Origin of the sequence: Seinonella peptonophila (assembly GCF_900129355.1) — a bacterium.
GTDB classification, from domain to species: Bacteria; Bacillota; Bacilli; order Thermoactinomycetales; family Thermoactinomycetaceae; genus Seinonella; species Seinonella peptonophila.
This window is the reverse complement of the sequence record NZ_FQVL01000006.1, coordinates 1-57,671: the sequence shown is the minus strand read 5'-3', so window position 1 is coordinate 57,671 and position 57,671 is coordinate 1. Positions and strand designations below refer to the sequence as shown.

Below are 57,671 nucleotides of genomic sequence, written 5' to 3'. Positions count from 1 at the left end.
ATATGCCAGTAGGTACGATGCCACATGATCAGGTGATGACAGCAATCGAGTTATATGGTACAAAAGTAGCTCCTATTGTTCGTAGGGAAATCGCGCAGTGGGAAAAGAATCAAGCGAAATAATGAAATCGACCCTTCCCCAATTGCGAGAGCAGGGGAAGGGTCGATTGTCATGTTAGATATGCATATCATCCAGGGAAAAGATAGTTGTCTATTTGCAAAGACTCCATCGCATCTTTGATGTACGCCTTTAGTGCTTGGTTACAGAGCCACAAGCTGACCGCACTTCCAACAAACAAGCCGAGCGAAATCCCTATCATTCCATAAACTTCACCTCCGCCTAGCATTTTAGTGGTGAAGATCCAGGTGGTAACGACGGCCAAACAGATCATATTGTCAATCAGAGCGTTGATCAACCGTTTCCAAGTCGATTCGAACCCCACGAGCAACTGTGCAAGAGCCGTGGATTGAGAGAGAATGAAGAGATACGGAAGAATGAGTGTGAAGTAGAGAAAGATCAATCGAATGTCTATTTTCCCTTTCCCCTCTATATGTTCAATCGTGGCTAGACTCGCTAGAACAATTGGTAGAAGAGGGGTTAGCCAAGTAAGAATGTCCTTTCGAACTTGTGCCAGAACACGTTTTCTAGTCCCATCAAGATACCACCTTCCTGCTAGCCATGCAACGAAGAAGGTGAACAACGAGGGTGGCAGTGTACGGCGGTGACTGCCATTGATTAGAAGGCCAATGTCTCTCAAACAAGCTAGCGATTCTTGAGCCTCTCTGATCAATCTGGCGTTGACAACCCCACGCGCGATAGCAAGGGGATAAACAGTAAAGTTAATCACTCGGTCGATCAGTAGGTAGGTAGCATAAACATTGGTGCCACACTCGCGACTGATCAGCAGGCCGAGATACAAATTAGTCGCCCGTTCTGCACCAATATAGAAGAGCTGAGTGATAAAATAAGGAAATATTTCCCGTAGATACACCTTCGTTTCTTTTTCGATTGCTGGGATCTGTTTTTGTCTGAAATCCGAACGCCTGTAAGTTCTATAGAGGTAGCCTGCAGCAATCAATCGAGAGCTCAGAGTGATCACAGCGGTGGTAAGGAGATCCCACTGACCATGATTCCATATGAGGGCGATTCCAGTAAATCCCAGGTTGGTTTTCAACAGTAGCTTATTGGCTCTTTCGATCGCCCATGTCTCTCCTGTTGCCGTCAAGATGGCATTGAAATGCCAAAAGAACCAATCGATGGGCATTATTACACCCATCATGAGCTGAAGGAAAAGGACTTCATGAGGTAGGTGTACAGTATTCAATAGTTTCGCGATTTGGGGTGCGAAAATGCAAACGCTCCCACAGATCGTCAAGGACAAAATCAGTTTCATCCATGTGAGTAGATTTACAATACCGCGAGCTTTGGCGATCAGTCCCTTTGTAGCATACCCAGATTGATAGTAGATAGGGACCAACGCTCGTATGGGGTTGCAGAGACCATCATTGATAATGGTAAAGAAAAAGCTTACGGACAGAGTCAGCCCATAAATCATAGCTGAAGTAGAGCCTGCCAACAACGTCAGAAGAGCAATGTCCAGCACCTGAGAAGATCTGCTGATCAGATACCCTCTCCGAAGATGTCTACTCTCTTTGTCAGCTTGATCAAAGCTAGACAACTTCCAGTATGTGTTCAGTTTCAAAAACTGTTCTCGAATCATCTCAACCTCTTATTCGAGTAGCACCAAGTCGATACTTGGTCGTAACTTTGTTACATATCATCAGTATTTATTGACTATTTTAACACATGTGCTAATCAATCTACTTAAATTGTCCAAAAGTATCCCGGCTTCTATAAGTGGTGAGCTGAATCAGACTTGATTCGGTATTATTTTTTTGAATAGTGCCTCACCCAGTGCCATGTAATTTTTTCAAGCATTGTTGTTTGTACTGTATCCATATGGTTGGCGTATTTATAACTGGTATCATAGCCATTTTTGCTACAGTTTGTTGCATCTAGATGTTACTCTTTGGTAAAATCCCTTCAGTTCGTATAATGTGCAGATATTGGGATGAGAAGGGGCAAAAATATGAAACAGAAGCCGCCCGTTAAAGCGGAAGAAGAAATAAAACTTGCCATTACTGGTTTTGGCAATCATGGGACAGGAGTAGGGAAATATAAAGATTTTGCTGTATTCGTTCCGCAAGCTATTCCAGGCGAGCAAGTAAGTGTGAAAATAAATCAGGTAAAGAAAACCTATGCGACTGGGCAACTTATTCAGGTACTCAAGCCAAGTCCGACTCGAGTCAAACCTGCTTGTTCTATTTTTGCTAAGTGTGGTGGCTGCCAGTTACAGCATATCGATTATTCAGCGCAATTAAACTTGAAGAGACAGAGTGTGATCGATGCATTCGAGAGAATTGCCGGTATAAGTGATGTGATCGTTCAACCTGTCAAAGGAATGCAAGAACCTTGGGCTTATCGAAACAAAGTCCAAGTCCCGATTTCTGTCGATCGTGGTAAGCTCATCGCAGGATTTTATGAAGCTGGTTCACATCGGATTGTTCCACTGGAACATTGTTTGATTCAGCCTGAAGAAAGCAATGTCATTTTCCATACCATACAGAAACTTATAAAGGAGGCAAATATTCCTCCATACAATGAACAAAAACATGCTGGGTTGCTACGGCATGTGATGATTCGGCGTGGAACATATAGTGGTGAATGGATGGTTGTCTTTGTCGTCAATGGCAAACATCTACCAAATGAAGACAAATTGATCAGCCATTTGACAAATGATTTACCTCAAGTTACTTCGATTATTTTGAATGAAAATAGAAAAAGAACAAATGTAATTCTAGGTGCAGACAATCGGGTTCTATACGGGGAAGAGACGATTCATGATCAAATTGATGATCTTACCTTTTCCATTTCTCCTCATTCCTTTTTTCAAGTAAATCCAGTGCAGACAGAAATTTTATATAAACAAACAAGAGAATATGCAGGATTAACAGGGAGTGAAGTGGTGATTGATGCATATTGTGGAGCTGGAACGATTTCACTCTATTTAGCCCGTTATGCACGAAAAGTATATGGAGTAGAAATGGTTCCAGCAGCGATTGCAGACGCGAAAAGAAATGCTATGCTCAATCATATTGATCAGGTTGAATTTGTATGTGGAAAAGCAGAAAAGGTGATGGGAAAATGGTTCGATAAAGGTGTAGAGCCGGATATCATCGTTGTAGACCCACCTAGAAAAGGGTGTGACCCGGCACTTCTGCATGCAGCGTCAAAAATGAAACCCAAACGATTTATCTATGTCTCTTGTAATCCTGCTACACTCGCTCGTGATGTTGCTTTATTAACTAAGCTAGGTTTTACATTACAGGAGGTTCAACCGATCGATATGTTTCCGCATACTAGCCATATCGAGACTGTATGTTTGATGTCAAGAACCGAAAATATGAAATAGGATTGAGTGGACAGTTTGAACTACTACCATCTACAGAGGTGGTAGATTCCTGCGAACACCAGACCAACGTCCAGTTATCTTAGCAAGCTCTACCCGCCGTCCCAGCGGTGAAAACAAAGTATGCTCTGCTATGCTCCCTACTTTCGCTTGGTTTTCGCAACTTCGGTAAGCTGGGTGGTTGAAGATTTTACGTTACTGACCCTTTCCAGCAACAACCCCATATCTTCAGTTTTCAAAGAGCTACAACTATTCTAACAAAATAAGTGGTTCTAAGCATCCCCGCAAAAGGGATACCGAACCACGTCCCATTCACCTCACCGCTTGTAGAAGCGGGAGTACTCTTGGACGATTTGGATAGATAAAATTCGTAGAGTTAACATTATTAAAAAAAGAACTTGAACCTCACGTTACGTTATATTATACAATGCGTGCATGGGGGTAATGATTATGAAGACAAATTTAATAAAACTATTAACTAAAGATAAGGGAATTAGGCTTTTTATGGTTGATGTAGCAAATATTCTAGAACACAGCAATTTAAAAAATATGAAAACAGATTTTGCAATGCAGCTTTATACGAACATATTTATCGATTGTTGTCTATTACGTGGCTTTCTAACCGAAGTCGATCAACGCATAAGTGTAAGTGTTCGGTTCAAACCAGCTGAGCATACAGCCCACTGCGATGTAGATGGTAGTGGTAATGTTAATTGTACTTTTTCTCCCCAGCTGACGGCTTTTAATGGTGATTTTACTGATTTAGTCGGAGATGGAGCATCTCTTTCTATTTCAAGAGCTAGTTGGATGGGAGGAATATTTACCGGAATGGTAGAATTAAAGTCTGCTTCTATAGATTCGTGCTTTTCCTATTTTTATGCGAAGAGCGAGCAGACAAAAACTATTTTTCGAACATGGATTGAAAATGGAATTGCAAGAGGTTGTTTGATCCAACCATTGCCTTACTATAATTCTGATCATCTGCAATTTGTAGTGGATAGTATTGACAGTGCGGAGAAATATATAGTCACAGAGCAATGGGTAGAGCTGCCTATTAGGGTTTTCCCATATGCAACGGTAATAGATGAATATAGCGTGCAAAACGAATGTAATTGTTCAAAAGAAATGTTTTTTGGTATCCTCATGTCGGTTGAAACCGATGAACTAAAAAATTCAATTGAAGTTGGGAGAAATGAAGAACTGGAATGTGGTATATGCGGTAAAAAGTATATATTTAGTACAAATGATTTAGAGGCTATTGTTAAAATGAAGGAAAGTGAACAAGGTGGGTAGATTGCTTAAGATTGGCGAATTAGCGAATATGACAGGTATAACTGTCAGAACATTGCATTATTATGATGAAGTCGGCTTATTAAAACCATCTAAGATTACTGAAACAGGGCATAGATTATATGATATGCAAAATATTACAACATTATACCAAATAATGTCTTTGAAAGATATGGGATTTAACCTTGATGAAATAAATGATCTAATTCATGATAGATATATCGATATTCAAAAATTTATTGAAGTTCAAATTTCTAAAGTTCAAGAGGAAATTGTCCAGAAGCAGTTACTTTTTAGTAGACTGCTAAAACTAAAGCAGGAGCTTAAAGGTAATCAAAATATCTCAATAGATGACTTTAAAGCAATCGTTCCATTTATTAATGCCTCAGCAGATAAATATATTACGAAAGAACAGTTAGATAAAATAAAAAATAATTTAGAAGGATATAAAGTAGAATCAGAAGAAGCGACTGAGTGGATAGAATTTATTGCAAAACTTAATTATTGTTACGATAACAAATTGCATAATACAGATTTAATTGCCATTGAATGTATAAATTATTGGAGAAAACTTATGAACAAATCAATAGGTGAAGATGAAAAACTTAAGGATTCTATATTTTCATTTCATGCTTCTTTAGATAATTCTCAGCTTAGATATGGTCTTACTGATGACCTATATAAATATCTAATGGAGTTAATGAAATAAATAAAGGATTAGGTTGATATTTCCCTGATACCAATCGTGCAAAAAATGCTATGGATATGTTTCCGGGAAACAGTCAGTTCGAAAGACATTCGCTTTATCCATCGATACGGTATCTTTATTGACCATCGTTGAGTAGCCCATTCATCCTAGAATGGGCTTTTATGTTTAGAGGTTTCCCCGTCGTTCTTCAAAGCGATGAACCAGCCCGAGAGAAAACGAGCTGTATATTTCATGCTATAATATTGGTATATTTCTTAGCGATGATGGGGGTTTTTAGAAGAAACTGATTCCCTTGCGACCATTGACATATGGAACCTCTAGTGAGGAAAGAAATGAACCATGAAAAAATGGACTGGTTGAGCAAGGAGACTGGAATCGGTCTCTTGCTTGCTGGGACGAATGCACTTATCTTCGGATGGATTGAAACGCCCTTTGGTCACATACTCAAGGAGTTTGGTCTTGGGCGGATGACCGGCTTGCTGATGAGCACGTTCTGGATCGCTGCGATCCTGGTTGGCTTCTCGATCAGCAATCTATTGTTGGAGAGAAGCCTAAAGACCACGTACCTGATCGCGTTTGGACTGACATCTCTTGCGTGTCTGGGTTATAGTCTGTCCCACGATCCTGTTATAATCGCTCTGAGCCGATTCATGCATGGTGCGGCTTACGGGCTTTGCTATCCAGCTTTTTCTGTGATCATACGAAGGAGCGTCCAGCCACTGGAGGCACAAAAACAGCCGATTTCCTGGGAAGGATCGGTTACGGCGATTTCTTTGGGGCTGGGAGGTGTGCTCGCTTCGTTGCTAATCTCGCATCATGGTCATCAGTTCCTTTGGGGAGCTGTGGCGGTAATGATGAGCCTTTGTTGCATCGTGTCTCTGATCTGGTTGCCTAAGTACTCTGTTCGCGTTCATCATGAGAGGAAGGGATGGAGTGGGTGGATACATCAAAACTTCGATCTTCCCTCTCTGAAGCTTACTTTCTGGGGAATGGGTACTTCGCTGAGTAACCGAGTCTATCTAACGTTCCTTCCGCTTGCATTGGGTAACCTTGCTTTGGCCAGCAAGATCTTGCTGATGACCACTGTGATGAATGCATTGATCGGTCCTCCGGTCAGTAAGTTGATGAAATGGCTCGAAGATGAGAAACAGGTGAGTAATGAACTGATAGTGGTTGTCTCACGGTTGTTGATGGTTGGAGGATTGACTATCTTGGCGTTCAGTCAGACGCTGGCCGCTTTGCTGGTGGTGGCTACCCTGATGCCAATCGCGGTGAAGGGGCATAATTTCGGAACCGACCAAGCAGCAAAGAAGATCGGGAAGAAGGTCACGCCTGCTAGCACCGCGTTCAAAAACTCGATGAATGTTGCCTTCTTGCTCGGCACCTTGTACGGCGGCAGCATAGGAGGAGAGTACGGTTTCAAGCATATCTGGCTTGCCACGATTCCTTGGGCCCTCATCTCTACTGTTGCTGCTGTCATCTACTTGCGACGAAGCAACTACTATGTCCCCTAGGGAGAATGCGACTTATTCAAGTGAAATTGAGTAAGTCGCATTCGGTTATAATATTTGAAATATTGGATACATGATTAAAGTGATTTACAGTTAATCCTTGTTCTATTTGAACCCGTTTAGCTGATGAGCCACTCTAAATGATAGTTACGCTCATTCTATTTTATAAATGAATAGAATTTCTTTATAATATACATAGCATTCCTTGACAGGAATATTCCTATTATGGTATATTTAAAACGTAAACGAAATCAGGGGAAAATAGAATGACCACACAAATGTTTGCCAATAATGTTTTTATATCTGTGGGATGATGATGAAGGTTAACAAATATGAAGGAGGCGTAATAAAATGCCAAAAATGGTCGTGAAAGTAGAAGGAAAGTTATTAACTTTAGAAGGGGAGTTTAACGCTCCACGTGAGTTAGTTTTTGAAGCTTTTTCGAAAGCTGAGCATTTAAAGCATTGGTGGGGTCCTCGTGGATGGGAGCTTACAGTCTGTGAGATCGATTTTCGTCCAGGTGGTCAGTGGCATTACTGTATGAAATGTATGGACAAAGATCAAGGTGACTTTTATGGACAAGAGTCATGGGGAAAAAGTTTATATCATGAAATAGAAACATCTGAAAAAATTGTATATACGGATTATTTTTCTGATGCAGAAGGAAATCTTTCTGAAGAATTCCCTGCCTCAAAAAATGTAATGCTCTTTCAGGAGTTAGATGGGAAAACAAAACTAATCAATCGAGCAGAATACCCATCAGCAGAAGATTTACAAAAAGTAGTCGGAATGGGTATGGAACAAGGGATTAAGGAGACTTGGGATCGCCTTGAAGAGCATCTTGTGTCAGTAAAACCAACCTCCTAAGTAGAGTTTTGTTCTGCTTGTAGACAAAGTATAAGTTGTTTTCATTTATGGGAGTCAAGGTTTATACACTCCGTGTTATTGAAAAGATGGATACCTCCAGTCCATGCTGCACAGAAGTATTCAAGGCGCCATGACTGCTCTCTCACGGCGGTATCAACTCGGCTATCGCGTCATAGTGAGACTTGCAGCGTTAGCTGCTTAGCGAAACTTGTGCACGGAGTGTGCAAACAGTACTACCGCCTATTCTGCGCTACACAGTCGTGGCTTGGTAGCGCCTGAAAGTTCGCTACATTGCAAACCATCTCCTCCTTTAAACAAGCTTATTTTCAATTGAATTTAACCAGAATATATATTTTTCTTCAGTCTGAACCAACCTCCTAAGTAGAGGTTGGTTTTTTATGGTATTATTTTGTGCGGGGATCGAGCGAACGTTGTAATGTATGGCTATCGGCTTTTTGATTGACTCGGCTCATATCTAAATACGGAACTGCATATTTCTCTACCCAAGGTGGTGCAGCAGAATGTTGAAAGATGGCTTTTTGCTTTTCCGCAGCCAAGACGAGTTCTAAGTGGTGGCTATTGTTATAAAGAAATAATTCATCAACAAATGGTATACACTTTGATAAACCAACGAATGAATCTCTATAATTTTTACGGATGATATCTTCTGGAACGTTGTGTCCTCCTAATTCCACTCTGGAAGCGACCCGATCTACACACATGGCTTCATCATCTAAGGCAACGAAGCAAAGAATCGTATGAAATTCTTTTGATTTTGCTGTTTTGAAAAAGATGTGGGATGGAGTGGTTGTCTCTTGGGTATAGCTGATACCTTCTTCTAAATAATGATTTATTTTTTGACCAAAATACGTACTTGAAGCTTCAAAACCAATTAATTTCGTTAACATATCGATATCAACCATTTCACCTAATGGTACTTGATTATGAATTAAACCTTCTTTTAGTGTTGTTTTTCCAGAGCCATTTCCGCCGGCTATAGAAATGTAGGTTGGTGAACCCCATGCGTTCATAGGTAAGAAATCTCCGTTTTTTCTCCATTTTGATTTCTTTTCACAATAAATCGTTTTCCTTGTGCATCCTCTCGTATCCAGTCTTTACCTAGTTTGTAATAGATCGAAGCGTTCGCTTCTTTTGCTTCTTTTCGTGCTCGCTTAGTTGCTTCATGGGCGATCTTTGTTAATTTTCCTGATTTGAATAAGTTTATCAGATTCATATCGATCAAATCCTTTCATAGCAAGGTTAAACCAATTGATTACCTTTATGATATTCTATCTAGCGACTCAGATCATTTAATTGAAAAAAATTTTTGACAAGGAATCATTATCTCTCCTATAATAAATAAAGAAGACAATACAAAGTGGTTTGGCTCTTGATCTATATCTAACATAAAGGTTATTTTTTTAGGGTCTAATGACCGTCAGTGCTGACATTACTTATGGATCATTGATTTGAGGAAGAAAAATATGTTGATCGAGCCAAAGCAGCATTTCAAGGAGGAAACCATATGTTGAAGATTGGGATTATTTTAGGGAGTACAAGACCAGGGCGTGTAAGTCCTCAGGTGGGCAATTGGGTAAAGGAAATTGCTGATCAACGGGAAGATACAGTATTTGAAATAGTCGACCTTGCTGAATATAACCTTCCTTTTTTTGGAGATCCAAATGGGGAAGAGCAAGTGAAAGCATGGACTGAAAAATTAAATTCCTTGGATGGGTTTATTTTTATAGTAGCTGAGTATAACCATAGTATTACTGGTGTATTGAAAAATGCTCTTGATTCAGCACGCGACGAATGGAATAATAAAGCGGCTGGAATTGTTAGCTATGGTTCTACTGGGGGAGCTAGAGCGGCTGAACACCTGCGTGGTATTTTAGGAGAACTACATGTTGCTGATGTTCGTACACATCCGACTCTATCACTTTTTACTGACTTTGAAAACTTCAGCCAGTTTAAACCCCAAGATTTGCACCTGAGCAATGTTCAATTAATGCTTGATCAAGTAGTGGTTTGGAGCGGCGCGTTAAAGACATTAAGAAAATAAAGAGGAACTGCGAATAGACTCGGTCAAATGATCGAGTCTTTTTGATTTGTGCGGGATCTTCATAAGATCTACATAACTTGCTGTTACGCTAAAGATAAGTAGAAAAACAGTAAGGAGAGTTGTATATGTTCTCAAAGAGATCTTTCCTATTTACCACATGGGCAATCGGTTTTCTATTGGTTGCCGCTGCCTGTACCAATTCAACTCATGATATGAGTAAAATGGATCACAGTAAGATGAAGATGGGTGACATGAATGAAGAAGCTGCTCAAAATCGAATTACACCTCAAACAAAAAATGTGTCCAGAATCAATACAGATGATCCCGTTGAAATTGCGGTCGAAACATCACAGATGGTTTGGCCAGCCACAAGTACAGAGAACCGACCAGCTACAGTATTGATCGGAATAACTGGAAATGGGAGCGTAAATCTACCTGCTGTAAAATTAATTCATCATCCTAATAACGGTCCATTGTTATATGCGAAAAAAGATCAATTACCAAAGATGACAAAAAGCGAATTGCAACGTTTAAAACCTATCGGAAGTCCAATGAACAATCAAGTTCAAGTCATTTTGCTAGGCAATTTTGACCAAAAGTTGAAGAAAGAAGTAGAATCAATGGGTTATAAAGTAGATTTGATTGCTGGAAATGAACCGATGGAAATGGCTAAGAATGTTGATGCTTATTATGCAAAAGCAAGTGGGGGAAAACTGCCCGCTGGGGTCATTATCGGTTCGCTTGAAGCTAACGATTATACGGTTCCTGCGGCGAATTGGATTGCACATATGCCGGAAGCATTACTATATGTGAAGAAAAATGAAATTCCGCAAGCAACAATTGAAGCGTTAAAAGGAAGAAATGGAAAAGCAAATATTTATCTATTAGGGCCTGAGGCTGTGATTTCAAAGGATGTAGAAGCAAAATTACAGCAATATGGAAAGGTAGTTCGAATTGAAGGGAATACTCCTGAAGAAAATGCGATTGCCTTTGCTAAATATAAGGATGCAGCTACAGGTTTTGGCTGGGGTGTAACTGAGCCTGGGCATGGCTTCGTAATTAATCGACTCACGAATCTATCAGCTATATTACCAACGACTGCTTTTGCACATCTTGGGAAACATGCTCCCATGTTGGTCATGAAAGGTTCCGAAATGACGCCTGCGTTGCATGAATATTTAATGAACCTACAACCCAAATTCAAAGATGACCCGACAATTGGACCATATAATCATGCATATATGATTGGTACTGAAAAGAGCTTTCCTTTTGCTACACAAGGAATGATTGACCAAATGTTGGAGATCACTTCGGAAAATGGGGAAGGACATGCCGGTCACTAAGAATGACAGATTCGAACATATTGAAAGCACGGAGTGTACGAACGCAAATGTTGGATTCATTTTTGAGCGTTTATGATATAGGAGTTTTAAAGTAGGTGAGCTGATGAGAAGAGTTTTAATCGTAGATGATGAAAAAAAGATTCGAGAAGTAATCGCTTCATATCTGCAAAAAGAAGGATATGATGTATTAGAGGCACAAAACGGTACAGATGCTCTGAACATAGCTCAAAATGAAACGATTGACCTGATTATATTAGACTTGATGTTACCAGATGTTTCAGGTGAAGCGATCTGTCAAACCATCCGTCAGCAGTCAGCAGTGCCAATCCTTATGTTAACAGCTAAAGTGGCAGAAAAAGATCGAATAAAAGGCCTTTCTATTGGCGCCGATGATTATGTCATCAAGCCATTTAGCCCCCGAGAAGTGGTTGCACGAGTAAAAGCGATTCTTCGACGATCTAATCATGATCTACTTTCATCACGTACCTCCTATCACAATGGAAAATTGACAATCGACATGGATCAACAGTTGGTTTATAAAGATGGGAAGCAAGTTCACCTCACTCCTGCTGAATTTAGATTGTTGGTTGTCTTAGCAAGACATCCAGGTCGCACATATACAAGAGAAGAACTGATCGAAAAAGTGTATAGCTTCAATTATGTTGGTGATGATCGAATTATTGACCAACATATTAAAAATTTACGGCAAAAAATAGAGCTGAATCCAAAAGAGCCTATTTTTCTAACTACTATTTTTGGGCATGGATACTCTTTTCTGGGAAGGCAGGATCGGAAATGAGGGCGCGAATCGCTTGGAGTTTTGTTGGTGTTGCCTCCGCGATGATTATTTTGGCAACCCTTACATTGATGAAAGAAATGCATCACCATATCACCATGTTTTTAGAAGATTCACCTGGGCTTGATATTGAAGTGGTGAAGCTTCTTTCTCATATCGAACAAGCGATTCTCTCCTCCTCGATCTGGACGGCATTAGGAACGATTGTTGTTGCTATATTTATTAGCTTTTTTCTTGCCAATCGTATTTCATCGCCGTTGATTCATATGCGACTTGTCGCTGAGAAGATGGCGAATGGGGATTGGACATCAAGGATGCAGGTAAAGGGGAAAGATGAATTGGCTCATTTGGCTGATTCACTGAACCATTTAACACAGCAATTGGAGCGACAGGAGAGGTTGCGGGAAAATTTAACTTCAGACATCGCCCATGAATTGCGAACACCTTTGGCAACTTTAAAAAGTCATCTGGAGGCTTTTCGGGATGGAATATGGGAGCCTACACCAGACAGGATTGAATCTTGTTATGAGGAGATAGAACGGCTGATTGATCTTGTGGGCGATCTTGAACAACTTACTTCTGTAGAAGCTCCTGATTTTCAGTTGCTACGAAAAAATGAGGATTTGACAGAGATTATAAACCAATGTGCAAATGCAATGCGTACAGCTTTTCAAGAAAAAAAGATTGATCTTACTCAGTCCTTAGCCCCCCTTCCGCTTATTAGCATCGATAAAAATCGTGTCATTCAGATTATCATGAACCTACTTTCCAATGCATTCAAGTATACAGAAGTCGGGGGAAGGGTATCAATTCAAACAAAAGATGAGCCAAATTCTGTTCAAATCATCATCGAAGATACAGGAATCGGGATTCCGAAAGAGGAAGTAAAAAAAGTTTTCGAACGATTTTACCGCGTTGATCAATCTAGGAGTCGAGAATCAGGAGGAAACGGGATTGGATTAACGATTGTAAAAAAACTAGTTGAGGCACACCAGGCTTTCATAACCATTGATAGTGAAGTCGGTGAAGGAACTAAAGTATCTCTTACTTTTCCTAAAACACCGAAAGACTAAAACCTAACCGTGATAACTGATGTTATGGATAGATGAATGGATATCCATTTCATGGTTCCAAAAACTCACATTACGATGATGGTTCTCAACTCTCTGAGTGAGAAACGAGTATGGTGTTATCTGGGTTTATTTGCATATCATGAATAAATTTTACTATTTAATGTAAAAATGTTATGATGAATAAATAACTGAAATGGGAGGAGCCTGTCATCATAGGATTTTTATACCTTTTCCTAGGTATAAAGATTCTTTGATGACAGGTTTTTTTTGTTTAAAAGGAGGAATCATTCATGAGCGGAACATATTTAGCAACGGGCGTTTTCTTATTTGTCTATGCATTTATCATTACTGAGAAATTAAATCGTGCTGTCATAGCCATATTAGGTGCAATGATCATGGTTTTGCTTGGTATATTAAATGTAGAGAAAGTCTTTACACACTATATAGAGTGGAATACATTGGCGCTACTTATTGGAATGATGATTTTAGTTACCATTACTCAATCGACAGGTTTATTTCAATGGATTGCCATCAAAGCTGCAAAAGCAGTTAATGGAAATCCGGTTCAACTTTTGATCATGCTCTCTTTATTAACTGCGATTGGTTCCGCATTACTAGATAATGTGACGACCATTTTGCTTATGGCTCCCATTACGTTTTCCATCACACGAATTCTACAAGTGAATCCGGTTCCATATTTGATCGCAGAAATCATTGCATCGAATATTGGTGGAACCGCGACTTTAATTGGTGATCCCCCTAACATCATGATTGGTTCTTCGAATCCACATCTCACCTTTAATGCATTTTTATATCATTTAGGACCTGTCGCCCTGATCACCTTATTGATTGCTCTAGCTATGCTTTATTTTATCTATCGAAAGCAGTTGAATGTGTCAGTGGAAAATCAGCAAAAGTTGGCTCAGATCAATGAAGAAAAAGTTTTGAAAAATCATCCACTCATAAAAAAATCGCTCTTTATTCTTTGCTTAACCATATTGGGCTTTCTTACTCATTCTTGGTTGAGTATAGAACCCTCAGTGATCGCAATTACTGGGGCAGCTATACTCATGTTGATCGGATTGACAGAGAGACAGATTGAGACTGCATTTGCTTCAGTTGAATGGGGGACAATCTTCTTTTTTGCTGGTTTATTTGCACTTGTTGGAGGATTACAGGAAGTAGGGTTGATCAAATATATTGCTCACCAAATTCTAGCGTATACAGCAGGTGATTTGTCATTAGCTGCTATTTGGATTCTTTGGATTTCAGGGATTGCCTCGGCAACCATTGACAATATACCTTTTGTTGCAACTATGATTCCCTTGATCAAAGAAATGGGAAGCAGTTTGGGACTGGTAGCTCATGCCCCAGAGTTACAAACAATGTGGTGGTCATTAGCACTGGGAGCTTGCTTAGGAGGAAATGGCACGATCTTAGGTGCTTCTGCCAATGTGATCATGGTCGGCTTAGCAGCGAAGGAAGGGAAGAAAATTCACTATCTGGAATTCTTGAAAGTAGGGGTGCCTATTACACTGATGTCGCTTCTGATTGCCCACCTCTATATAGTACTTCGATATCTGTAATGATAGGACTCTTGTCAAAACCTGAATCGGCTAGAGAAATCAAGATTTGTATGTTTGAAAATGAAGCCACAATTCACTGTTAAATGTGAGTTGTGGCTTATTACTATCGCCCCAGGAAAGTATATATTCTTTCGTTTTTAGCAAGCCATGATTTGGTTCAAATTGGTTTAAGATAGATTCTGATCTTGCTTCGTTTTTGAATGAATATAATGCTCAATGCCATCTAGTATCCTAGCAAGGGCAAAATTAAATTCGAATCCATAATCATCTTTAAAATCATCCTGAGGTGCATAAGCGCCAGCAAGTATGACAGGTCGCAAGTAAGGAAAGCGCTCTGAGGTAACAAGTTGTTCTAAAGCAGCGTTGTAGTCCACTCCGGGCACAGGTCCTGTGTTATGACCTGTTTGAACAGCATGTTCCATATTCTGTTGAAAAGCGCTATATATACGTGCATGGCTTGTTAACATGACCATGATCGAGATTTTTTCATTGCTATCTAATGGCAGGTTTGCCATAATTCGCATGGCCCAATCTACAATACGCAAGTTATTTGGAGTGATCGGGATTCCAGAAGTGCTAACATCACACAACCAAGGGTGATCTTGATAACACTGCATAATAGAGAAGACAAATTCTCGTATATTTTTACGCCAATCAACAAGAATTTCTTCAGGGATTGGGATATCAAATACGGCATCCTGCATAAGCAGAATGAGATCTTCTTTGCTTGGAATGTATCGATAGAGTGCCATTGTGGTAAAACCCAAGGATTTCGCTACTTTATTCATAGAAACAGCAAAAAGCCCTTCTTGATCAGCAATCGTTATGGCAGCATCTAAAATTTGTTTCAAGCTCATTTCACGTTTCGGACCTCGTTGAGTGGACTTGACTAATCCCCAGCTAAGCGCCACGCCCCGTGGCAAAGTCTCTTCAAGTTTTTTATCCATTGACCGTTCCTTCCTCCTGTCAGAAAATCATGATTTATCTCATTCATTTTCTTCCTAAAATAACTGAACAAATTTGTTGCTTCTTTATTGTATATGTTATATACTGTTTATACAATATACTGTTTACATCGCATACTGTTTTGATAACGATCTAAATTTCAATATACAGAGGAGCGAATGATCGATGATAAAAATAAAACGAATCCTTATTTCTGGAGCAAGTATTGCTGGCCCCGCACTTGCCTATTGGCTTCAAAACTACGGCTTTGATGTAACAATCGTGGAGAAAGCAGCATCATTACGACGGGGTGGCTTTGGCGTTGATGTTCGCGGAGCAGCAATTTCGGTACTTGATCAGATGGGTATTCTTGATCAAGTACGAGCAGCTGATACACAAATGAAGGGTGTTTATTTTGTGAATGGTAAGGGCGAAATAAAAGGACAAATTAGTGAAGCAAGCATGGGGAACCAGCAAGGTCTTGATATTGAGATTATGCGTGATGATCTAACGACTATTTTGCACGATCTTACAAAAGAGAAAGTTCATTACATCTGGAATGATTCAATCGTTGCAATGACGGAAATAGAGGAGAGTCTTGAGGTTCGATTTGCTTCTGGTAAGTTAGAAACATTTGATTTGGTTTTGGGAGCAGATGGGCTTCATTCAAATGTTCGGAAGTTAATATTTGGTGATGAAGCACAGTTTAAACGTTCACTTGGCTGCTATCTTTCAATATTTACAACTCATAATGAACTTGATATAAGCCATAGTCAATTGCTTTACCCACTTCCAGGAAAAACTGTTGGGATGTATAGTGGGCGTGATCGTACAGAAGCAAAGGGAATGTTTATCTTTCAATCAGACCCTTTACAATATGATCGAAACAATAAAAAGCTACAGAAGCAACTTGTACACGAGGTTTTCGGTAATGAGAGGGGTTGGGAAACCCAGCGGTTATTACGTGCAATGAATGAAGCTGAGGACTTTTATTTTGATGAGATCTGTCAAATGCATATGTCAACATGGTCAAAAGGTCGTGTGGCATTAGTGGGAGATGCGGCATATGGTCCGTCACCACTATCTGGTCAAGGCACGAGTCTTGCTCTGATCGGAGCCTATGTACTAGCTGGGGAACTAAAGCGCGCCCAAGGAGATTACACGAAAGCTTTTGTTGCATATGAACAAGAGATGAGACCGTTTGTGGAAAAGAATCAAAAAATCGGTCTTACTGCCGCAGGAGGAATGGTTGCCAACTCAAGCTTTATCATTAAACTGCAAAATGTAATGCTTCGTGTTCCACTTCTTATGAAAGTATTCCATCATATGATCACAAAAATGGTTGTAAAAGCTGCTAATGGGTTGGAGTTAAAGAGTTATTGACAGAACCCTACCTTTGTCTACAAGCTAAAAACCTCTATATAAGGAGGTTTTTAGCGTTCTGCGTTTGGGCATGAATGATACGAATTGATTATGTATATAAATTAGTTAAAATAGAATAAAAAGTAAAAGGATGAACAAGATGCAACTTGCTCAATATATAGATCAAATCAAGCTGGGACACCATTTATCGAAGGAAGAAGTGAAACAGTCGCTTGCTCATATATTAGAACATAACGCTACTGATAGAGAGATTGCAGCTTTTCTAGATGCATTATCCATTAAGGGAGAGACCGTGGAAGAGTTGCTTGCATTTGTAGATGAATTGAAAACCCGAGCACTCCCTTTTCCAGCAAAGGGAGTCGTTGACCTATGTGGTACAGGTGGAGGATCATTTGAACGGTTTAACGTTTCCACTACAGCAGCATTTCTCTTAGCAGCAGGAGGGGTTCCGGTCGCTAAGCATGGAAATAAAGGATCAAGAAGGGCAAATGGAAGCTTTGATATGCTAGAAGCGCTTGGAATACCGCTTGACTTGGAACCAAATTTATCAATGGAGTTATTAGAAGAGTTTCAATTATGTTTTTTATATGCTAGAAAATATCATCCGACTGTTGCAACTGTAACAACAGCAAGAAAGAGAGTAGCTCGAAGAACAATCTTTAACTTGATCGGACCGTTATGTAATCCAGCATGCATCAGTTATCAATTACTTGGAACGCCAGATCGTCTAGTTGCGTTCAAAATGGCAAATATTCTTCGGAAATTGGGTCGAAAACGCGCTCTTATTGTAACAGGAGAATCAGGCATTGATGAAATAACGATTAGTGGTAAAACATATGTAATCGAGATGAACCAGGAATCGGTTGAAGAATATATTTTTCGACCACGAGATATTGGAATACCAGAAGCATCATATGCTGAAATTCCTTGTGGTGATGCCAAAGAAAATGCACGTATATTTCTTTCTCTCTTACGAGGAGAGCTTGATCCGCCACTGGTCAACCTAGTCTGTCTAAATGCGGGAGCTGTTTTTTACTTATATGGTGTATCGAAGACGATCCAAAGTGGGTATGAACTAAGTAGGCAATTGCTAAGGAGTGGGCGTGTTTGGGAATATTTTCATACCTATAAAGAACATTTGAAATCCCATGTACTAAATAGTGATCAATTTTAGATGATCCATATGCTTTATATGCTTCATTGAGATCAGTCCATAATAGAGATGACCAAGACTCACTTAGCCGGTAATCAAATCAGCCATGAAGTTCTAACCAATATGATGCAATTTGTGACCGTTGTAGTTCTCCCAATTCACTCAGTCCAGCGTGAATGGATTGATTTTTTAATAACTCAATTATACATGTAAGTATTTCAGCATAAACGATATCAAAAATTTCAGTGGGTACACTTCGCTCACGAAAATTTAATGCAGTTCCATTACTCAAAAGGATAATCTCTTTCTGATTTAATGTATATACTTTTACCTCAGGACGAAGTTGCCGAACTTTTGATGCGGCTTTTTCCAAAGCAATCCGATCAAATTCAATATCTTTTGATCCGCCGCTGATCAAGATGACACCAGATTTGAAGGCGCGCATCATGTCTAATGAAACAGCATAATTACCGGTTGCAGAAATAACAAGATCATATTGATCGAGCGATTGATGTGGTCGCAAAATCCGATAGCCTTCAATTCTCGCTTTCAACATTTTTAAAGGGTCTTTATCATATACAGTTGGGTGAATGAGGTTTAATTGTAGTGATTTTGCGATTTTTTCACCAATCATTCCATAGCCGACTACAAGAGCCTCTGCCCCCTGAATGGTTAAGCCCAATGAACGCATCATGTTATTAAAGGCGAGTGTGATCGATTCTCCAACAAAATAAGATTCAATCTCTTTTAAACTACTACGCGCCACATGCATAATTGGGACATCTAATGACGCTTCGATCTGTTTATAGCGTTGATAACCAAATGTGGTTCCTTCTACAACACCAGCGAAATATGGTTTTAATTCAGTTGGAATTTGTTGAATTGCTTTTGAAAAATACCCACCCAGCTCATGAACAATTACTTTTTGCTGATGTTGTTTTGCTTTTTGTAATGATTGAATCAAAATTTGATATAGAAAATCATTGCTTTCAATAGATTCATATTGAACCTGCTTTACTTGAATAGATAACTTTTGGAGCTGTTCTAGAATATCAGATTCAGAAGTATATTCTTTCCCTAATATATAATCAATTGCTACTCCTGCTTGAGTTAGATATTGGACAAATTCAAGTGTATCTTCAAATAGATGCTGTAAAAGAATGAAACGGCAAGATGATAAAAGGGAATGATGATGGGGATCTTGCGTTAATTTTTCTACTGTACGAAGTTTGGAACCAGCTAGTTTAAACATTATTGAATTTACCCTTCTCTTTGAATTTTTCTTTATTATACATGAAATGATAAAAGAGCTGCGTAACTCTTGAATCATTTTCATCTTGACTTGATTGAACAAAGTGAGTGATATTTGTTAAAATGTTGATAATTATCCAAATTATAATGCGAGGAGTTGTGAGATCGCTTGAAAATGAAATTGATGGCGATATTTACTTGCTTTGTGCTCATCTATATTTCAAATTATGAACAAGGTGTTGCTGTTACTTTTTCAGGATTAGATTCAAACAATTTGAAAATATATCCGAATGATTCAGATGGAGATGGTTTAAAAGACCATATAGAACGTCAATATAAGACAAATCCACTAAAAGCAGATACAGATGGTGATCAGCTTTCTGATTTTTATGAAATGGAAATTTTGAAGACGAGCCCACTACGTAAAGATACGGATCACGATGGGTTATCTGATCGTGAGATCAAGCAAGAGTATGATCTACCAAAGAATCGATGGGGGATCAGGGGTATATATACAGGTACGGGTGAAATCAAAGGGAAGTTACAAATCCGTCAAAGTCCAATCTTGCTGCTGCAACGCTTAAATGAGGTTCAGGTTTTTGACTTGCAAACTCACGATCTCGATATAGCGGTTCACCTGCAAATTCCCGTACAAAGCACATCTATAAAGCTATATCGATACCAATATCAGCATAAAAATTTAGCTGAGCAACATGTGTCACTTACGATTGTGCCAAATCAACAGTACCTGAAGAATAGACAGCTCATTACAGCAACGGTTAAAGAAGGTGATTCCTTTGTGCTGCTGGATGAGCATAAATTTCCGAATTTTGAGAATGGATTAAAGAAACAAACGAAACCTGTACAATTGTCAGCACAATTGGGAATCATCGGTTTGCCGGGTGCTATGATTAATCGTGATGAGATTAAACCAGATCAAACGATTGTTATTACGGGGAAAGAGCAGAAACAAAAGTTTGACCGTGTCAGCTATAAAATCAAAGAATGGTACTCAGATGGTCAGCAAAGTTATCTATCACTTACTCCTGCATCTGTACAGAGCGGTAAACCGATTGTTATATTGTCACATGGCGTTTCACTTGGCGATCTCGATGCATTAGGGGGAACTAGTACAGGCTTAGGGATCAAAAATTTGTGGGATAATCGCAACCATGATGAGCGAAGAGCGGATGCAATTCAAGCAGTAGAGCCCAATCAGACTTTTACAGGAACGCGATATAAGAAGCATGCAGCCGAGCTATATAGTAATCCAGATGTACAGTTTATAACAGGGATTACAGGAGAATCGATTGGTACCTATTTGGTAGATCGTGGCTATACGGTGAACCAAGATTTATTTTTATTTGAATACGACAATGATGCCAAAAATATTTATTGGAATAGCCAGTTTCTACGAGATTATGTTGAGAAGTTACGTAAACTTCGGATCGGTATGGCAAAAGTAAATCTTGTTACACATAGTATGGGGGGTTTAGTAGCGAGGTATTATGTAGAAAATTTGGATGGTCAAGACGGCGATCTTGATGTCAACCAATTGATTACAATTGGAACCCCTCACTTTGGTGCTGAAACTGCCTACCTTGCCAATATGCTTGAAATGGTCAGGGGTCAAAGTTGCTTTTGGAATCCTAAAGGAAAACCTTATGTAGTCGGTACATGTGAACAATTAAAAGGACAGCATCCACATGTACAGTATACTGCAATTGGCGGAGTGACTACTAAACAGGAGTCACCACCTCCACGTTATGGATTTTACCAAGCGCCAGATGAGACTCAGATAACAGATTCTACATATGCAGATTGGGTTCGACGAATTGTGGGTCTACAAAATCAAAAATCGATAGACGATCACATTGTACGCATTGATTCCGCATTGGGTTCTGATCTAGATTATCAAGGAAGGCGAAAACCAATGCTCGATTTTCAAGGGCGCTATGTGATGGCTAACCCAAGCGGCGGAGGGCATGGAGCAATGCTTCGAAATGCAAATGTAAAACAGAAAATTTATCAATTATGCCAACAAGAGCAAGGAGCGAAGTGATTTGACTCACAGACGCTCCTGCTTGACTGTTTTTTTTATCAGGATCATCATTTGTGCGATAAGCCCGAGTTGTATACTTGATTTTTTAGCTCATACGCGATGAAATCTATATTGCGCCTCCCAAATTATTGTTTCCTAACGCTCTTGATTACTCGAGTTTGTATATAATTTCCTATGTTGACGATGCCTGATAATCGTTTGTGTATCATGAGTGTGGCGAAATTTTGGCTTATACTGTAATAATCGGTTAGCATATAAATCAATTGTTTCGAGATGGCCTCTTGCCATTGCTGCAAGAATTGTAAATTGTTTTAGCTCTTTCGTTTGTTTAGCAGTTGGGAACAAGTCATGTGCTCCTGTCCATTGGGGTATAGGTTTTTTTCTTGCTGGTTTTGTCTTATGTTTCAGCTTTTCTTTTTTTTGTCGTCTTTCGATTTCATATCCTTTTTCTAATCCGTGAAGTAATTTTTTTATAATATCATTTGTTTTTCTAGTTCGTTCTTGTTTAATTTCCCGTTCTTTTTTGAGCGATATTCGACTGTTTTTCACGCCAAATTCATGTTGGAGGATTCTTAACGGGATTTCTTGATTAGGAAATAGAAAGCTAGAAATGCTGGGATGTTCAGCTATTATTTTATGATCCGTATGGTACCGAATAAAGTCAAATTCCCGTAAATATTTTTTCATTGAGATTAAATCAATTCCATCTTTACCTGGAGGTAATAAACCATATTTTTTAAATAGAAAATTTAACTCTGGGCTTTGTGCTCTTACTTCATCTTCAAAGAATTGCTCTTTTTTTTGATAAAAATGCGCCGCTCTTTGTTTTTCGGAAGTTCGTAACTGAATTGTGTACATAGATTGTTCTGCCGCTGAGTGGAGTACAAGCGAGAGAATGATTGAACCAAGCCCAGAACCCTGATAAGGTTTGGCAACAGAGAAACGTGTTAGTTCAGCTCTGAACTGATCGACTGGTTTAAAAGCACCAGTGCCGATCACTTTTCCTCGATATTCAGCGACAAGAAAGAGTCCACCCTTTGACCCATACTCTTTTTCAATATTGAATAGATCTGCATAGAGTCTTCTACGGTCTCTCTCCCCTACCCCAACTCGAAACTGGTTCATCCCTTGGCGATGCAGTTCCCAAATCTCATAAAAATCTTCTGGGCGTGCTTCACGAAAGATGAGCGGTTTTTTTAAATGATCCCTTTCGTATATTTCATTTAAAACTCGAATGATTCTAGTGGGAGGTTGCCAAATTCCATATTCTTGTGATCGAATCGATTGATTAGTAGTTATATGAAGTTTGTCTTTTAGTTCAGTAAGTGGAATGTTTTCAAGGTTTTCTAAAAACCGTTGGTCTGTTCTAGATAAAGAGGAGCGAGGAGGGACATTATAGACTGTGTTGGGTCGAAGATTAGTAAGGTCAACATCTTGATCAATGTTGTATTGTTTATAGCCAAGTTGAAGTAAAACAATCTCTAAAGCTCTTTTTTTTGCCTCCTGCCGTCCATAAATGATTTCAAATTGTTTGACTCTGCATGTTTTGTCATCTATAGGTTCAACAAGGATACTGCCAATCTTTTTATTTTCAAACCGAATTTCTCGTTTTTCTGATATTAATGATCCTGATTTTATTTGTGCACCATCAGGTAGAGAGCGATTTTTTGCTAAAACTTTTAATATCTGCTCATCTCCTTGAAAGTTTGGATCGATGATAGGATCATTATCAAAGCCCATGTTAATCATACCCAGTCGCATCATTTGAGCAAATGCTGAATCAAGCTGTGGAAGTTGAAAAGCTGTAGATCGATAGATAGATTTAATTTTACATCGTCTATCTTTGATGATTTCCACAGTTATTGCCCCAATTATTTTTCCGCGATATATAATATGAGCAATGTATTCATGCTCTTGTGTATGAGAAAGCTGTTCGATAAACCGATAATGTTCTTTTTCAATTGTTCCATTAGATGGTCGTGAGCTTTTATTAAGTTGATCTAGTCGTTGCTCGAGTGATTTCAAATGATCCCCTCCCTCTATCTGCTGATCTAATCTATATCAAGAGTCCAAATATTCATGAACTAACCGACTTATACCAATCTTTTCTATTTATTAATATATTATATAACAGCAGCTAAATTTGTAGGTGTTTTTTTGTTTTGTGTAATTATTATATCGATAATGAATAGTAATAAACCCTGAGTAGAATTCTATTCTTCATTAGGGAGGGGCAAGGATGAGAAAAGTCTTTTCATTATGTTTGTGTTTATTATGGATGCTTTCCGGTTGTTCTTCTATACAAGGGGTATCAGATCCGGAAAATTCTGCTTCTACACATCGAGCGATTGTTGATAAGGTTGTGGATGGTGATACGATTCGATTGCAAGATCCGGTATTGGGTACGAAAAAAGTTCGTTTGCTTTCAGTCGATGCTCCAGAAACACATTATGAGGGGAAAGGACAAGAGCCTTGGGGACAAAAGTCGGCTGATTATCTTTCAGCACTTTTGCCAGAAGGTACAAAGATTACCATTGAAACAGACCAAGAGGAAAAAGATCGATATGGACGATTGTTGGCCCATATTAAAAAAGGAAAACAAAATATTAATCTTGAGATGGTCAAGCAAGGTCATGCTGTAACCTATTTTATCTATCCTAATCAGAATCATTTTAAAGTCTTTCAAGATGCATATCTTCAGGCAAAGCGTGCAGGAAAAGGAATGTGGAATTCTTCTAATCCCATTCCCGAGTTACCATTTGAATTTCGTGCTCGCATCTCTCACAAAAAACCAGAAAAGTATATAGGAAATTACAATTCGAAACAGTATGTCACCCCTGAAAAATATAAAGAAATCCCTATTGAAAAACGAATATTTTTCTTTTCAGAAGCTGATGCCAAAAAAGCAGGATATACGCTAAAAAAATAAAACAACTGTCTTTGCAAGCGTTGAACAATTGCTTCTACGATGAGAGAAACAATATCTCGACTATAAATAAACCCTAAAAAACGAGAGGAAGAATGATTGGCAAGCTCCATTTCGGTATCAACTTAGCGGAATGGCAACTGAAGCGACATTTCTCCTTTAGGCAAACTGTTAGAGCCTCCGCAGACGTATGTAGGAGGAGATAAGTTTTGGCCTAGCCGCGAAAGCTGACAGAGTGCCACATCCATACATCTTGGACGGCATGGGACGAAGCGTCGCTGAGAACCATGGTTACGAGCAGATCAGGTGACCTCGTTTACAATCTAGTCTCCATTCTTAGTGAAAGATTAAACCAAAACAAAGTTGAAGCGCCTATTTTAGGTCATCTAACTCACTCCTAGCCTATATGGGACGTATGATAGCTAAAAAAACAGAGGAGTGGAGTATATTATGTCCGAAGGGGCGGAATATTGGGTTGATGTGGAAGATTCCCTCTATCATAAACCATATGCAGGGATGATGAATCCTTACGAATACGGAGACCTAAGTGCAGAAACGAGTTTATTTTTCCTACCCGTTCCATTTTTCTTTTTCCCTCGATTTCCTTTCCATAGATGGGGTCGTCGGTGGTAGGAAGAATATTTTTTCTAAAGATTGCTCCTTAGCGTGCAATCTTTATTTTTGCAGTCAAATGAGCAAAAATATAGTATGGTTGTAATAGATTTTTCAATTGATAAGGAGTGAAACAAGTGTCAGAAGATAAGGATTTGCGGATTCGTAGTAAAGTGATTAGTGAAGGAGTAAGTCGAGTACCAAATCGAGCTATGCTACGGGCTGTTGGGTTTGAAGATGAAGATTTTCAAAAGCCGATGATTGGCGTTGCCAGTACATGGAGCGAAGTGACACCTTGTAATATTCATATAGATTCTTTGGCACGTGAAGCAAAACGTGGTGCGCAAGACGCAGGAGGCGCCCCTTTAATTTTTAACACCATTACTGTGTCGGATGGCATTTCTATGGGGCATGAAGGAATGCTGTATTCGCTGCCCAGTCGGGAAGTAATCGCTGACTCAATCGAAACCGTGGTCAGTGCTGAACGTCTTGATGCATTTGTTGCGATTGGTGGTTGTGATAAAAATACCCCTGCCTGTTTAATGGCTATAGGACGAATGAATTTACCTGCTGTTTACATATATGGAGGAACGATTCAGCCTGGCAAACTCGATGGAAAAGATATTGATATCGTTTCTGCTTTTGAAGCTGTAGGTCAACATCAAGCCGGAAAAATCGATGATGATCAACTACATCAAGTTGAGTGTCATGCTTGCCCAGGTGCGGGAAGCTGTGGGGGTATGTATACAGCAAATACAATGGCATCTGCTGTTGAGGCGCTTGGCATGAGTTTACCTGGTTCTTCCTCTATACCAGCAATTGCTGAAGCAAAAGCAGTAGAATCAGTGTCGGCTGGACAAGCAGTAGTGGAGTTATTGAAAAAAGGAATTTACCCACGTGATATCATGACTAAGAAAGCCTTTGAAAATGCGATTACAGTTGTAATGGCGCTGGGAGGTTCTACCAATGCTTTCTTACATCTGTTAGCAATTGCTCACTCAGTCGAGGTTGATTTAACATTAGATGATTTTGAGCGAATTCGTCGTCGTGTTCCTCATTTAGCTGATTTAAAACCAAGTGGTCGTTATGTGATGCAGGACTTAAACGACATTGGTGGGGTTCCGGGTGTGATGAAACTCTTACTAGAAAAAGGTTTATTACATGGGGACTGTCTGACCGTTACAGGTAAGACTTTGGCGGAAAACCTAGCTGAAGCCCCTGAGCTTAAAGAAGGACAAGAGATTATACGTCCTTTTGATCAGCCTTTAAAACCTGATGGCCCATTGGTTGTATTAAAAGGGAACTTAGCCCCAGAAGGTGCAGTGGTTAAACTGTCTGGGATCAAGAAACAACGTTTTACTGGACCAGCGCGCGTTTTTAATAGTGAAGATGAAGCAGCGGAAGCCATTTCGAAAAATCTAATCAAAAAAGGCGATGTTTTGGTCATTCGTTATGCTGGCCCTAAAGGTGGTCCAGGCATGCCAGAAATGCTTTCTGTGACAGCGATGATTGTAGGTCAAGGGTTAGGTGGAGAAGTTGCCCTTGTGACGGATGGGCGATTCTCGGGTGGATCACATGGATTTGTAGTTGGGCATGTATCGCCAGAAGCACAAGTAGGTGGGTCAATCGCGCTCTTGCAGGAAGGCGATTTAGTCACAATCGATAGTGAAAAACAAGAGATGAACATTGAGATATCTGATGAAGAATTTGAACAACGCAGACAAAACTGGACAGCTCCAGCGCCTAAGTTTACTTCTGGCATTTTGTCGAAATATGCTCGACTCGTCTCTTCTGCTTCAAAAGGAGCTGTAACTGATATCATTGAGTAATAAAAAACAGCCATCGCAAGGTGGCTGTTTTTTGTATAAATCGCATCGCTTCGTCACATGCTAGAGTCATTACTTCCTATTCATGGAAGAAGGTGGTTGCTCATGCGTCGGTTGCGAAAAGATATTTCTACGAATCCAATGCTTCAATATGTAAAACAAGAGTTATCCAATTGTTCCGATGTAATATTTCATGCAATCGAAGGAAAAGACAATTACCATTGTATGGTTGTATATATTGATACAATTATTGATAAGAAGCGCTTGCATGAAAACTTAATCCCCATTTTTATGCGCGAATTAGAAAATGCTCCACAACATGTATATCAACAGTTAGAACATAATCAACTCCTTCCTATGCCTGTCTCAAAAGCGCAAAATAAAGAGCAAGTTGTATCTGAATTATTAATCGGGAAAGTGGCAATCTTCTTTTCCCATTGTGATGATGTTTTTTTACTCTCTTCATTGACAAGATATGAGAAGAGAGGGGTGCCAGAATCAAAAAATGAAATGGTGATTGTCGGTCCTCAGGAAGCCTTTAGTGAAGATATAGATACAAATCTATCTCTTCTACGTCATCGGATTCGCCATCAGCATTTTAAAGTTAAAGATTATGTTATTGGGAAATTGACACGTACAAAGCTCTGTATCATCTATATCGAGGGGATTTGTGATCCAAAACTCATTCAAAAAATAGAAAAACAGATTCAAAAAATCGATGCATTTAAGATGATGGGTGTGAGTTTTATAAGTGATCATTTGGAGGAATATATGAAGTCGCCATTTCCACAATTTCAATATACAGAGCGTCCAGACACTCTAGCAGCCGCTTTAACAGAGGGTCGTGTGGGAATCATGGTTGAAGGAACACCGATGACTTTGATTGCTCCTGTCACTTTCTTTACATTGATGCAATCTCCAGAAGATTATTATCAACGATTTTTTGCGGCTACATGGATTCGATGGATTCGTTATTTCTTTGTTACGATCTCTTTTCTGTTGCCGTCTGTTTATGTGGCTGTGACAACTTTTCATCCAGAAATGTTACCATCCAGTTTATTGATTACTGTTGCAGCAGCAAGGGAGAATATTCCATTTCCTACCATTTTCGAAGCGCTGATGATGGAGGTTACATTTGAGGGCTTACGAGAAGCAGGGATACGAATCCCAAAACCGATTGGCCAAACTGTCTCGATCATTGGAGCCATTGTGATTGGACAAGCGGCTGTACAAGCCGGGATTGTATCTGCACCTGTTGTGATTGTTGTTTCCATAACTGGAATCGCTTCATTTGTGATTCCTCATTTTGAACTAGGACTATCTTTTCGATTACTTCGTTTTCCTCTCATGATTGCGGGAGGAACATTGGGATTGGTTGGATTAATTATAGCGGTATTTCTGATTTTCTTACACTTGGTTTCCATTGAATCATTTGGTGTTCCTTATATGCGTCCAATTGCGCCATTTGTTTCCAAAGATTGGAGAGATTTATTTGTACGGGCACCTTGGACCGTTCTTAAACGACGTACTAAGGCCTTTCAATCAAAGGAAGATCGTTCATGAAAGTGACCTTGAAGAGCTGGCTTCTGCTTGCTTTGATCAGTTGTATCTGTTTCATCTGCACAGGTTGTTGGTCAAGTATTGAGGTAAATGATCGCACTTTTATTACAGGAGTTTATGTCGACAAAGGTAATAAGCCCGGTGAAGTCGAGTTAACCTTAACAGCACCTTTACCCAATCGTTTAGTTCCAGGTAGCCTACAAGGGGGGGGGACGGGCGAGCGATCTTATGCTGCTTTGAGTAAGACAGGGAAGACGATTCCTTTTGCGATTCAACGAATTCAATCTGATTTAACTCGGAAACTCTCTTGGGGGCATACTCGTGTAATTGTTATTAGTCGTGACTATGCCCAGTCGGGGATTACTCCCTTGCTAGAATGGATTACTAGACAGCCTACTTTCCATATTAAGACGTATATTCTCATTTCGCCGGGCAAAGCGAAAGAAACAGTGAAGCTTACACCAGTTTTTGAACGTGCCCCTAGTGAAGTGCTACGAGAATTTGCCAATCAAAAAACGATTTTAGGGGCAACAGTTCGTGATTTCCTATTGGCACATTATGCCGATCAAGGAACAGCTGTTTCTTTTCTGACAATGGGTACGATGCCAATGGTAAGTGAGCAGGGTAAGAAATCCGAATGGGCCGGAACTGATGGGGCAGCCATTTTTAGAGATGACCAAATGGTTGGTAAGATAGCACCAGAAAAGGCACGTATGCTTTCTTGGGTGATCAAACAAATTAAAAGTCCTACATTTGTTTTTCAATCTCCTGTTGATCATGGGAAAATAAGTGTTGAATTTGAACGAATTGATGCCAATATACTGCCAAAACTACGTGGAAAACAAATCGTATATAATATCGAACTCTTAGGAGATGCTAGTATTGTTTCTGCTGATACCAAAGAGAGTATCACGAAGCCTCATCAATGGCACCAGCTTGAGAATATATTAAAGAAGAAGTTGGCGAAAAATCTAAAAAAAGCATTAGTAGAAACACAACGTTTACGCGCTGATGTGCTTCGCTTAGGAAATCGCTTAGAGTGGTGGTATCCCAATCGATGGAAGCAAGTAAAAGATAACTGGCCAGATGTCTATCAAAAACAAGTCTTTTTTGAAATAGAACCAAAGATTTATATTAAACACTCTGGCTTAGAGGGTGATTCGCTATGGAAATTCAAGTGAAAAATGAGAAGGAAGGACAATTATTCACCTCTGGACAACTGAGTCGTTTGTTTATTCTATATACAGCTGCTTCTTCTATCGCTTTTATGATCCAACCTTTGTACCTGAAAAGTGATTTTTCAGGATGGTGGGGAATTGTACTCGCTTACCCTATAAGCCTATTTTTTATCTATTTTGCAGTCCGACTTGCCCAAACGCATCCAACAAAAAAATGGATCGATTTTGGCAAGAAAATTGTCGGAAGTTGGCTACACGCCATCGGAATTGCTTTATTCATAGCGATGTTTTTAACCATCAGTATCCTTAATCTTAACAATTATACCGATTTTGTTGGCTATATTTATCTAGTGAATACCCCTGATTTTGTCATAACTGGGGTTATTTTATTATGTGCGGCAATCGCTGCTTCTTCTGGGTTACGTTCTATTGTTTATTTATCTGATGGGATATTTATCTTAATTTTTCTAGTGACAACATTTTTTGTTCCTCTGATGGTTCGGGACATTGATCTTAACGCTGGGATCGCGCTTTTTACCCATTTTGAACCTTTAAAAATAGGTTATGCAACATTGTTTATATCAAATTGGATCGCAGATTTAATCATGGTTTTATTTCTTGCTCCACGATTTGATCTAAAACAAAAACCGATGAAACCCATCTATATTTCAGCAGGAGTAAGTCTTTTTATCATCTTTATCTATTGGATCGTTGGTTTGATGTTAGTAGGGCCACATTTAGGTGCTCATTTACGCTATCCATTGTTGGAGTTAGTACGTCATATTTTGATAGGAGAGTTTTTAGAAAACCTTGATCCATTATTTGTCGCTATTTGGTCAATAACATTGATTTTAAAAATCGCCTTACTAATCTATATCTGCTCTTCATTGATTTTTCAATACTTTCATATTCAGATGGAAAAAAAACGTTATATACCTGCCATCGTTGCGCTTGTTTTACTTGGGGTCAGTTCATTTCTTGAAAAATTCACCTCAGAATACTATTTTGCTATTGAATCTAATTGGATTGAATACTTCTTGTTCTTTGTTAAGTTTGTACCCATTGTCTATTTTCTTATCTATAAAATCCGTTCCCGTAAGAAAAAAACAAAAGCATCATGATTGATGCTCCAGACTGATGAAAAACCTAATGAACGAGTGAAGAGGTTTGTATAACTGGGTAGAAGAAGGAGAAATCGTGGAGTCAATATTTCGCTGCGGAGCGACTTTCAGGCGCTACAAAGCCACGACTGTGTAGAAAAGAATAGGCGGTAGTACTGTCTGAGGCGATAGCCGAGTTGATACCGCCCTGAGCGAGCAGTCGTGGCGCCTTGAAGACATCTTCGTAGCTTGAAATGGAGGCGAAATGTGAAATATTGACGGAACCTCTACTTTGTCTACAATCTGAAGCATCAAGATTGATGCTCATGTGACCGATTCCATTTGAATTGCTGTTGAACCAATTGTTGATAGAGGCGATGACTCGATAGCAATTGGTCGTGAGTCCCTTGACCAGTTAATCTCCCTTGTTCGATCACTAGAATTTGATCAGCATCGATTACTGTTGAAAGCCGATGGGCAATAATTAATGTGGTTCTGCCTTTCATCAGGTTCTGTAATGCTTTTTGGACGACTTCTTCTGCCTTTGAATCAAGATTTGATGTAGCCTCATCTAGCATAAGAATTTGAGGGTTATGCAGAAGCGCTCGGGCGATTGCGATCCGCTGACGTTGACCACCTGAGAGTTTGATTCCTCTTTCTCCAACTTCACTATCATATCCTTTTGGCAGTTGACTAATAAATGCATCCGCAAATGAAAGCTTTGCTGCCGAAACGATTTCTTCATCTGTAACCTCACGCTTCATTCCATAACTTATATTTTCGCGAATCGTGCCTGCTAGTAACGGACTTTCCTGTGATACATAGCGAATTTGATCTCGCCAATTTTGAAGCGAGAATGTTTGAATCGATTGTTCACCGAGCAGGATTTCACCAGAAGTTGGTCTGTAAAAACGCTCGATTAAAGAGAATAAGGTCGTTTTTCCACCGCCGCTTGGTCCCACAATAGCTGTTACTTTTGCAGGAGGAATCGTTACATTTATATCTTTTAAGATATAATTTGGCTCATCGATTTGCTGATAAGTAAATGAAAGCTGTTTGATATGAATCGGTTGATTGGAGTGAATGGAGGGTGCATGTGTTACTTTTGGCTCTGTTTCCCACTCTAGCATTTCAATCATTCTTTCTGTGGCACCAAATGCTTTTTGTAAACTTGTAAAAAATTGAGTCATCATGGTGAGTGGCATGAGAATTTGGAATAAGTACATGATATAGGCAACCAATGCGCCAGCGCTCAAAGCATGGGTTGCGACACGGTAACCTCCATAACCAATCACGAGTCCTAACATCAACATCATAATCAATGACATAAACGGTTGAAGAATAGCAAACACCTTTGCTTCTTTTAATCCAGATTGACGTAGATTTTCAATTGATGCTTCGCCATTTCTTTGTTCCACATTTTCTGCTGTATATGCTTTCACCAATCGAATTTCAGAGACAACCTGTGTTAAAACGCTTGTAAACTTAGCAGTTTCTGCTTGTAATTGCTTTGAGATTTGATAAATTTTATTACCAATCGGTCGCATGACTAGAAACATAATAGGGACAGCAATCAACATAATAAGGGTCATCGACCAATCAAGATAAAATAAGAGACAAAGCGAACCAATCAACGAGATCATACCTGTAAAGATCGAAATCAGTTGTTTGGTGATCAGTTCTTTTACAATCGTAGTGTCATTATTAATTCGACTAATACTTTCTCCAGAACGATGTTGATCAAAGTAGGAGATTGGTAAATAAAGTGTATGCTTCCATAATCGTTTGCGAAGGTTTGCGACAACCTTTTCTCCTAGAAAGGCTAGATAATAAGTAGAAAAAGCGCCAGATGCAGCTTGAATAAGAAAAGCTCCCGCCAACATACATATTTTCATGATGTTTAAACTTGATACTGAGAGTACATCGATTAAATCTTTGGTAAACCAAGGAACAATGAGTCCAGTTGTGGTTTGAAGCAAAGAGAGGATCAAGATAAGTATGATGGGCCCTTTTGGCAGTGTCGAGAATTGAATCAGTCGAAGCAATTGTTTCAGATTTATTTTTGTGATTTTATTCTCTTTCATAAAAGAACTCCTTACCTATGATTTCGAGTTTAATGAAATCGAAGCACTATTTTCATATTCTAAAATCAAATCCATTACAGCTATATAAAATGAACGTCTTTGGACAGTCTCGCATTTTTCAAATTTTTGTTTGTACAATGCTTTTTCCCATCTTAACACGCTTTATGTGAATGAATTTATTTATTTTATCATAAAATTATATATATCAATTGCAGGGAGTAGATCGGTGATGAAAATAGTTGTTTCCCTCTTGATCATGCTATTGCTACAATCGACTTTGCCTTTGAGGATTGGTATAGAGCAGGCACAATCGCAGCTTAAACCAAAAAATGTGATTCTTTTCATTGGCGATGGAATGGGTATCTCTTATTTATCTACATATCGGTACATGCAAAATGGTGAACATCAAAGACCATTGAAGCAGACTTTTTTTGATCAATATTTAGTTGGATTTCAAATGACCCAATCATCTGATCCAAAAGAGGAGATTACGGATTCTGCAGCAGCGGCTACCGCCATGGCAACAGGAAAGAAAACATATAACGGGGCGATTGCCGTCGATCTACATAAAAAACGAATCAAGACAATTTTAGAAGAGGCAAAACAAGTTGGTAAATCAACAGGACTTGTCGTAACCACACATTTAACGCATGCAACTCCTGCTGCTTTTGCTGCACACGAAGTTCATCGATCGATGGAGAACCAAATTGCTGATGACTTAATAGACGATAAGATCAACGGGAAGCCCAAAGTGGATATCTTATTAGGAGGCGGACGGGACTTTTTTGTACGCAATGATAGAAATGTTGCGGCTGAATTTGTGCAGGCTGGATATCAGTTCGTTCAAAATCGACAACAATTGCATCATGGCGGAGACCATATCTTAGGTTTATTTTCTCCAAAGGCGATGCCAAAGGCAATTGATCGACCTGCACAGATGCCCCATTTAGCAGAGATGACGAAAGCAGCGATTAAACGTTTGAGCAAAAATCCAGATGGTTTTTTTCTAATGGTTGAAGGAAGCCAAATTGATACGGCTGGTCATGATCATGATATTGTAGCGGCGATGAGTGAGGTGAATGAATTTGAACAGGCTGTTCAAGCTGGTGTAGACTTTGCAAAGCAAGATCAAGAGACGCTTGTCTTAGCTACCGCTGATCATTCAACAGGAGGACTAACAGTTGGCAATGGGGATGGCTATCGATTTACTCCACAAGTGATTAAGCAAGTGAAACATACACCTGATTTAATTGCCAAAGAAGTGCTGAAATCAAAAGATATTGAGGAGACTTTAAAGAAGCATATTCAGTTTCCGCTTCGCCAAGAGGAGATACAACGTGTGAAATTAGCTGTCCAATCAAAAAATCTAGATCAAGTAGATCAAGCATTAGAGACAATTTTTACAAAGCGTTCACGGGTCGGCTGGACCACAAATGGACATACAGGAGAAGATGTGCCGGTCTATGCATTTGGCCCTGGAAAGCAGCATTTTACTGGTTTGCTCGATAATACCGAGATTGCGAAAGAACTGTTCACATTCATTAAGTAGTAGCCGGATCGGAGCGTCACGTGAACCACAATCACAAACCGATCATACATGTAGAAAGATCGAATGAGCGGGTGAAGTGGTGATCGGCAAAGCTCTATTTCTAGCGCTACAAATCCTTGTTAAGTGTAGCGAAGAATAGGTGGTAGTATTATCTGCACACGCCATGCTCACCTCTCGCTAAGAGCTAACGCTCCAAGTCTCACGATGACGCGCATAGCCAAGTTGGTACCCTCTGAGCGAGCAGACACGGCGCTGTGAAGACACCTTCGTAGCCGGAAATGGAGTCGTGAAATATTTGATAGAAATCGACTTTGTTTACAAACGCTATGAGGTGACTCATATATATTAAAAATAGAAATATATCTAATTAACAATGTTTTGATTTATGGTATGCTAGTAACATGGATGGTTGCATGGAGGTGGTTAACGATCCGTGTTTACAAATCGGCGATATGATCAATTACAACTCATTGAGGAAAGTGAAACCGGAAAACTTTTTCGGGCAAAAGATACAATCGAAAATCGATTTGTATTGATTAAAACAGTTTTGAAGCAAACCGTTCGTCCAGTAAGAAATATGAATACATTTAAAGAGATCGAACATACAAATTTAATCAAAATATATGATATAGAAACAGATGAACAGCCACCTTATATTGTAATGGAGGATATGCAGGGAGAGTCCCTACAGTCCATGATCAAAAATGAAGCTCCACTACCAGTTGATAAAGCGTTAGCAATCGCAATTCAACTATGTGATGCGCTAGCGTACATACATGATATGGGTATCCAACATCAGCAAGTTCAGCCACGTCATATTTTTTGTACAAAACAAGGCATATTTAAGCTTCTGTATATGGAAGCGCCAAATCTACATGAAGATCAACATTTACTAATAGAGGATGAGGTGCGTTTTTATCTCGCGCCTGAGCAGTACCAGGGATTTTATCTTAGTAATTCGACCGATTTATATGCATTGAGTATTGTTTTATATGAGATGGTAACAGGTAAAACGCCTACGCAAAATGGGCGGGATCATCAGGTTTTGGTTGACCAAGCGATTTTTGATCCTGACCATATTGGCGTAGAATTGCCAGCTGAATTAATAAAGTTGATTCAACAAGGAATTAGCATTAGGAGATATAAGCGCTTTCAATCGGCTGAAGAGATGAGACAAAAACTACTCAATGTTTATTATCAAGTTTGTCAAACAAGCATCGTAAAAAGCTCTGCATCTCAAAAGCAGGTAGAAAACGGTTCAAATGAAAAACTGAAGTTTGTACAAATCAAACAATATCGTTGGCGCATTGTTGGTACAGTTGCTGTGATGATGTTTGTCTTTTTGTTAGTTGGCAATTCTGTCATGGATCGTAATCTTTTTTCCGTTCCTGAAACAAAAAGTCAGCATGATTTTGTAACGAAAAGTATTTACGCACCTTATGAACAGCCTGAACGGATGGAGTTAAAGGAATTACATGCCATTACCAACAAGAAATCAGATCGTCAAACGATTGTTAAAAAGTCAGATCGTCAAACAGAGCATAAACAAGAATCAAAATTAACTACTGCACATAAAGATCACAGTAAGCAGACAACGCAAACAACAAAGCCAACCTCAACTTTGATGATGAGTGGAGTAAACCGAAGTACAAATAATAAGAAAACTGTTTCACCATCCAAAAAGGTAGATACATTACAGACACGTTGATGCAAAAATCCTTGTTAACACAGAATCATAAAGTATAATGAATTCATATGGACAAACTGATGGATTGCTTCTTTTGTAGGAGATAGGAATTATTTTTATATTTACCAAATGAATAAATATGTTTGATCTGGAGGAGCCTGTCAATAAGACCCGTATTGGGTCTTTGACAGGCTCTTTTTATTTTGAAAGGAAGAGAAAAATATGCATTCAGCCGTTGTAGAAGCTGCACAACACATTTTACTCAACATCCTGTTCATCTTTATCGTTGCTACTATTGCAGGCGCTTTAGCAGAGAAGATAAATATTCCAGATGTTGCAGTCTTTTTAATCGCCGGAATGCTGATTGGTCCCAGCGCTTTTGGCATTGTAAATATTCCTTCCAATTCAATTTTAAATGAAGGCATTTTATTAATAGGAGCCGCCTTTATCCTATATCATGGAGGTACGATCACACATTTAAATGTGCTCAAGCAGGTTTGGATTTCGGTTACGCTTCTTGCTACCTTGGGTGTTGTTATTACAGCTGCCGTGGTTGGATTCGCAGCTAACGTATTATTCCATATACCACTAATGATAGCTTTCCTACTGGGCGCAATATTAGCCTCGACTGATCCAGCTGCACTCGTGCCAATTTTTTATAAATATCCAATTCGAAATAAGGTTGCGCAAACAGTTATAACAGAGTCTGCCTTTACAGATGCTACTGGGGCAATTTTAACGACAATGATAATCGGCATGCTGATAAGATCTTCATCCATATCTGGGGATATTTTTCTCCAATTTCTCCAACTTTCTCTTGGAGGGATCATAATTGGTGCAGTGATTGGATTTATTACAACTTTTCTGATCTCAAATCATCGCTTGGCTGTGTTTCAAGGATTTGTGCCCACAATGATCACCATTGCTGTATTCGCAAGTTTCCTAGTAGCGGAGAAATTGCATACAAGTGGTTTTATGAGTGTTTTTGTAGCAGGGCTGATTTTTGCAAATGCTGATGTTTTTCGGATTTCAACCGAGGTAGAAGTAGAGCAAAAGGCACATGCATTTCTTGAAACAGTTAGTTTAAAAATGCGGATGTTGATCTTTGTGTTATTGGGTAGCCAGATTCAATTTCATGTTTTGGCGAAATATGGTTGGATTGCCTTGGCTATTGCGATGATCTTCATCTTTATAGCTCGTCCGCTAACCGTGCTAGCTTCACTTTTACCGGATCGACGAGCAAAATGGCAGAAAAATGAGTGGCTTTTCTTTTTTTGGACCAGGGAAACAGGAGTGATTCCCGCGGCTTTAGTTGGTATGATCGGAGGAATGGGAATTCAATATATGGACTTTTTGGTCGCAAGTACTTTTGTAGCGATTCTGAGTACTATTCTGCTCCAAGCAAGTACAACACCTTGGGTGGCCAAGAAGCTAGGATTGTTAGATTTGTCAACTCGAAAGCAAAAGTGGTCTACAGTAGTGAATGAAAACAACGAATTGGATGAATAGCTACCCTTCCGCTAAGTTGCTCCCGAAATGGAGATTTGCTGATCACCTCACCACTCGCTTCATTAGGTTTTTTTATTAAGATGGGGAGTGATCAATTAATCGGTGAAATATTGATATTATCGTTCTATCTAAATTTTTTGCAATAAAATCTAAAAAAGTCCTTTACAAAGATATAAGTTATGTGTTAGGATATTCTCGTTGTCTCACATAAGAGATTCACAAAACTGGCCCGTTGGTGAAGCGGTCAACACACCAGCCTTTCACGCTGGCATTCAGGGGTTCGAATCCCCTACGGGTCACCAGGACGCTTAGCTCAGCTGGGAGAGCATCTGCCTTACAAGCAGAGGGTCGGCGGTTCGAGCCCGTCAGCGTCCACCATATGCGGAGCTGTAGTGTAGGGGCCTACCACGCCTGCCTGTCACGCAGGAGATCGCGGGTTCGAATCCCGTCAGCTCCGCCATATGTTTTGCGGCGGTCGTGGCGAAGTGGTTAACGCACCGGATTGTGGCTCCGGCACTCGTGGGTTCGATTCCCACCGATCGCCCCATTTTTGGGGAGTAGCCAAGTGGTAAGGCAACGGACTTTGACTCCGTGACGCGTAGGTTCGATCCCTACCTCCCCAGCCATTTGGTACTAGAGCCATTAGCTCAGTTGGTAGAGCATCTGACTTTTAATCAGAGGGTCGAAGGTTCGAATCCTTCATGGCTCACCATTTTCATATGCGGGTGTGGCGGAATTGGCAGACGCACTAGACTTAGGATCTAGCGTCTCTGACGTGGGGGTTCGAGTCCCTTCACCCGCACCAATATGCGGTCGTGGTGGAATCGGCAGACACGCTGTCTTGAGGGGGCAGTGGCCTATCGGCTGTGCGAGTTCGAGTCTCGCCGACCGCACCAACCTTATACGAACACCGGGGTGTGGCTCAGTTTGGCAGAGCGCCTCGTTCGGGACGAGGAGGTCGCAGGTTCAAATCCTGTCACCCCGACCATCGTCTGAATGAAAAAAAGGCTTGTCAATTTGTATCATTTCGGTTATAATGGATGAACATGCGGATGTAGTTCAATGGTAGAACATCAGCCTTCCAAGCTGAATACGTGGGTTCGATTCCCATCATCCGCTCCAAACGAGATCGCAGTTTATAACTGCGGTCTTTTTTCGTTGTAGTTAGGTGGGTTATACTAGTGACAGTTGTAGAAAGTGAGGAGAAAAATGAAACAGATTGCTAGTTGGGACTTAGCAACGGTTGAGGCAACGCAAGAGCTAGGTGAAAAGCTAGCGAAAGTATTGTTCCCTGGTGATGTCTTAGCGCTTGAAGGGGAACTGGGAGCAGGGAAAACCACCTTTGCTCAAGGAGTGGCTCGAGGACTTGGGATTACTGAAACGATTGATAGTCCTACTTTTACAATTGTAAAAGAGTATCCAAGTAAACTGCCACTCTACCATCTGGATCTATATCGTTTACAAACTTCAGAAGAAGCGCTTGACTTTGAGGAGTATTTTTATGGAGATGGGATATGCCTGATTGAGTGGGCGACAAGAGCAAAGGATTGGTTGCCTGAAGAGACATTTTGGTTACATTTTTCCGTCGGTGAAGAAGGCAGCCGACATCTAACTCTTACGTATAAGGAGTGACCCCGATGAGAACATTAGCGATTGATACGTCAACAATGGTGATGGGTGTCGCAATCTTGGAACAAGATCGTGTGTTAGGAGAGATGGTAACCAATTTGAAGAAAAATCACTCTGTCCGTTTGATGCCTGCAGTCTCTCAATTGCTGTCTGAATTAGACTTAAGTGTCTCAAACATTGATCAAATTGCGGTCACCAATGGCCCAGGTTCTTATACGGGAATTCGAATTGGTGTCACCACAGCTAAAACCTTATCTTGGGCTGCGCGGTTACCTCTTTACAGTGCTTCTAGCTTAACTGTTTTAGCGCATAATGCTGCTCATTTTCCAGGTTTGATTGTACCGCTTTTTGACGCAAGGCGTTCTCGTGTCTATGCAGGGGTATATCGCAGATTGATTGATCAGTTAGAGCCAGTTATTCGACCACAGGTCATTCATATCGAGCAGTTAATAAAGAAAGTGGTTTCTTTGAATGAGCCAGTTCTCTTCCTTGGTGAAGATGTAGAGATACATCGCTTAAATATCGAAGCCTCTTTTTCTTCGAGACTCTACTTTGGTCAAGGAGGGGAAAATATACCACACCCGAGTCATCTAGGTTTGATTGCCTGGAGGAAACACTTGGACAATGAACCGCCTGAAACGGATGATTTTGCGCCTGACTATCTGCAATTAACCGAGGCGGAAGCGAAGTGGTTGCAGAAAAATAGAAGGGATTGACCAAAGAAAAATGATTCATTCGCAAGTCCGCTTTCGTTCGATGCAGATTTCTGATCTAGCAACCATTTTATCTATTGAACGAGAAGCATTTCCAGATCCTTGGACTAAAAAAATCTTTCAAGATGAAATTGAACAAAACCATTTAGCTCATAATTTTGTATTGGAGCGATTTGAGGAGGTAATCGGATACTTTGGTTTATGGCGTGTATACGATGAAGCACAAATTACAAAAATCGCGATTGCTTCCTCACATCGTGGACAAGGTTGGGGGCAAGTCTTAGTTAGTGGGTGTATGGAGTTAGCAAAGTGTTTAGATGCTAATCGTATGACACTTGAAGTTCGCGTATCAAATATAGCCGCTCAGCGACTATATGAAAAAATGGGCTTTCAATCAGCAGGAATCAGACCTAACTTTTACACTGTTGAACCAGAGGATGCCGTAATCATGTGGGTGATGATAAATGAAACAACCAAAGAAAACGTATGTATTGGGAATTGAAACGAGCTGTGATGAAACAGCAGTAGCCGTTACCATGGATGGAAATGAATTATTAAGCAATTGCATTTCTTCACAAATGGAGATTCATCAGCGATTTGGTGGCGTTGTTCCAGAAGTTGCTTCACGCCGGCATGTGGAACGGATCACGATCATGATTCAGGATGCGTTAGAGCAGGCTGGTATTGCCCTTCAAGACATTTCAGCCATTGCAGTGACACAAGGTCCAGGATTAGTTGGAGCATTATTAATCGGAATCACGGCAGCAAAAGCACTGTCGTTAACAACAGGGATTCCATTGGTTCCTGTTCATCATATTGCAGGTCATATCTATGCCAATCACTTGGTTCGGCCATTACAATTTCCCTTAGTCTCTCTTGTTGTATCCGGAGGTCATACAGAATTAATCTATATGGAAGCGCATAATCATTTTGAGTGTTTAGGAAAGACGAGGGATGATGCTGCCGGAGAGGCATATGATAAAGTGGCACGCTTGATGGGACTTCCATATCCAGGTGGACCTCCCATTGATCGCCTGGCACATGTTGGTATGGAAACATATAATTTACCACGTGCTTGGCTAGAACTTGATTCACTTGATTTTAGTTTTAGTGGGTTAAAATCAGCAGTAATGAATGTCATACATAATGCAAATCAGCGTGGTGAGGAGATCCAAGAAGCAAATCTCGCTACTAGTTTTCAACAATCTGTAATCGATGTATTGATCGAGAAAGCGATGCGTGCAGTCAAAAAGACGGGTGTGAAAAGATTATTATTAGCTGGAGGTGTTTCAGCAAACCGTGGTTTGCGTTCACAGTTACAAGCGCGGTGTGATCAAGATGGTATTTATTTGCAGATACCACCAATCGAGCTATGCACAGATAATGCTGCAATGATTGCCGCGGTTGGAACATATCAATGGTGGGCTGGCAATGAAGCCGCTCTAACGCTTAATGCCGAGCCCAACTTAAAGATGTCTGCGGTTCATCGTTGATAGGGTTATACATCATCATCAACAAGCTTTAGCCACTGCTCTGTTTTTTTCTCTAGTTGTTTTTGATAATCTAATAGCTCTTGTTCGTACAGATGTAATTTTTGATGATTTTCAAAGACTTCAGGTTGGCAGAGGATCTGCTCTACGTTAGCAATTTGTCTTTCCAACTGAGCGATTGCTTCTTCAAGTTGAGCGACTTGACGTTGCTGCTGTTGATGAGACTTTTTTTGCTTATGATGGTCTGTTTTTTGCTGTACTTCTTTGGTTCGTTGTTGCTGTTTCTTATGTTGAGATTTTTGCTCCAGATATGATTCATAATCCCCCTTAAAGATTGTCAGTCCTTTTGGAGACAGCTCCCAGATTTGATTGGCAATCCGCTTGATCAAATAACGATCATGAGACACAAATAGCAATGTTCCAGGGTAGGCATCTAAAGCAGTTTCCAATCGCTCTTTGCTGATGAGATCAAGATGATTAGAAGGTTCGTCTAATAGGAGAAAATTAGATCGACCGAGCAGTCTTTTTAACAAGGAGAGTCTAGCTTTCTCCCCTCCGCTAAGGCTGCTCACTTTTTGAAAAACTTCATCTTGCGAAAAGAGAAATTGACCTAGAAATGAACGGATCGCTGCTTGATCATATTGTGGGAACGAATTCCAAATTTCATCAAGAACGCGATTTTCTGAGGATAAATCACGTTGTTCTTGATCATAGAGATCTAGGCTCACTTGATGTCCGAGTTGAAAGTAGCCAGAGAGCGGCTCTTGCTTGCCTGCCAATGTATGAAGTAATGTCGATTTCCCTACACCGTTTGGACCAAGTAAAGCAATACGTTCTCCTCGCCTGATTTCAAAGGAGAGAGGTGACGTTAGCGGTTCCTCATACCCGCAGCAAAGTTGCTTGGCAGTTAATACTAACTGACCACTTGGTCGTTCAATTTCAAAACGAATCGCCGCTTTTTGTTGATTCTGTTTGGGACGATCAATTCGTTCCATCTTTTCTAATAATTTACGACGACTTTGCGCTCTTTTGCTCGTCGTGGCGCGTACAATGTTGCGAGCAACAAAATCTTCGTGATGTTTTCGCTCTTGTTCTTGTTTTTTCCAATTCTTTTCTTGCTCTGCACGAGCTGCTTCTTTTAATTCTACATATTTTGTATAATTACCAGTATATTGCTGAAGTTGGCCATCTTCTAGTTCCCAGATCTGCTCAACAAGTCGATCTAGAAAATAGCGATCATGCGAGACGACTAAGAATGCTTTTTCATAGTTGATCAGCATCTGTTCTAACCATGTGAGCGCATTAAGATCTAGATAGTTTGTTGGTTCATCTAGAATTAATAAATCAGGTTTTTCTAGTAGCTGTCGAGCAAGTGCTAATCTTGTCTTTTGACCACCGCTCAGTTCAGATACTTTTTGTTCATGCCAATCGAGTGAGCCAAGTCCAAGCCCTTGTAAAGCGCTTGATATGGCTGTTTCATATTGATATCCACCCTCCTTGCCAAAATGAGTCTCTAAATTTGCATAACGATTCAATAATTTTTCATCAGCCTGATGGCTCATCTGTTGTTCAAGTTTACGTAGATCCTGTTCAATCGTTAACAGGTGTGTAAATGCTTGTTTTGCTTCTTCCCAGATGGTTTTACCTGACGAAGTCTCAATCGATTGCTTTAGATAAGAGATTTTGACATGGCGACTGTGATGAATTTGACCATGATCAGCAGAGAGCTCACCCGTCAATATTTGTAGTAACGTCGATTTTCCGGCGCCATTTACGCCGATCAAACCAATCCGATCCCGCCTATCTATTTTTAAATCTAGCGATGTAAAAACTTCATGTCCGCCAAACGATTTTGCTAATTGATTTGCCTGTAATAACATGGTAGTGAGCGACCTCTCTATCAATTCTATTCAAGTATCTCAGCTTAGGAGTATTTGGTTTTATTTAGGGATGAAGCTTTTATGGCAACGATACTTATACCAGTCTGAGATATCTATTCATCGTAACAAAGGTATTAATAAAGGGCAACTTTGCCTAAATTGATTCAGAAAGGAAAAAGAATCATGATAACAGATAAGCAGCTTTTGCGAAAGCAAATGCGTGGTTATCGACATGTATTGCCAAAAAGCTATCGCATCAAAGCCTCTCGGCAAATCTCACAGCGTTTAATCCGTTTTTTAGAAGCGAAAAAATTGAAACAGATTTTATTATATTGGCCGATTCATGAAGAAGTTGATCTTCGCTTGGTTGCAGAATATTTTTGGAGCAATCAACTAGAAGTGATTCTACCCGTTGCGGATCAGATTCAGAAGCAGATTACCTGTTATGCTGTTCGCTGTGTTGATCAACTTCAGACAGGTAGTTATGGAATCATAGAACCAGATCCGGCTTTAGCCCGATTGGTTGATCCAAATGAGTTAGAAGCAGTGATTGTACCAGGTGTAGCCTTTGACAAACGAGGATACCGTTTAGGGTACGGTGGAGGGTATTATGACCGGTTTTTCATGAAAAATCCACAGTTGCTGTCAATCGGGGTTGCCTATCCAGAACAACTTTGTTCATCTGTATATGCTGAAAGTTATGATCAAACAATCACGATCTTACTCACCCCAACCAATCTCATATACTTTCTTGAAAAAAATTGAAAAACGGTAAGATCATAGCTTCATATAGAATGAATTATGGTATATTGACATTATGCACTTTTGTGCGTTTCATCACAAAAACTCGCTTCAAAGGAGGTAATCTCGTGGCTGATCAAAAAATTCCTCAAGTAACGGCGAAGCGATTACCACTTTATTATCGTTATCTAGAAAAGCTACACGCGATTGGTAAACAACGCGTTTCATCGGCAGGATTAGCAGATGCTTTGCAGATTGATCCTGCTACAATCCGTAGAGACTTTTCCTATTTAGGTGAATTAGGGAAAAAGGGTTACGGTTATAATGTTACATATTTACTGCAATTTTTACGTGATTTTCTAAAACAAGATGAAGTGACAAATGTGGTACTCATTGGCGTTGGGAACCTTGGAACTGCATTATTGCGATATAATTTCTATCGTAGTCATAATACCAAGATTGTTGCTGGTTTTGATCAAGACGTTAGTAAAGTAGGAACAGAAATTGACGGAATTCCGATATTCGCGATGGATCGTCTCAGTGAAGTTTTAGCACTTCATCATGTTGAGGTTGCGATCTTAACTGTTCCAGCTAGTGTTGCGCAAGCGACTACAAATTTTTTAGTCAATGCTGGAATTCGGGGGATTCTTAATTTTACGCCAGCAAGACTTAATGCTCCATCCAATATTCGCATCCATCATATTGATCTAACAGTAGAGTTACAAACGTTAATCTATTTTTTGAAGAACTTTCCAGCTGAAGAGGATGTGAATGACTTTACGCTTAATAGCGATGGAGATGATTAAAGGGGATTTTTGAGATGTATGACGATACTCAGCCTTTGACAGAACATTTAGAAGAGCTAAGAGTACGGTTGATGTGGGTGGCTGTATGTTTTTTATTAGGACTCATTGTTAGTTTGATCTTTGCCGATGATATTTTCCGTTGGATTCGCCATGATGCTTTGCATGGGATTACTGTGCATGCCTTAGCACCAGGAGATTCCTTGAAAATTTACATGCAGATTTCCTTCATTTGTGCTTCTGTCATTACAACACCTGTGATATTGTATCATCTATGGCAATTTGTAAGTCCAGGGCTTAGAGAGAACGAACGCCGAGCTACATTGATCTATATACCGATTATTTCGATACTCTTTTTAGTGGGATTATCCTTTGGTTATTTTGTTATTTTTCCTTACTTGATTCAGTTTACTACCCAGCTAAACCATCAGTTTGGAATCGTGGAAACGTATGGTATCTATCAGTATTTTGGCTTTATGGTAAATGTGATTGTTCCGCTTGCTCTCTTTTTTGAGCTGCCTGTTGTGGTTTTATTTTTAACTCGACTACGGATCATCTCTTCAGTCATGCTACGCAAGTTTCGTCGTGCTGCTTATTTTTTGCTTGTTATTATTGCTGCAATTATTACACCGCCCGATTTGATTTCAAATATATTGGTCTGGATTCCATTGACGTTATTGTACGAAATTAGTATTTGGGTCGCTACTTGGATGGAAAAAGGAATTGAGTCTATTGATCCAGAAGATGAATAGTGAAAAACAATCTTATTTTTTTGGTTTGGGTCTTGCAAAATTGGTTCAAGATGAATATGATAGGAATTGATGTTAGCACTCAACATTGTCGAGTGCTAACAAATTTGAAAACGAATGTTAGTGAAGGAGGTTGTTAAACCATGATCAAACCTTTGGGTGATCGTGTGGTCTTGGAGCCAGTAGAAAATGAGGAGAAAACTGCTAGCGGTTTGATTCTGCCCGAGACTTCAAAAGAAAAACCACAAGAAGGACGTGTGGTTGCAGTTGGTTCAGGACATCTTGAGGATGGCAAACGTGTACCACTTGAAGTAACAGAGGGACAACGAGTCATTTTTTCTAAATTTGCTGTAACGGATGTAAAGTACGATGGTAGAGATTATCTGATCTTGCGTGAAAGTGATATCTTAGCAATTGTTGAGTAATCTCAACTGAATGAACGAATTTGAATTTTACATAGCATGAAAGGGGAAGGTACAAGTGGCGAAAGAGATTAAATTTAGTGAAGAATCTCGCCGGGCAATGCTGAAAGGCGTTGATTCCTTGGCAGACGCAGTCAAAGTGACCTTGGGACCCAAGGGACGTAATGTTGTATTAGAAAGAAAGTTTGGTTCACCATTAATCACTAATGATGGGGTTACCATTGCAAAAGAAATCGAACTTGAGGATGCTTTTGAAAACGCAGGTGCGCAATTGGTTAAAGAAGTTGCATCAAAAACGAATGATGTGGCTGGTGACGGAACAACCACTGCAACAGTGCTTGCTCAAGCGATTATCCATGAAGGATTGAAAAATGTAACAGCTGGTGCCAATCCAATGGTAGTTCGCAAAGGGATTGAAAAAGCAGTTAAAGCAGCAGTAGAAGAAATCCAAAAGATTGCACAACCAATTGAAGGAAATCGAATTTCCCAAGTCGCAGCTATTTCTGCAAATGATGAAGAAGTTGGCGAACTCATTCAAAAAGCGATGAAAGAAGTCGGCAACAATGGTGTGATCACAGTTGAAGAATCAAAAGGATTTAACACTGAACTAGCTGTTTCAGTAGGTATGCAATTTGATCGTGGATACTCCTCTGCATACATGGTAACAGATAGTGAGAAAATGGAAGCAGTTCTTGAGAAACCTTACATTTTGATCACAGATAAGAAAATCTCAAGTCTCCCTGATATTTTAAACTTATTGAACACTTTTGCAGAACAACGTCAACCTCTCTTGATTATCGCTGAAGATATCGAAGGGGAAGCACTATCAGCAATGGTGCTCAACAAAATCCGTGGTGTGCTAAATGTAGTAGCAGTAAAAGCTCCAGGATTTGGTGATCGCCGTGAAGCGATGCTTCAAGATATTGCTGCGCTTACTGGTGGTCAGTTCGTAACGGATAAGCTCGGTCTTGATCTGAAAAATATCGGTATGGAGTCTCTTGGTCGTGCACGTCTCGTCCGTGTAACCAAAGATGATACAATTATCATTGATGGTGAAGGTGAACAAGCAGATGTAGATGCTCGTGTAAATCAAATTAAGCAACAAATGGAAGAGACTTCTTCAGAATTTGATAAAGAGAAATTGCAAGAACGCCTTGCTAAATTAACCGGTGGTGTAGCTGTGATCAAAGTTGGTGCAGCAACTGAAACCGAGTTAAAAGAGAAAAAACTTCGCATTGAAGATGCTCTAAATGCTACACGCGCTGGTGTGGAAGAGGGTATTGTTGCTGGTGGTGGTACAGCATTCATCAACGCAATTCGTGCTGTAGAAGCATTAGAAGAGTCAATGCCTGCTGGTGATGAGAAAACAGGTGTTAACATCATCAAACGTGCATTAGAAGCACCAATTCGTCAAATCGCTCAAAACGCTGGATTAGAAGGTTCTGTTATTGTTGAGCGCCTCAAAAGAGAAGAGCCAGGTATTGGTTATAACGCTTTAGCTGGCGAATGGGTTGATATGATTCAAGCTGGTATCATTGATCCTGCAAAAGTAACGCGCTCTGCCCTACAAAATGCAGCATCTGGTGCAGCGATGTTCCTTACAACTGAAGCAGTTGTCGTGGATAAACCAGAAGAAAACAAAGGTGCAGCCGTTCCTGATATGGGTGCTATGGGCGGTATGGGTGGCATGATGTAAGTGAAGCCATCAGGAGCCACAAAAGAGTCCTTTCGGACTCTTTTTTCTATGATGCTAAAGGTAGGCACTTGATCATATTGACTAATTTCCCCATTGCTGAATCAATGTTTTTGATATAATTGTATAAACATTGGCATAGAGACGGTATACGGAGGCAGACATGGCTATTCGTGAAGAAGTGGTACCTTTTGGGGAACCCTACGAGGGGGATGATCCTCGTTTCAACCGCGTCAAGAGGGAAGAAGCCCCAACCTTCGCTAGGATTTTAGAGGAGCAGAATAAGCCCCGTAGTATTCTTCCGAGAAGGAAGAAGAAGAAGACGGGGGAGTAGCTCGCCCCGTACATGACGAGCCCTAGTCGGGCAAATACGGCAAGAACCGGATCGGCAAGAGTGATTGACTTGCTGGTCCGGTTCTTGTCATTTAACAAATATAGAGATCATCCAACTTGAAAATGAGGACAGTTAAAAAGTCGTCCGCATTCTTTTATTTAAATCCACCTTTGGAGTTCTTTGAATAATCTTCGAAATTCTATAAAGAACTCGATTTGTTCATACTGATCAGAGTCAAGTTGGTTTTCTTGGCGATATCCTTCTATAAAAGCAAGTAAGAAGCGGGTGAATAAATCTTCATATTCACTGGGTTGTAATAGCTCTCGCACCTCATGTAGGGCAATCGCGATATCATATGTATACCAATGGCGTTTAATCCGAGTCATATCATAGATAGCAAAATGTTCTTGGCGGCTGAGGAGGCAGCTTCCAATTCGTAGATCGTTTATAATTAATCCATATGACTCTGGATTCTTTGGAAATGTACGAATTCTCGCTTTTAGTTGCTCCCATTTCTTTAACTCTCCCCGACTGACAGGTGAAAAGTCACGATGATAAATTTCTCCTTCATCCCATTCATCTAAGTCTTGACAAGAAGTAGAAAATTCTTGAGATAGTCGATGTATTTTGCCCATTACTTGTCCAAATTGGCGAAAAAAGCGGTCTTGCCAAGATGAACGTTTTGTCAGATTAAATGGCTCACCCTCTAATTGTTCAAAGGAGACAGCAGAAAAAGGTAAGGGAAGCATAGCAATCATTTCAATAAAATGATTATTTTTAGAGGTGACTGGACGAGGGATATCAAGCCCATTTTCCCTTAAATAGTTCATCCAGTTTAATTCGATTTCAATTAATCGCGGGTCCTTTGCTGCAATAGAGTAAAGTTTTAAAATATATATTTTACCGTCACGCTGATAGGAATAGACATGTTCATGATTGCCTCCGATCAATTCTAGTGATGAAGTAGAACCTTGGAAGCGTCGACATGCCTCCACGACATTTTCTCGAATCCACATGTTTATATTCACCTTCAAGCTCATAGTGATCTCACGTCATTTACCGTTATATTATATGATTGGAATGGTGAATGACGTTTCTTTAAAATGAAATTGACTTTATTTTCTATCATAAATATGAAATGAAGAAACGTGAATAATACTCTTTATCGTTGCATTTTGTCAGGAGGAGTGTGAAGCTCTTTGTTACCTGTGGATTCCCAAAAACAAAGAGAAGCCCAAAAAGGGGTCTGGATCGGAATTGTTGCCTATGTACTTTTAGCTACTGTGAAGATTACCATGGGTTATTGGTCTCATTCACAAGTTATGGTTGCAGATGGTTTTAATAATAGTTCAGATATCCTCCTCTCAGTAGCCATTCTGATTGGACTGATGGTATCAGGTCAACCCGCAGACCATGATCATCATTATGGGCATCATAAAGCTGAGTATATTGCTACATTGGTTGCTGCTTCTTTTATGCTTTTAGTTACACTTCAAATATGGATTAACGCACTGATATCATTTTTTCAACCCTCAGATGTAAAGATTCATCCTTATGCTATTTACATTTCTATTTTATCAGCCTTGCTCATGTTTTGCGTCGCTTTCTATAATTTTCGATTAAGTCGTAAAACAGATAGTGCCTCTTTGCGTGCTGCCGCTGCTGATAATCGAGGAGATGCTTTTGTTAGTTTGGGTGCCGCATTGGGTATCTTAGGCTCACGATTGGGCTATGCTTGGATCGATCCAGTCGCGGCGATTATTGTTGGAATTTTGATTGTAAAAACAGCTTGGTCAATAGGTAAAGAGGCCATTCATGCACTGATGGATGGGTTTGATGCAAAACGACTTCTAGAAATTGAGCACCATGTAGAGCAGATTGAGGGGATTGGTGAAGTGAAAGCAATTCGTGCTCGACAGCAGGGGAAATATATATTGGTTGAAATGACGGTTGGCGTACACCCGGATCTCTCTGTACAAGAAAGTCATGAGCTGACCGAACGAGTGGAACGTATGTTAGTTGAGTCCATGCAAATACGCCATATCCATATCCATGTTGAACCGCTACAAAAACATGATCAAACATCATAGCTTCCCAATTGAAGTGGGGTTTGGTATGATGTTCTGTGATTCTAGAATATGTATGAACGAGTCAATTAAAATTGTGAACAAGAGGGATGAAGATGGGAAAACCGATGGAACGAGTGATTGTACTCGATTTTGGAGGTCAATATAATCAATTAATTGCTAGAAGAATTCGAGACTTAGGTGTATTTAGCGAACTTCTACCCCATACATTACAAGCTGCTGAGATAAAAGGGTTGAACCCACGTGGGATTATCTTTTCAGGAGGTCCTAATAGTATTTATGAAGAGGGCGCATTAAAATGTGATCCTGAGATTTTTTCATTAGGTATCCCCATTTTGGGTATTTGTTATGGAATGCAATTGATTGTTGATCATTTTGGTGGCGGTGTTGAACCAGCTACAAAACGAGAGTATGGGAAAGCACAAATTGAAGTAATATCCGAAAGCCCCCTTTTACAGGATTTACGTCAGGATGGACAAGTATGGATGAGTCATAGTGATTTAGTGATGAAGCCACCTGCTGGGTTTACTATAGATGCAAAAACTGAATCAGCTCCGATTGCAGCGATGAGTAATCCTTCTCAGTCGATCTATGCAGTTCAATTTCATCCGGAAGTACAACATACTTCAAAAGGACATGATTTACTACGTCGATTCCTTTATGATATTTGTCAATGTGAGGGGAATTGGAGTACCAATACGTTTATCGAGGATACGATTGCTGAAATCCGTCAGATAGTTGGGCAAGAGAAAGTCCTCTGCGCTTTAAGTGGCGGTGTAGATTCCTCCGTAGTAGCTGCTTTAATTCATAAAGCAGTGGGTGATCAATTAACATGTATGTTTGTTGATCATGGCCTTTTACGAAAAGGCGAAGCAGAAGGTGTGATGGAGACTTTTGCAGAGCATTTTAAGATGCATGTAGTGAAGATTGATGCAAAAGAGCGGTTTTTAAACAAGCTAGCAGGGGTTACAGACCCAGAACAAAAACGAAAAATCATTGGAAATGAATTTATCCATGTTTTTGAAGAAGAATCTCAACGCTTTGGTGATCACCGTTTCTTAGGTCAAGGAACGCTTTATACAGATATCATTGAATCTGGAACTGCCACCGCACAAACGATTAAGTCACATCACAATGTCGGTGGACTGCCAGAAGAAATGGAGATGGAATTAATCGAGCCTCTCAACACACTTTTTAAAGATGAAGTGCGCCTTGTTGGTGAAGAACTCGGTTTACCTAAAGAGATCGTTTGGCGTCAACCTTTTCCAGGCCCTGGCTTAGGAATCCGCATTATTGGCGAAGTGACCGAAGAAAAACTAACTATTGTTCGAGAGTCAGATGCAATCTTACGAGAAGAAATTAAAAATGCAGGATTAGACCGTGAGATATGGCAATACTTTACAGCTTTGCCTGATATGCGTAGCGTTGGTGTCATGGGTGATGTGCGCACATACGCCTATACGATCGGGATTCGTGCTGTTACTTCCATTGATGGTATGACCGCAGATTGGGCGAGAATCCCCTATGATGTCTTAGAGAAGATTTCCAATCGGATTGTAAATGAAGTGGATCATGTCAATCGGGTTGTATACGATATAACATCTAAACCCCCTTCTACCATTGAATGGGAGTAAAATAAGCTTTCAGACAAGATAGTGGTTCCGTCAATATTTCACGCTGCATAGATGAATGGATGGTGCCACATCTGTTCGCCTAGGGCGGTATCAACTCGGCTATGCACGTCATAGTGAGATTTGCTAGTGTTAGCTGCTTAGCGAAACTTGTTCACGGCGTGTGCAGACAGTGTTACCGCCTATTCTTCGCTACACAGACGTGGCTGAGTAGTGCCTAGTAAAATGCGGGTGATGGAGCATTTTTTCCGCCTGCCGCAATATATGGACTCCACGATTGCTTTTCGTTCTACCTGCCGCAATATATGGACTCCACGATTGCTTTTCGTTCTACCTGAACGCTATTATCCTTTCTTCTAACAAATTATTTTTCCGTCCGTCTGTACCCATACTTCATGGTATGGGTTTTTTTATTGAAAATAGGTCAAACTAGATGCGTACATATTTATCGATCAAGTAAAGATGATAACAAGGCGGGAAAGAGGATGACTTTATTGAAATTGATTTTACTCATCTCTATCGCTTTCCAGACACTTGGCGGCACTTCAGATCATTCGGATCAACAGTATATTATGAAAGAAATCAGACATGTGATCGCTAAGCGAGAATGGGCGATCAACCGGAAAAATTGGCGAATTTATCGCCAAACAATCATAAATCAATCACACTATCTTCAGGAGCAAAAGCGCTGGTTTGCTGATGCGATTCGCTATATTGACCCATATACTTATGATTTACGGCTTAAGCGTATTGAATTAAAGGGAAAACGAACCGTTCAGGTCTGGATTGAACAAAGATATCGAAAACAAAGACGGAAAATATCGAATGTCTTTCCACTCATTTTTGTACAGACTTCAAAAGGGTGGCAAGATAGTGATTTCCCATTTTACTGTTTAAACCAGGCAGGAATAAATGTCTGCTATACAGACCAATCCCTAGAAGAAAAAGCACATGTTGCGTTGGATATAGCAAGACGCGCTCGGTATGTTTTGCACCAACGTTTTTCATGGCATCCTGAACGTATTAAAATTAAACTTTACCATCAACCAGCATGGTTTCGTCAATCAGTAAAGCTATCATTGCCTAATTGGGCAGGAGGATGGAATGAAGCTCGTCAATCAATTAAGTTAGTAACCCAGCGAGAGCCCCTTCATTCATTCGCTGCGGGCATCGTCCATGAAGAGACGCATCAGATGGTAAGTGACCTGACAAAAGATAATGCTGCATATTGGCTTCAAGAAGGAGCTGCCATGTACTATGAAGCAAAGTTGCTTCCAGGTTTACATGAGGAGGTACCAGAACATCGTTTGATTCATCCGCTCTCCTTAGAACAGCTTCAGAAGATGAATCTAGAACAATTGAATGATACAGATGCCAGCCGTTATTATATCTCTTGTTACCGTTGGTTTTCATTTCTTTTGAATCACTTTGGAGAAGGGAAGATGAAACAGTTATTAACCAAATTGGGACGTTATTCGACGATTGATGTTGATTCAAGCGATAAAATTTCGATATTAAACAAACGAACCCAATTAGAGCTAATGAGAACTTTTGGACAAACTTTTAAAGAGCTTTCTTCCTTGGAAAGAAAGGATCGGATTGAATCACAACCCGAACATGTAATGCCAGATTGATAGAAAATAGGATCGAGCAAATGTATAAATTAAGTTATAATCAGAATGAAATCATTTTCTATGTGTTTATTGAGGATGATTCATGATGAACTTATAAGAAAGGATAAGGAGTAACAAATGAGTAATCAAGACATAGCATGGTATGCACGTTATTTTCGTTTTACCGAACATGGAACAAATCTGCGGACAGAGATTTTAGCAGGTGTTACCACATTTTTTACAATGGCATATATTTTCCTTGTCAATCCATCTATATTGAGTAAGACGGGTATGAATTTTGGTGCCGTTTTTGTCGCTACTGTGATTGCTTCCATCATTGGTACTTTATTGATGGGGCTGCTTGCCAATTATCCCATTGCGCTTGCTCCTGGAATGGGATTAAACGCTTATTTTACCTATACCGTCGTTTTGGGAATGAAAGTACCTTGGCAGACAGCCTTGGGAGCTGTGTTTATCTCTGGTCTTATATTTTTATTGTTAACTGCTACAAAAGTGCGGGAAATGATTATTAATGCAATCCCAAGTGGGCTGAAATATTCCATTTCTGCAGGTATTGGCTTTTTTATCGCCTTTATAGGGTTAAAAAACGCAGCGATCATTGTACCCTCAGAAGCTACCATCGTTAGTTTAAGCCCGCATTTTGCGAGTAAGTCAACATGGCTTGTCCTGTTTGGATTACTTGTTACTGTGATTTTAGTCGTACGTAAAGTAAAAGGGGCTATTTTCATCGGGATGGTCTTAACGGCGATTGTTGGGATGTTATCTGGACAAATCAAGCCGCCTACCCAGTTCTTTTCATTACCACCGAGTATAAAACCCACTCTATTGCAACTTGATTTAGCATCAACCTTAGAATTGGGTCTCGTAACAATTGTATTTGCATTTTTATTTGTTGACTTATTTGATAATGCAGGAACCTTAGTAGGTGTCACAACTCAAGCCGGTTTGCTAAAGGATGGAAAATTGCCTCGTGCGGGCAAGGCTTTAGTAACCGATTCAATTGCGACAATGTCTGGAGCTGCCTTAGGTACTTCAACCGTTACTTCTTATATTGAATCAACATCTGGCGTTGCTTCCGGGGGACGTACAGGTATGACTTCAGTTGCAACTGCCTTTTGTATGCTTTTGTCACTTTTCTGTTTTCCCTTAGTTGAACGCTTTGCTTCGGTCAGTGCTATTACAGCGCCTGCGTTGATTATTGTTGGTGTCTTGATGGCAAATAGTCTACGGAAAATTGAATGGGAAGACTTAACGGAAGCGATTCCTGCTTTTGTTACAGTCATCGCTATGCCCCTAACATCGAGCATTGCCACAGGAATTTCCCTTGGCTTCATCCTCTATCCTTTGTGTAAAGTGGTAGTTGGAAAATGGAAGGCTGTTCATCCTATCGTCTATATTTTAGGTGTGCTATTTATCTTACGCTTTATCTTTTTGGAAGGAATTTAAGCAGGAGGGTAAATGCCCAAGGGGTTTTTCAGATTGTAGACAAAGTATAAGTCGATTTCTTTTCTGGAAGTCAAGGTTTATGCACTCCGTGTTATTGAAAAAGATGGATGCCTCCAGTTCAGGCTACGAAGGTGTATGCAAGGCGCCACGCCTAGACAAATGTGGGATTAGGAGCATTTGTCCGACCATGGCAAACCATCTCCTCCTTTAAACATGCTTTATTTTCATTTGATTTTTCACCAAAATATAGGTTTTCATCAGTCTGTAAAACCCCGGCCAGGGGTTTTTTCTTATAACTCATTTTCTTAGCAATCTCAACTTGTAGCAGAGGGAGTACTCTTAGGCAATTTGGATAGATGAATTGAAGTCTTTTCTGTATATTTATATAAGGAGCATCCTTTTTGAATGGAACCTAAAAACCGGAGGTGCTTTTTCTGAAGTTACACCGTTTTGCAAAACGTTTTTTGGTAGCGCAATTTCTTTATCGATTTGCCTCTGCATTTTCAAAAATTTTTATCAGTATTTTTCTTTGGAGAATGGAGCAATCTTTAAAGTTGCTGGCGCTTTTTTTTATCTATCAAGCAATAGGAGTGCTCTTTTCTTATCCGGTTTGCGGTTGGTTTGCACGAAAAACAAGCCCATTACTTTCATTTCGATTTGGTGTTGGCTTATATGCTGGAAGTTATGGTCTGCTCCTTTATTTTCAACAACAGGCGTTAAGTATCTATGTCCTGATTGCCTTATTGATGGGGATTGCTGAGAGTTTCTGGTCAGTTGGAACACATGTTGTAACAATGAATCGAGTCGCGCACACACTACGTGATCGCTTTTCACACATTGAAAATTTGCTAAATTCCTTATCAGGGATGATCGCTCCTTTTATCGCAGGTCTATTAATTGTGCAATTTAGTGGTTTTTTTGGCTACTTTATTGTATTTGCATGTTCTGTTTGCTTATTTATTGCCTCTATTATTAGCTCATTCTGGATTCCAAATGAATGGAAGGGAACTCGTTCTTATTTGCGGGAAGTGATTCGCCATCGTTCAAAAGCATGGTACTTCCTACTAACAGCTACTTTTTTTTGGGGAGCCGTTGACGGCTTGATGAAATCATTCCTGCTGACGATGGCAATTTATTTTATTGTTCACTCAGAATCGTGGGTAGGTACTTTTACTTTCTTGATGAGCAGCACAACCGTTTTCGCCTCTTTTTATTATGCGAAAAAAATTGTTCCTGAAAACAGACGCTTCTACTATTTGCTAGCAGCATGGTTTTTATTGATTGTTACAGTGCTACTAACAATTGAGCCCACATTTTCAGTTTTAATATCGTTTGTCATCATTCTTGGTCTGGTTTCACCTGCGTTGGAAATACCCATGCAGACCGTTATGTATGATGTGATTGAGCATGAATGTGATCAAGAAGATAAATGGCTCGATTTCATTGTGATAAGAGAAGTCCCTTTAGGTCTGGGCCGAGTAGGTGGCTTAATTCTTTTTATCTGGGCAAATCAATGGATTGAAAAAAATCATTTTTTATTCATTACTTTAATTGCAGTTTCGCTATGTTATCTGTTGAATGTAGTATTTATTCGAACTGATAAAAGAAAATTCCCTTTGCAATGATGATTTCTGTTTGAGAAAATAGGGGAGATATTGCTAATAGAATGGGGAGTAGTTCATGACAATTCTACAAAATGATTGGGCTCATGTAATCGGGGAAGAATTTGATAAACCCTATTACCAGCAATTACGTCAATTTTTAGTCGACGAATATAACGATCAGCGAATTTATCCTGATCGCTATGAGATATTTTCAGCCTTAAATCTTACAGGTTATGAAGATACAAAAGTCGTGATCTTGGGTCAAGACCCTTATCATGGAGCTGGGCAAGCACATGGACTCAGTTTCTCTGTGAAGCCAGGTATTCGTATTCCGCCCTCGCTCAAAAATATCTATAAGGAACTGGCGGATGATCTAGGCTGCACAATTCCAAATCATGGATTTTTAGAAGAATGGGCAAGACAAGGTATATTATTGCTGAATACAGTTTTAACGGTTCGTGAAAGTAAACCTAATTCACATAAAGGAATGGGTTGGGAAGTGTTTACAGATCAGGTGATATCGGCGTTAAATGAACGTAATCAGCCTGTTGTGTTTATTCTTTGGGGGCGTCATGCACAAAACAAAAAAGCATTGATTACAAATCGTCATCACTTTATCATCGAGTCAGCACATCCAAGTCCATTTTCGGCGCGAAATGGATTCTTTGGTAGTCGTCCATTTTCAAAAACAAATCAGTTTTTGGAAAGTATCGGTCGAGACCCGATCAATTGGCAGATTACTCCCCGTTAACCGATATCGAGACTCCCATGAAAAGGGAGTCTATTATTTTTATAAAAAACTGTTGACATGTTTAGTTTGAGATGCTATAGTATTTCTTGTCGCCACAAACGACATGAAACAACAAAAACATTCATCAAATAGATGAAGCATCAAGTTGTTCTTTGAAAACTAAAGAGTGAACATGTACCTGTAATTCTTATTGAGCAAGACAAACTTTTTTAATGAAGAGTTTGATCCTGGCTCAGGACGAACGCTGGCGGCGTGCCTAATACATGCAAGTCGAGCGCGGGAAGCCTCTTCGGAGGTGGAACGAGCGGCGAACGGGTGAGTAACACGTGGGCAACCTGCCCGCAAGACTGGGATAGCTCCGGGAAACCGGAATTAATACCAGATAAACATCTTTTCCGCATGGAAAAGATGAGAAAGGTGGCTTCGGCTGCTACTTGCGGATGGGCCCGCGGCGCATTAGCTAGTAGGTGAGGTAAAGGCTCACCTAGGCAACGATGCGTAGCCGACCTGAGAGGGTGATCGGCCACACTGGG

General features: G+C 39.9%; 48 protein-coding genes, 10 tRNA genes and 1 rRNA gene (1 of these 59 running past the window's edge). 50 read left to right on the top strand and 9 right to left on the bottom strand.

Annotated features, from left to right (window positions below):
• Positions 1–122: the 3' portion of an LLM class flavin-dependent oxidoreductase gene (locus BUB71_RS10995; RefSeq protein WP_073154897.1), read on the top strand. The gene continues 934 nt to the left of window position 1, outside the view; the window shows 122 of its 1,056 coding nt (coding positions 935–1,056); the start codon falls outside the window, past its left edge; it ends in the stop codon at positions 120–122.
• Between the two features lie 65 nt (positions 123–187).
• Here BUB71_RS10995 and BUB71_RS10990 read toward each other — a convergent pair whose 3' ends face one another.
• Positions 188–1,720 carry a hypothetical protein gene (locus BUB71_RS10990; protein WP_073154896.1) on the bottom strand — a complete coding sequence of 511 codons (1,533 nt, stop codon included), beginning with the start codon at positions 1,718–1,720 and terminating at the stop codon, positions 188–190.
• A gap of 369 nt (positions 1,721–2,089) precedes the next feature.
• Here BUB71_RS10990 and rlmD point away from each other — a divergent pair, with 369 nt between their 5' ends.
• The 5 genes from rlmD (at position 2,090) to BUB71_RS10965 (ending at position 7,846) form a co-directional block, all read left to right on the top strand.
• Positions 2,090–3,472, top strand: coding sequence for a 23S rRNA (uracil(1939)-C(5))-methyltransferase RlmD (rlmD, locus tag BUB71_RS10985; protein ID WP_073154895.1), 1,383 nt, complete (start codon positions 2,090–2,092; stop codon positions 3,470–3,472).
• A gap of 447 nt (positions 3,473–3,919) precedes the next feature.
• A complete protein-coding gene (locus tag BUB71_RS10980; RefSeq protein WP_073154894.1) occupies positions 3,920–4,762 on the top strand; it encodes an Hsp33 family molecular chaperone HslO in 843 nt (280 codons plus the stop codon).
• Position 4,763: 1 nt separating this feature from the next.
• On the top strand, positions 4,764–5,468 hold the full coding sequence (locus tag BUB71_RS10975; RefSeq protein ID WP_217653549.1) for a MerR family transcriptional regulator: 705 nt from the start codon (positions 4,764–4,766) through the stop codon (positions 5,466–5,468).
• 332 nt (positions 5,469–5,800) lie between these two features.
• Complete coding sequence (locus tag BUB71_RS10970) at positions 5,801–6,982, top strand: MFS transporter (RefSeq protein ID WP_073154893.1); 1,182 nt, start codon at positions 5,801–5,803, stop codon at positions 6,980–6,982.
• A gap of 348 nt (positions 6,983–7,330) precedes the next feature.
• A complete protein-coding gene (locus tag BUB71_RS10965) occupies positions 7,331–7,846 on the top strand; it encodes an SRPBCC domain-containing protein (protein ID WP_073154892.1) in 516 nt (171 codons plus the stop codon).
• A 404-nt stretch (positions 7,847–8,250) separates the two neighbouring features.
• On the opposite strand, the gene BUB71_RS10960 is transcribed toward BUB71_RS10965, so the two are convergent.
• Together BUB71_RS10960 and BUB71_RS10955 are read right to left on the bottom strand one after the other, a co-directional pair.
• Positions 8,251–8,877 (bottom strand): ATPase, encoded by a 627-nt coding sequence (locus BUB71_RS10960; RefSeq protein ID WP_073154891.1) that lies wholly within the window; start codon positions 8,875–8,877, stop codon positions 8,251–8,253.
• Positions 8,874–9,080: a hypothetical protein gene (locus BUB71_RS10955; protein ID WP_073154890.1), complete on the bottom strand. Its 207-nt coding sequence runs from the start codon at positions 9,078–9,080 to the stop codon at positions 8,874–8,876. The genes BUB71_RS10960 and BUB71_RS10955 overlap by 4 nt, the downstream gene beginning before the upstream one ends.
• A gap of 291 nt (positions 9,081–9,371) precedes the next feature.
• On the opposite strand from BUB71_RS10955, the gene BUB71_RS10950 reads away from it, so the two are divergent.
• From BUB71_RS10950 to BUB71_RS10930, 5 genes are all read left to right on the top strand, one after another.
• Positions 9,372–9,908: an NADPH-dependent FMN reductase gene (locus BUB71_RS10950; RefSeq protein ID WP_073154889.1), complete on the top strand. Its 537-nt coding sequence runs from the start codon at positions 9,372–9,374 to the stop codon at positions 9,906–9,908.
• Between the two features lie 125 nt (positions 9,909–10,033).
• A complete protein-coding gene (locus BUB71_RS10945; RefSeq protein WP_073154888.1) occupies positions 10,034–11,251 on the top strand; it encodes a cell wall-binding repeat-containing protein in 1,218 nt (405 codons plus the stop codon).
• 103 nt (positions 11,252–11,354) lie between these two features.
• Positions 11,355–12,050, top strand: a complete 696-nt coding sequence (locus BUB71_RS10940; RefSeq protein ID WP_073154887.1) for a response regulator transcription factor — start codon at positions 11,355–11,357, stop codon at positions 12,048–12,050.
• Positions 12,047–13,120, top strand: coding sequence for a sensor histidine kinase (locus BUB71_RS10935; RefSeq protein ID WP_073154886.1), 1,074 nt, complete (start codon positions 12,047–12,049; stop codon positions 13,118–13,120). Before BUB71_RS10940 ends, BUB71_RS10935 begins: the two co-directional genes overlap by 4 nt.
• Positions 13,121–13,410: 290 nt before the next feature.
• Entirely contained in the window at positions 13,411–14,706 is a 1,296-nt protein-coding gene (locus tag BUB71_RS10930) for an ArsB/NhaD family transporter (RefSeq protein WP_073154885.1), read from the top strand.
• Between the two features lie 167 nt (positions 14,707–14,873).
• Here BUB71_RS10930 and BUB71_RS10925 read toward each other — a convergent pair whose 3' ends face one another.
• The gene (locus tag BUB71_RS10925; RefSeq protein WP_073154884.1) at positions 14,874–15,653 is read right to left on the bottom strand and encodes a TetR/AcrR family transcriptional regulator; all 780 of its coding nucleotides are present in this window, start codon (positions 15,651–15,653) and stop codon (positions 14,874–14,876) included.
• Positions 15,654–15,837: 184 nt separating this feature from the next.
• Here BUB71_RS10925 and BUB71_RS10920 point away from each other — a divergent pair, with 184 nt between their 5' ends.
• Both BUB71_RS10920 and trpD read left to right on the top strand, forming a co-directional pair.
• Positions 15,838–17,034: an FAD-dependent monooxygenase gene (locus BUB71_RS10920; RefSeq protein WP_073154883.1), complete on the top strand. Its 1,197-nt coding sequence runs from the start codon at positions 15,838–15,840 to the stop codon at positions 17,032–17,034.
• A 139-nt stretch (positions 17,035–17,173) separates the two neighbouring features.
• On the top strand, positions 17,174–18,208 hold the full coding sequence (trpD, locus tag BUB71_RS10915; protein ID WP_073154882.1) for an anthranilate phosphoribosyltransferase: 1,035 nt from the start codon (positions 17,174–17,176) through the stop codon (positions 18,206–18,208).
• A gap of 79 nt (positions 18,209–18,287) precedes the next feature.
• Here trpD and BUB71_RS10910 read toward each other — a convergent pair whose 3' ends face one another.
• On the bottom strand, positions 18,288–19,439 hold the full coding sequence (locus tag BUB71_RS10910) for an adenosylhomocysteinase (RefSeq protein WP_073154881.1): 1,152 nt from the start codon (positions 19,437–19,439) through the stop codon (positions 18,288–18,290).
• 174 nt (positions 19,440–19,613) lie between these two features.
• On the opposite strand from BUB71_RS10910, the gene BUB71_RS10905 reads away from it, so the two are divergent.
• Positions 19,614–21,500 (top strand): esterase/lipase family protein, encoded by a 1,887-nt coding sequence (locus BUB71_RS10905; protein ID WP_245815579.1) that lies wholly within the window; start codon positions 19,614–19,616, stop codon positions 21,498–21,500.
• Between the two features lie 135 nt (positions 21,501–21,635).
• On the opposite strand, the gene BUB71_RS10900 is transcribed toward BUB71_RS10905, so the two are convergent.
• Entirely contained in the window at positions 21,636–23,525 is a 1,890-nt protein-coding gene (locus tag BUB71_RS10900; protein ID WP_073154879.1) for a GNAT family N-acetyltransferase, read from the bottom strand.
• Positions 23,526–23,739: 214 nt separating this feature from the next.
• Here BUB71_RS10900 and BUB71_RS10895 point away from each other — a divergent pair, with 214 nt between their 5' ends.
• The 6 genes from BUB71_RS10895 (at position 23,740) to BUB71_RS10870 (ending at position 30,723) form a co-directional block, all read left to right on the top strand.
• The gene (locus BUB71_RS10895) at positions 23,740–24,429 is read left to right on the top strand and encodes a thermonuclease family protein (protein WP_073154878.1); all 690 of its coding nucleotides are present in this window, start codon (positions 23,740–23,742) and stop codon (positions 24,427–24,429) included.
• 447 nt (positions 24,430–24,876) lie between these two features.
• On the top strand, positions 24,877–25,059 hold the full coding sequence (locus BUB71_RS10890; protein WP_073154877.1) for a hypothetical protein: 183 nt from the start codon (positions 24,877–24,879) through the stop codon (positions 25,057–25,059).
• A 116-nt stretch (positions 25,060–25,175) separates the two neighbouring features.
• Entirely contained in the window at positions 25,176–26,867 is a 1,692-nt protein-coding gene (ilvD, locus tag BUB71_RS10885; RefSeq protein WP_073154876.1) for a dihydroxy-acid dehydratase, read from the top strand.
• Between the two features lie 102 nt (positions 26,868–26,969).
• Complete coding sequence (locus BUB71_RS10880) at positions 26,970–28,427, top strand: spore germination protein (RefSeq protein ID WP_175552349.1); 1,458 nt, start codon at positions 26,970–26,972, stop codon at positions 28,425–28,427.
• On the top strand, positions 28,424–29,605 hold the full coding sequence (locus BUB71_RS10875) for a Ger(x)C family spore germination protein (protein WP_073154875.1): 1,182 nt from the start codon (positions 28,424–28,426) through the stop codon (positions 29,603–29,605). The genes BUB71_RS10880 and BUB71_RS10875 overlap by 4 nt, the downstream gene beginning before the upstream one ends.
• Complete coding sequence (locus BUB71_RS10870; RefSeq protein WP_073154874.1) at positions 29,590–30,723, top strand: GerAB/ArcD/ProY family transporter; 1,134 nt, start codon at positions 29,590–29,592, stop codon at positions 30,721–30,723. The genes BUB71_RS10875 and BUB71_RS10870 overlap by 16 nt, the downstream gene beginning before the upstream one ends.
• A gap of 290 nt (positions 30,724–31,013) precedes the next feature.
• Here the strand turns inward: BUB71_RS10870 and BUB71_RS10865 are convergent, their stop codons facing one another.
• A complete protein-coding gene (locus BUB71_RS10865; protein WP_073154873.1) occupies positions 31,014–32,786 on the bottom strand; it encodes an ABC transporter ATP-binding protein in 1,773 nt (590 codons plus the stop codon).
• A gap of 229 nt (positions 32,787–33,015) precedes the next feature.
• Between BUB71_RS10865 and BUB71_RS10860 the strand changes: the two genes are divergently transcribed.
• The 17 genes from BUB71_RS10860 to tsaD all read left to right on the top strand — a co-directional run bounded on the left by BUB71_RS10860 (position 33,016) and on the right by tsaD (position 41,366).
• Positions 33,016–34,335 (top strand): alkaline phosphatase, encoded by a 1,320-nt coding sequence (locus tag BUB71_RS10860; protein WP_084731445.1) that lies wholly within the window; start codon positions 33,016–33,018, stop codon positions 34,333–34,335.
• 433 nt (positions 34,336–34,768) lie between these two features.
• Positions 34,769–36,043 carry a serine/threonine-protein kinase gene (locus tag BUB71_RS10855; RefSeq protein WP_073154872.1) on the top strand — a complete coding sequence of 425 codons (1,275 nt, stop codon included), beginning with the start codon at positions 34,769–34,771 and terminating at the stop codon, positions 36,041–36,043.
• A gap of 201 nt (positions 36,044–36,244) precedes the next feature.
• Positions 36,245–37,531 (top strand): cation:proton antiporter, encoded by a 1,287-nt coding sequence (locus BUB71_RS10850; RefSeq protein WP_073154871.1) that lies wholly within the window; start codon positions 36,245–36,247, stop codon positions 37,529–37,531.
• A 226-nt stretch (positions 37,532–37,757) separates the two neighbouring features.
• Positions 37,758–37,833, top strand: a tRNA-Glu gene (locus BUB71_RS10845).
• A tRNA-Val gene (locus BUB71_RS10840) sits at positions 37,834–37,909 on the top strand.
• 5 nt (positions 37,910–37,914) lie between these two features.
• Positions 37,915–37,991: transfer RNA gene (locus BUB71_RS10835), tRNA-Asp, on the top strand.
• A gap of 11 nt (positions 37,992–38,002) precedes the next feature.
• Positions 38,003–38,078: transfer RNA gene (locus BUB71_RS10830), tRNA-His, on the top strand.
• A 4-nt stretch (positions 38,079–38,082) separates the two neighbouring features.
• Positions 38,083–38,157: transfer RNA gene (locus BUB71_RS10825), tRNA-Gln, on the top strand.
• A 10-nt stretch (positions 38,158–38,167) separates the two neighbouring features.
• A tRNA-Lys gene (locus tag BUB71_RS10820) sits at positions 38,168–38,243 on the top strand.
• Between the two features lie 9 nt (positions 38,244–38,252).
• Positions 38,253–38,336: transfer RNA gene (locus BUB71_RS10815), tRNA-Leu, on the top strand.
• 4 nt (positions 38,337–38,340) lie between these two features.
• Positions 38,341–38,427: transfer RNA gene (locus tag BUB71_RS10810), tRNA-Leu, on the top strand.
• A gap of 15 nt (positions 38,428–38,442) precedes the next feature.
• A tRNA-Pro gene (locus BUB71_RS10805) sits at positions 38,443–38,519 on the top strand.
• Between the two features lie 60 nt (positions 38,520–38,579).
• Positions 38,580–38,653: transfer RNA gene (locus BUB71_RS10800), tRNA-Gly, on the top strand.
• An 87-nt stretch (positions 38,654–38,740) separates the two neighbouring features.
• Positions 38,741–39,163, top strand: coding sequence for a tRNA (adenosine(37)-N6)-threonylcarbamoyltransferase complex ATPase subunit type 1 TsaE (tsaE, locus tag BUB71_RS10795; RefSeq protein WP_073154870.1), 423 nt, complete (start codon positions 38,741–38,743; stop codon positions 39,161–39,163).
• A 5-nt stretch (positions 39,164–39,168) separates the two neighbouring features.
• Positions 39,169–39,876 (top strand): tRNA (adenosine(37)-N6)-threonylcarbamoyltransferase complex dimerization subunit type 1 TsaB, encoded by a 708-nt coding sequence (gene tsaB, locus BUB71_RS10790; RefSeq protein WP_073154869.1) that lies wholly within the window; start codon positions 39,169–39,171, stop codon positions 39,874–39,876.
• A gap of 10 nt (positions 39,877–39,886) precedes the next feature.
• The gene (rimI, locus tag BUB71_RS10785; RefSeq protein ID WP_073154868.1) at positions 39,887–40,375 is read left to right on the top strand and encodes a ribosomal protein S18-alanine N-acetyltransferase; all 489 of its coding nucleotides are present in this window, start codon (positions 39,887–39,889) and stop codon (positions 40,373–40,375) included.
• Positions 40,338–41,366: a tRNA (adenosine(37)-N6)-threonylcarbamoyltransferase complex transferase subunit TsaD gene (gene tsaD / locus BUB71_RS10780; protein ID WP_073154867.1), complete on the top strand. Its 1,029-nt coding sequence runs from the start codon at positions 40,338–40,340 to the stop codon at positions 41,364–41,366. The genes rimI and tsaD overlap by 38 nt, the downstream gene beginning before the upstream one ends.
• Positions 41,367–41,371: 5 nt before the next feature.
• Here tsaD and BUB71_RS10775 read toward each other — a convergent pair whose 3' ends face one another.
• Positions 41,372–43,243 (bottom strand): ABC-F family ATP-binding cassette domain-containing protein, encoded by a 1,872-nt coding sequence (locus tag BUB71_RS10775; RefSeq protein WP_073154866.1) that lies wholly within the window; start codon positions 43,241–43,243, stop codon positions 41,372–41,374.
• Between the two features lie 183 nt (positions 43,244–43,426).
• Between BUB71_RS10775 and BUB71_RS10770 the strand changes: the two genes are divergently transcribed.
• From BUB71_RS10770 to BUB71_RS19585, 6 genes are all read left to right on the top strand, one after another.
• Complete coding sequence (locus BUB71_RS10770) at positions 43,427–44,008, top strand: 5-formyltetrahydrofolate cyclo-ligase (protein WP_073154865.1); 582 nt, start codon at positions 43,427–43,429, stop codon at positions 44,006–44,008.
• Between the two features lie 104 nt (positions 44,009–44,112).
• A complete protein-coding gene (locus BUB71_RS10765; protein WP_073154864.1) occupies positions 44,113–44,790 on the top strand; it encodes a redox-sensing transcriptional repressor Rex in 678 nt (225 codons plus the stop codon).
• Positions 44,791–44,804: 14 nt separating this feature from the next.
• A complete protein-coding gene (gene tatC, locus BUB71_RS10760) occupies positions 44,805–45,539 on the top strand; it encodes a twin-arginine translocase subunit TatC (protein WP_084731443.1) in 735 nt (244 codons plus the stop codon).
• Positions 45,540–45,679: 140 nt separating this feature from the next.
• Positions 45,680–45,961: a co-chaperone GroES gene (gene groES / locus BUB71_RS10755; protein ID WP_073154863.1), complete on the top strand. Its 282-nt coding sequence runs from the start codon at positions 45,680–45,682 to the stop codon at positions 45,959–45,961.
• A 55-nt stretch (positions 45,962–46,016) separates the two neighbouring features.
• Positions 46,017–47,654, top strand: coding sequence for a chaperonin GroEL (groL, locus tag BUB71_RS10750; protein ID WP_073154862.1), 1,638 nt, complete (start codon positions 46,017–46,019; stop codon positions 47,652–47,654).
• A 160-nt stretch (positions 47,655–47,814) separates the two neighbouring features.
• Positions 47,815–47,985 (top strand): hypothetical protein, encoded by a 171-nt coding sequence (locus BUB71_RS19585; RefSeq protein WP_175552346.1) that lies wholly within the window; start codon positions 47,815–47,817, stop codon positions 47,983–47,985.
• A 158-nt stretch (positions 47,986–48,143) separates the two neighbouring features.
• Here BUB71_RS19585 and BUB71_RS10745 read toward each other — a convergent pair whose 3' ends face one another.
• A complete protein-coding gene (locus tag BUB71_RS10745; protein WP_073154861.1) occupies positions 48,144–49,001 on the bottom strand; it encodes a phosphotransferase enzyme family protein in 858 nt (285 codons plus the stop codon).
• Positions 49,002–49,193: 192 nt separating this feature from the next.
• Between BUB71_RS10745 and BUB71_RS10740 the strand changes: the two genes are divergently transcribed.
• The 7 genes from BUB71_RS10740 to BUB71_RS10710 all read left to right on the top strand — a co-directional run.
• Complete coding sequence (locus BUB71_RS10740; RefSeq protein WP_073155012.1) at positions 49,194–50,075, top strand: cation diffusion facilitator family transporter; 882 nt, start codon at positions 49,194–49,196, stop codon at positions 50,073–50,075.
• Positions 50,076–50,167: 92 nt separating this feature from the next.
• On the top strand, positions 50,168–51,706 hold the full coding sequence (gene guaA, locus BUB71_RS10735; protein WP_073154860.1) for a glutamine-hydrolyzing GMP synthase: 1,539 nt from the start codon (positions 50,168–50,170) through the stop codon (positions 51,704–51,706).
• A 482-nt stretch (positions 51,707–52,188) separates the two neighbouring features.
• Positions 52,189–53,337 (top strand): peptidase MA family metallohydrolase, encoded by a 1,149-nt coding sequence (locus BUB71_RS10730; protein ID WP_073154859.1) that lies wholly within the window; start codon positions 52,189–52,191, stop codon positions 53,335–53,337.
• Positions 53,338–53,454: 117 nt separating this feature from the next.
• On the top strand, positions 53,455–54,783 hold the full coding sequence (locus tag BUB71_RS10725; RefSeq protein ID WP_073154858.1) for an NCS2 family permease: 1,329 nt from the start codon (positions 53,455–53,457) through the stop codon (positions 54,781–54,783).
• 425 nt (positions 54,784–55,208) lie between these two features.
• Complete coding sequence (locus BUB71_RS10720) at positions 55,209–56,408, top strand: MFS transporter (protein WP_073154857.1); 1,200 nt, start codon at positions 55,209–55,211, stop codon at positions 56,406–56,408.
• Positions 56,409–56,463: 55 nt separating this feature from the next.
• Positions 56,464–57,138 carry a uracil-DNA glycosylase gene (locus BUB71_RS10715; protein ID WP_073154856.1) on the top strand — a complete coding sequence of 225 codons (675 nt, stop codon included), beginning with the start codon at positions 56,464–56,466 and terminating at the stop codon, positions 57,136–57,138.
• Between the two features lie 209 nt (positions 57,139–57,347).
• Positions 57,348–57,671 (top strand): 16S ribosomal RNA (locus BUB71_RS10710); the annotation flags it as partial.

What these genes read in the sequence shown, in the direction of transcription:
- BUB71_RS10860 (WP_084731445.1), top strand. Translation starts at nt 33,016, where the DNA reads ATGAAAATAGTTGTTTCCCTCTTGATCATGCTATTGCTACAATCGACT.
- BUB71_RS10930 (WP_073154885.1), top strand. Translation starts at nt 13,411, where the DNA reads ATGAGCGGAACATATTTAGCAACGGGCGTTTTCTTATTTGTCTATGCA.
- BUB71_RS10865 (WP_073154873.1), bottom strand. Translation starts at nt 32,786, where the DNA reads ATGAAAGAGAATAAAATCACAAAAATAAATCTGAAACAATTGCTTCGA.
- trpD (WP_073154882.1), top strand. Translation starts at nt 17,174, where the DNA reads ATGCAACTTGCTCAATATATAGATCAAATCAAGCTGGGACACCATTTA.
- groES (WP_073154863.1), top strand. Translation starts at nt 45,680, where the DNA reads ATGATCAAACCTTTGGGTGATCGTGTGGTCTTGGAGCCAGTAGAAAAT.
- BUB71_RS10870 (WP_073154874.1), top strand. Translation starts at nt 29,590, where the DNA reads ATGGAAATTCAAGTGAAAAATGAGAAGGAAGGACAATTATTCACCTCT.
- tsaE (WP_073154870.1), top strand. Translation starts at nt 38,741, where the DNA reads ATGAAACAGATTGCTAGTTGGGACTTAGCAACGGTTGAGGCAACGCAA.
- BUB71_RS10960 (WP_073154891.1), bottom strand. Translation starts at nt 8,877, where the DNA reads ATGAACGCATGGGGTTCACCAACCTACATTTCTATAGCCGGCGGAAAT.
- BUB71_RS10955 (WP_073154890.1), bottom strand. Translation starts at nt 9,080, where the DNA reads ATGAATCTGATAAACTTATTCAAATCAGGAAAATTAACAAAGATCGCC.
- BUB71_RS10850 (WP_073154871.1), top strand. Translation starts at nt 36,245, where the DNA reads ATGCATTCAGCCGTTGTAGAAGCTGCACAACACATTTTACTCAACATC.
- BUB71_RS10730 (WP_073154859.1), top strand. Translation starts at nt 52,189, where the DNA reads ATGACTTTATTGAAATTGATTTTACTCATCTCTATCGCTTTCCAGACA.
- BUB71_RS10920 (WP_073154883.1), top strand. Translation starts at nt 15,838, where the DNA reads ATGATAAAAATAAAACGAATCCTTATTTCTGGAGCAAGTATTGCTGGC.
- BUB71_RS10775 (WP_073154866.1), bottom strand. Translation starts at nt 43,243, where the DNA reads ATGTTATTACAGGCAAATCAATTAGCAAAATCGTTTGGCGGACATGAA.
- BUB71_RS10945 (WP_073154888.1), top strand. Translation starts at nt 10,034, where the DNA reads ATGTTCTCAAAGAGATCTTTCCTATTTACCACATGGGCAATCGGTTTT.
- BUB71_RS10715 (WP_073154856.1), top strand. Translation starts at nt 56,464, where the DNA reads ATGACAATTCTACAAAATGATTGGGCTCATGTAATCGGGGAAGAATTT.
- tatC (WP_084731443.1), top strand. Translation starts at nt 44,805, where the DNA reads ATGTATGACGATACTCAGCCTTTGACAGAACATTTAGAAGAGCTAAGA.
- BUB71_RS10890 (WP_073154877.1), top strand. Translation starts at nt 24,877, where the DNA reads ATGTCCGAAGGGGCGGAATATTGGGTTGATGTGGAAGATTCCCTCTAT.
- BUB71_RS10875 (WP_073154875.1), top strand. Translation starts at nt 28,424, where the DNA reads ATGAAAGTGACCTTGAAGAGCTGGCTTCTGCTTGCTTTGATCAGTTGT.
- BUB71_RS10725 (WP_073154858.1), top strand. Translation starts at nt 53,455, where the DNA reads ATGAGTAATCAAGACATAGCATGGTATGCACGTTATTTTCGTTTTACC.
- BUB71_RS10925 (WP_073154884.1), bottom strand. Translation starts at nt 15,653, where the DNA reads ATGGATAAAAAACTTGAAGAGACTTTGCCACGGGGCGTGGCGCTTAGC.
- rimI (WP_073154868.1), top strand. Translation starts at nt 39,887, where the DNA reads ATGATTCATTCGCAAGTCCGCTTTCGTTCGATGCAGATTTCTGATCTA.
- BUB71_RS10990 (WP_073154896.1), bottom strand. Translation starts at nt 1,720, where the DNA reads ATGATTCGAGAACAGTTTTTGAAACTGAACACATACTGGAAGTTGTCT.
- BUB71_RS10950 (WP_073154889.1), top strand. Translation starts at nt 9,372, where the DNA reads ATGTTGAAGATTGGGATTATTTTAGGGAGTACAAGACCAGGGCGTGTA.
- BUB71_RS10770 (WP_073154865.1), top strand. Translation starts at nt 43,427, where the DNA reads ATGATAACAGATAAGCAGCTTTTGCGAAAGCAAATGCGTGGTTATCGA.
- BUB71_RS10940 (WP_073154887.1), top strand. Translation starts at nt 11,355, where the DNA reads ATGAGAAGAGTTTTAATCGTAGATGATGAAAAAAAGATTCGAGAAGTA.
- BUB71_RS10970 (WP_073154893.1), top strand. Translation starts at nt 5,801, where the DNA reads ATGAACCATGAAAAAATGGACTGGTTGAGCAAGGAGACTGGAATCGGT.
- BUB71_RS10895 (WP_073154878.1), top strand. Translation starts at nt 23,740, where the DNA reads ATGAGAAAAGTCTTTTCATTATGTTTGTGTTTATTATGGATGCTTTCC.
- BUB71_RS19585 (WP_175552346.1), top strand. Translation starts at nt 47,815, where the DNA reads ATGGCTATTCGTGAAGAAGTGGTACCTTTTGGGGAACCCTACGAGGGG.
- BUB71_RS10980 (WP_073154894.1), top strand. Translation starts at nt 3,920, where the DNA reads ATGAAGACAAATTTAATAAAACTATTAACTAAAGATAAGGGAATTAGG.
- BUB71_RS10745 (WP_073154861.1), bottom strand. Translation starts at nt 49,001, where the DNA reads ATGTGGATTCGAGAAAATGTCGTGGAGGCATGTCGACGCTTCCAAGGT.
- BUB71_RS10910 (WP_073154881.1), bottom strand. Translation starts at nt 19,439, where the DNA reads ATGTTTAAACTAGCTGGTTCCAAACTTCGTACAGTAGAAAAATTAACG.
- rlmD (WP_073154895.1), top strand. Translation starts at nt 2,090, where the DNA reads ATGAAACAGAAGCCGCCCGTTAAAGCGGAAGAAGAAATAAAACTTGCC.
- BUB71_RS10935 (WP_073154886.1), top strand. Translation starts at nt 12,047, where the DNA reads ATGAGGGCGCGAATCGCTTGGAGTTTTGTTGGTGTTGCCTCCGCGATG.
- BUB71_RS10965 (WP_073154892.1), top strand. Translation starts at nt 7,331, where the DNA reads ATGCCAAAAATGGTCGTGAAAGTAGAAGGAAAGTTATTAACTTTAGAA.
- tsaD (WP_073154867.1), top strand. Translation starts at nt 40,338, where the DNA reads ATGAAACAACCAAAGAAAACGTATGTATTGGGAATTGAAACGAGCTGT.
- guaA (WP_073154860.1), top strand. Translation starts at nt 50,168, where the DNA reads ATGGGAAAACCGATGGAACGAGTGATTGTACTCGATTTTGGAGGTCAA.
- tsaB (WP_073154869.1), top strand. Translation starts at nt 39,169, where the DNA reads ATGAGAACATTAGCGATTGATACGTCAACAATGGTGATGGGTGTCGCA.
- BUB71_RS10905 (WP_245815579.1), top strand. Translation starts at nt 19,614, where the DNA reads ATGAAATTGATGGCGATATTTACTTGCTTTGTGCTCATCTATATTTCA.
- BUB71_RS10880 (WP_175552349.1), top strand. Translation starts at nt 26,970, where the DNA reads ATGCGTCGGTTGCGAAAAGATATTTCTACGAATCCAATGCTTCAATAT.